The following is a 57,671-nucleotide window of genomic DNA, read 5'->3' on the forward strand; positions in this document are numbered from 1 at the left end:
ACGTCGGGCTGCACGAGCCCGAGGTTGATCCGCGTCGAGTCTACGTAGAGCACCTCGCCGAGCTCGCCGGCGGCGATCACGTCGCGGATCCGCTGGACCGCCGAGGTGTAGCAGAAGGTGTGGTCGATCATCAGCACCTTGCCGGCCGCGTCGGCGGCGCTGACCATGAGTGCCGCGGTCTCCGCGTTGTCGGCCAGCGGCTTCTCCACCAGCACGTGCTTGCCGGCCTCGAACGCGGCGAGCGCGAGCGGGGCGTGCGTACGGGCGGGCGTCGCGATGGCGACCGCGTCGATGTCGTCACGGGCGAGCAGCCGCTCGACCGAGGTCTCGACCTCGACCGTGGAGCGCGACCCGACGACCTTGCGGGCGCGCTGCTCGTCGAGGTCGCAGACGGCGACCAGGTCCCAGGCCGGGTTGGACCGGAAGTTGCGGATCAGGTTCGGACCCCAGTAGCCCGCGCCGATGACGGCGATCGAGAACATCTCTCCCCCAGAGGTGTCAGGTGGTGCTGTGCTGATGTGCGGCTCGGCCGACGTGCGGCCGTGCGCGGCGATGTGCTAAGTGTGCGGCAGATCGAGCGTGTCGGCAGGTCAAACGGAGACGAGCACGTCCACCCAGTAGTTCGTCGAGCTCGCGTTGGTCGGGAAGACGTCGCCGAAGCCGGTCCGCGCACCCGAGGCCGGAACGCTCAACGGCCCGGAGGTGTACGCGGACGAGTACCCGGAGGTGGTGGTGGACCAGTTCCCGGCGGGCGCGTAGTAGCTGGCGGTGTAGGCCGTGCCGGCCGTGATCGAGATCGGTGTGGCGAACGTCGCGGTGCGCCACCCCGTCCCGGTCTGCGTGGTGGTGGCACTGCCCAGCACGGCGCCGCTGCTGGAGTACAGCTTCACCGTCTTGCCGGTGTTCGTGGACGCCGCGTAGTAGCGGATCGCCGTCACCTTCCCGTCCCGGCTCGAGGAGAACTGGACGCCCAGCGTGGACGTCGTGGTGCTCGTCGAGGTGGCGCTCGGGGTCCGGGTGGTCGTGTACAGGCTGAAGGTCTGGGCGGCCGTGGTGAAGGACCAGGTGACGGGGCTGGCCATCGGCACGCCGGAGGTGTTGCTCGCGCTGACCGAGGCCGTGTAGCTCGTCGAGCTGGTGAGGTCCGACGTCGGGTTGAAGGTCGCCGTCCGGGTCGTCGCGCTGTAGCTGACGGCGCCGGGCACGGTCGTGCCGCTCGCCGACTTGAGCGTGACGGCGAGCGTGCCGCTGTTGATGGCGCGGGCGAAGGTCGCGGTCACGTTCGTGGACGCGGCGACGTTCGTCGCCCCGGCGGCCGGGCTCTTCGCGCTCACGCTGGGCTGGTCGGTGTCGGCGGTGGTGAAGGACCAGGTCGTGGGGCTCGTCATCGCCACGCCCGACGTGTTCTTCGCGGTGACCGACGCCGTGTGGCTCGTGAAGCTGGCGAGCGCCGACCCGGGCTTGAACGTGGCGGTCCGGCTCGTTGCGTCATAGGTCGTCGTGCCCGCGACCGAGGCGCCGGCGCTCGTCTTGAGGGTCAGCACCACGGAGGCAGGGTCGATGGCGCGGGCGAAGGTCGCCGTCACCGAGGTGCCCGCACCCACCCCCGTCGCGCCGGCGGCGGGCGAGGTGCTCGACACCGATGGCGCTGCGGCGTCGGCGGTGGTGAAGGTCCAGGTCGTCGGCGCGGTCATCGCCACGCCGGAGACGTTGGAAGCCGTGACCGACGCGGTGAAGCCGGTCAGGCTGGCCAGCGCAGCCGACGGGGTGAAGGTCGCGGTGCGCGTCGTGGCGTCGTAGGCCGTCGTCCCCGCCACAGCGGCGGACGTGGCCGTGTTCTTGACGCCCAGCACGACCGAGGTGGGGTCGACCGCCCGGACGAAGCTGGCCGTGACCTTGGTGGTCGGAGCGACCGCGGTGGCCCCCGGCGCGGGGCTCGTGCTCGCCACGCTCGGCGGGTCGGTGTCGGCCGTGCTGAAGGTCCACGTCTTCGGGGCGCTCATGCTGATGCCCGAGGTGTTGCGCGCCGAGACCGAGACCGTGTAGCCGGTGTTGCTCGCGAGCGCGCTGCCCGGGCTGAACGTCGCCGTGCGGGTCGTGGCGTCGTACGTGGTGGCGCCCGGCACGACCGTGGCGTCACTGGTCCGCGACACGGTGAACAGCGCCGACGCAGGGTCGATGGGCGAGGCGAAGGCGGCGGTGACCTTGGTCGACGTCGGCACGCCGCTGGCCGCGTCGGCAGGGCTGACGGTCGTGACCGTCGGCGGCTGCGTGTCGGCGGTGGTGAAGGACCAGGCCTTCGGGCTGGCCATGGCGACCCCGGAGGCGCTCGAGGCGTTCGCCGTCGCCGTGTAGACCGTGGCTCCGAGCAGCGGGCTCGCCGTGGTGAACGTGGCGGTCCGGCTGGTGGCGTCGTACGCGACCTGACCCGGGACGGCGGCACCGCCCTGGTCCGCCAGCGCGAGCTGGAGCGAGGCCGGGTCGATCGCGGCGCTGAACGTCGCCGTGACGGCCGTCGTGGTCGCCACGCCCGTCGCGTCCTTGGCCGGGCTCGTCGAGCTCACCGTGAGCGGCGCGTCGTTGTTGGTGTCGAAGACGACGTCGACGTAGTAGTTCGTGTTCGCGTACGTCTGGTTGGGGAAGCCGTCCCCGTAGTGGTAGACGCTGCTCGGGTCCACGCTCTTGAGCGGGGTGTTGGTCACCGGGCTCGCGAAGTAGTTCAGGTCGGCCGAGTAGTGCCCGTTGGGCGCGTAGTAGGCCGCGACGTAGGTGGTGCCCGCCGTCACCGGGACGGTGCTGGAGAAGCTGGCGGTCTGCCATCCGGTGCCGTTGTCGTCGAACGTGAGGTCGGCGAGACGGTCACCGGTCGCGGAGTACAGGGTGCCGGTGTGCGTGCCCGTGTTGCTGGCGTCGCGCCAGTAGCGCAGGCCCTTGACGTAGCCGTTCGTCGTCGGGGTGAACTTCAGCCCGAGCGTCACCGCGTCCTTGTCGCCGGAGTCGCCCTGCGCCGGCTGGGTGGTGGTCTTCAGCAGCGAGCACGGGCACGCGGCAGCGCCGGAGGTGGTGAAGGTGAAGGTGACGCTCCCGCTCATCTTGGCGCCGTCGGCGCTGATCGCGCCGCTGACGGTGGCCGAGTACTTCGCGCCCGGGTCGAGGCTGCTGGAGGGGACGAAGGTCGCCGTCGAACCCTGCGACTCCGTGCCGTTGTTGCCGGCCACGGTCGCTCCGTCGGAGATCCGCTTCACGACGATGGTCGCCGACCCCGGCTGGATCGGCACACCGAACATGACCTGCACCTTGTCGTCCACCGGCACCGAGGTCGCCCCGTTGCCCGGGGAGGTCGACAGGACCGTGGGGCGGACGCCGGCCGGGGTGAAGACCGGGTCGACGAAGTAGTTCGCCGACGACCCGCTCGTCGGGGCGGCGCTCGCGGTGTAGGTGTAGCGGCCGCCGTTCGCGGGCGTGCTGAGCGGTCCGTTCGTCAGCGAGCCGGAGAGCCCGTTCGCCGTGTAGCCGTAGCGCCCGTTCGACGTGTACGAGACGACGTAGGTGGCGCCCTTGGTGACCTGCTGGGGCGCGGAGAAGGTGGCCTGCTGCCAGCCCATGGAGGACTCGGTGGTGGTGACGGCCTCGGCCACCTTGGTCGTGCCCGACCACAGGTCCACGGTGTGCGGTCCGACGTCCTCGAACCGCTTGTAGAAGCGCACGGCGGACACCTGGCCGTTCTGGGAGGCGACGAAGGCCGTGCCCAGCTTGACACCCGGGGCGTCGTTCTCCGGCCCGGTCACCGGCTGGTCGGTGTCGTTGAAGAGGGTGCACGGGCAGTCGTTCGGGATGCCGTCGGGGTCGACGGTCGTGAAGCTCCACTGGGTCGGCGCCGCCAGCGTGCTCGCGTTCACGGTGACCGTGTAGGTGGTGCTCGTGCCCAGCCCCTGCGCCGGGTTGAACGTCACCTTGGTGTTCGTCGAGTCCCACGTGGTCGTGCCCGGGATCAGGTTCTGCGCGGCGTCGACCACCTGCAGGGTCACCGACGCGGGGTCGATCGGCTTGGAGAACGTGGCGGTGACGAGCGAGGTGGTGGCCACCGAGCTGGCGCCGGCCTTCGGTGCCTGCGCGACGACGGTCAGCGGGCTGGTGTCGGTGAGCGAGAACACGGGGTCGACGTAGTAGTTCGTCTGGCGGTACGAGGTCGACGGGAACGCCGCGCCGTTCGCGAAGACACCGTTGTCCACGCCCGCACCGCCGGCAGCGGTGAGGTTGCCCGCGTTGAACGAGCGGGTGAAGAAGTAGGAGTCGGCGGAGTAGTGGCCCTTGGGCGCCGAGTACCCGGCGACGTAGGTCGTCCCCGGCTGCACGGCGACCGGCTTGTCGAAGACCAGCGTCTGCCAGCCGCTGCTGGTCTCGTTGGCGAAGACGCCCGCCGCCAGGATCGCCCCGCCCGAGGAGTAGAGCGTCCCGGTGTGGGAGCCGGTGTTCGCCGACGACTTGTAGAAGCGCACGCCGCTGACGAAGCCCGCGGTCGACGTCGTGAACTTCGTCCCGAGCGTGACCGCGTCGGTGTCGCCCGAGTCGACCTGCTTGGGCGTGGCCACGCCGAAGAGGGTGCACGGGCAGGCCGAGTTCACGGCGACCGAGACCGGTGCGGAGGTGCGCGCCGAGTCGTCGGTCGCCCGCACCTGCACGGCGTTGGCGCCGTTGCCCGTGAGGATGCCGGTGTAGGACCAGGTCGTGGTCCCGTCGGCGGGGTGGAAGCTGGCTCCGCCGTCCACCGACACCTCCACGCCGGCCACCTGGCCGCCGACGTCGCTCGCCGTGCCGCTGACCGTGAGCAGCGAACCCTCGGAGAGGTCCTTGCCCGCGGTGGGGGACACGATGCTGACGGTCGGCGGGGTGATGTCGGTCGAGGGCGTCACGGCCGCGATGCCGGGAGCCGGCGTCGTCGCAGGCGCCGACATGTCGGTGAGGACGTTGATGGTCGCCTGGCGCATCCGCGGGTCGGCGGTCGTCGCCGCGCCGTCGTGGGCGGAGTCGAGCCCCCAGGACCACTGGATGGTGCCCGCGGAGAACACCAGCGCCCCGCTGGCCGCGCGGTAGAGGGTGATGTGGTGCGTCGTCGTGCTCGGCTGCACCTGGTTGCCGAAGTCCATCAGGTACTCGGGCGTGCTCCCCGTGGCCGTCGACATGCGGATCAGCCCTGCGGGTCGGGAGCCGTTGTCGACGTCCTCGTTAGACTCGTAGCCGACGGTGTGGTCGCTCAGCGAGGCGGTGGTGCCGCTCGGGAGCGAGGCCAGGGCGCTTCCCCGCCAGATCCGCAGCTTGCCCTCGGCCGAGCTGACCTGGATCGGGAAGTCGTCGAAGTTGGCCTGGTACTGCGTGCCGATCAGGGCGTTCTCGGGGCCGTAGCCGTAGCCGAGGTCGCCGAAGCGGGGGTCGCGCCAGGTGGCCTGGACGTCGGTCCCGGGTCGGTCGATCCGCTTGTTCGCCCAGGTGTCCTTGTAGTCGACCAGGGTGCGGTTGGGCGTGCTGGTCCCGTCCTGCGAGGGCTCGAGCAGGGTCTTCCAGTAGACGTCGTTGCCGCCGAAGAAGGCGAGGTTGACCTTGGCGTCGCGCGCGTCGGTGACGTTCTTGCGCTGGCTCGCCGTCCAGTACTCGTCGTGACCCACCGACAGGAAGACCTTGTGCTTCGGCAGCAGGGCCGGATCGGTCGCCACGTCGATGCCGGAGACGTAGGAGACGTCGACGCCGTTCTGCTCGAGCGTCCTCAGCATCGGGTACTCGTTGGAGAACAGGAAGTCGCGACCGGAGTTGTATCCCCGCGTCGAGTACGGGCGGTTGTAGCTCAGCTTGTACGCGCGTCCGTTGGCGCCGCCCTGGTAGAAGTTCGACCCCCCGTACATGTTGTAGGCCTGCCACGTCGAGTCCGAGGTCTGGAAGACGGCCGCCGACGTGTTGCCGTCGTTCCGGACGACGAAGGGGATGTGGGAGTCGCCCTTGGTGTCGCTACGGATCAGGCGCGCGATGTAGACGCCGGAGACCGAGGTCGAGGGCACGTTCCAGGAGGCGGAGACCGCCCAGGTGCCGCAGTCGACCAGCTGGGTCGAGTCGTCGGTCGCGCACGGCGCCTGGGTCTGGGGCAGGGGCACCGAGGGGGAGATGGTGGTCACGAGCCGGGCACCGTTGCCCTGGTACCAGCCCAGTCGGTAGATCTCCACGGTGTAGGCGCGTGCGTCGGTGTCGATCTTGAAGTCGATGCGCGACCCGGCGTTGACGCTGGTCGCGGTGGCGAACCCCTGGATGCTGGTGTCGCCGACGCCGTCCACGTCCCAGACGCTCTGCGGGGTGCCCGGGAGCTGGTTCTCGCACACGATCGCGTTGCCGCTGCACGCGGCCGCGGCCCTCTCGGCCGGCAGCACGAGCACCGACGCGACCATCGCCAGGATGATCGCCGCCACGACGGTCCAGCGCCGCTTGACCGTGCGCGCCGTCGACGACGACAGCGTTGCGTGCTCGTAGGTCCTCGTCATGCCGCCGCCCCCCGGTCGGAATCCACCGCCGCAGGACGGTGTCCCGCCGCCCCCCGCGGCAGGTCCCGGGCGGCGCCGTCCACCGGGGACGCTCGTGGAGACGAGCGAGGTCGGTGGCCGTGCAGGCCGGGCTCCGAGAAGACTAACGGCCCATTCTCAGGAACGCGGGTGAAGCAAGAATTGCCTGAGAGCGACCTGCGCGTGTAGGTCCTTCACCCGCCACCCACCACCCGGCGTACGAGCGAGGTCGCAGCGCGAGCAGCGGCTCCTCGCAGGTGGCCGGGGCGTCAGCCGGTGACGACCGAGCGCACCGAGTCCGTGACGGACTGCTTGACGTAGTCCTTGGCCTTGCCGTTCACCTGCGCCACGAGCTCCACCTTGAGGTCGACCCGCAGCGTCTGCGCGCCGCGGTCGACGGCCGGGATGGAGAACACCTGGATGTAGGCGTAGGACTGGCTGACCAGGTAGCCCGGGTTGATGTTGGTCGTGTCCACGATCGGGTCGGGACCCGGGAGGAAGGTGTTGCCGTCGTCGATCACCGACCGGACGGAGGCCCGGGTCAGGTAGATCTTCTGCTTGGCCGACCGGTCCTTGCTCACCTGGACACTGACCTGCAAGGGCGTCCCGCTGTCGCTCGCCCAGCGCGGTGGGGGCGGGGTGGAGTAGTCGATGACAAGGGTGAGGCCGCCGGACCGGACCGTGTGCCGCACGGAGCCCTTCGCCAGCTCGTCCACCGGTGCAGCCGTGGAGCTGCTCGGTGACGCCTCCGTCGGCTCCTCGCTGGGAGCGGCCGACAGCGACGGGGACGGCAGGGCCCCGCCCACCGGGGACGACTGGCCGCAGGCGGCGAGTCCCAGCGCGAGCACCGTCGCGAGGACGGCCGGCGCGACCGCCCGCCTTCGACCCATCGTTCCCCCCCCAGAGCAGTGCTGTCGCACAGACGTACGTGAGACAGCACGGTAGTGACCTGGAGGCGCCCCGGCAGGCCATTCGTCGAAGTCGCTCGCCCTCACGCTCCACGACCACGCCCCTGACACACTGAACCCCGTGCGCGACGTGGTGGTCCTGGGCAGCACCGGTTCGATCGGGACGCAGGCGCTCGAGGTTCTGAGCGCCAGGCCGGAGGAGTTCCGCGTCGTCGGGCTCGCGGCGGGCGGGGCGTCGGTGGAGCTGCTGGCCCGCCAGGCGCTCGAGACGGGGGCGCGGGTCGTGGCGGTCGCCCGGGCGACGGCGGTGCAGGACCTGCAGCTGGCGTTCTACGCGGAGGCGAGCCGGCGCGGGTGGTCGAGCGGCGAGGCGACGCTGCCCAAGATCCTGGCCGGCCCGGACGCGGCGACCGAGCTCGCGGCCATGCCCTGCGACGTGGTCCTCAACGGCATCACCGGCTCCACCGCGCTGCGCCCGACGCTGGCGGCGCTCGCGGCCGGGACCACGCTGGCCCTGGCCAACAAGGAGTCCCTCGTCGTCGGCGGGCCGCTGGTGCTCGCGGCGGCCGCGCCCGGCCAGATCGTGGCCGTCGACTCCGAGCACTCCGCCATCGCGCAGTGCCTGCGCGGCGGCCGGGCCGAGGAGGTCGACCGGCTGGTCCTGACGGCGAGCGGGGGACCGTTCCGCGGCCGTACGCGCGCCGAGATGGCCGACGTGACGCCGGCGCAGGCGCTGGCCCACCCGACCTGGGACATGGGCCGCGTCATCACCACGAACTCCGCGACCCTGGTCAACAAGGGCCTCGAGCTGCTCGAGGCGCACCTGCTCTACGGCGTCGACCTCGACCGGATCGACGTGGTCGTGCACCCGCAGTCGCAGGTGCACTCGATGGTGCAGTTCGTCGACGGCTCGACGCTGGCCCAGTGCTCGCCGCCGGACATGCGGCTGCCGATCGCGCTGGCGCTCGGCTGGCCCGACCGCGTCCCGGGCGCCGCGGCGCCGAACGACTGGTCCCGCCCGCAGAGCTGGACCTTCGAGCCCCTCGACGAGGAGGCGTTCCCCGCGGTCGCGCTGGCCCGCACGGCCGGCCGGCACGGCGGCAGCGCACCGGCGGTCTACAACGCCGCGAACGAGGTCTGCGTCGACGCCTTCCACGAGGGCCGGCTGGGGTTCCTCGGCATCGTCGACGTCGTGGCCCGGGTTCTCGGCGAGCACGTGGGCGAGCGCGTGAGCACGCCTGAGCACGGACGTGGCGCGACGGCTGAGGAGCGACCCGGCGCCGACGTACGCTCGACGCTGGTCACGAGCGACGACCTCACCCTGGAGTCGGTGCTCGCGGCCGACGCCTGGGCGCGGGCCCGCGCCGCGGAGCTCGTGGCGGAGGCGTCGCAGCAGTCGGACTCCTAGGAGGGGCACACGGTGGACCTGGTCGTCTACGTCCTCGGCGCCGTCGTCTTCTTCGCTCTGGTGATGGCCTCCATCGGCCTGCACGAGATCGGGCACCTCGTGCCGGGCAAGCTCTTCGGGGTCAAGACGACGCAGTACTTCGTCGGCTTCGGCAGGACCCTGTGGTCGACCCGTCGCGGCGAGACCGAGTACGGCGTCAAGGCGATCCCGCTGGGCGGCTACGTCCGCTTCGTCGGCATGTACCCGCCGAGCAAGGAGCACCCCCACCAGGTCCGCAGGACCCGCACGGGGCTGTTCCAGACGATGAGCGACCAGGCGCGGGCCGCGGAGTGGGAGGACATCCGCCCCGAGGACGACGGCCGGCTGTTCTACCAGAAGCGCGGCTGGCAGAAGGTGATCATCATGGCCGGCGGCCCGATGATGAACATCCTGCTGGCGTTCGGGCTGCTGCTCGGCGTGACCGCGACGTACGGGGTCAACCGGCCCCAGCTGACCGTCGCCGAGGTCCAGCCCTGCATCGTCCCCGGGAACGCGACCGACACCTCCTGCACGGGCAAGGCCCCGACGCCGGCGGCGGCGATGGGCCTGCAGCCCGGGGACCGCGTGGTGGCCTTCAACGGCAGGCCCGTGGACAGCTGGTCCGACGTCTCGACCCTGATCCGCGGCAACCTCGACCAGCCGGCCCAGCTCGCCGTCGTCCGGGGCGGCCAGCGGGTCGAGCTGCCGACCGTGAACACCGTCGTCCAGGGCGTGCCCGACGCGCTCGACCCGTCCAAGCGGGTCGCCGCCGGCTTCCTCGGCGTCGTGCCGACCGTGGAGCGGGTGCGCGGCGGACCCGTCGCCGTCGTCCAGGACATGTGGACCATGACCGAGCAGACGGCCGTCGCGCTGGTGCACTTCCCGGCCAAGGTCTTCTACACCGGCTACAACCTGGTCACGGGCAAGCCGCGCGACCTCTACGGACCGATGAGCATCCTCGGCGCGAGCCGCGCGGCCGGCGAGATCGCCTCGACGCACCAGATCGGCACCGCCGACAAGGCGGCCGCCCTGTTCTCCGTGCTCGGCTCGGTGAACCTCTTCGTCGCCCTGTTCAACTTCGTCCCGCTGCTGCCGCTGGACGGTGGGCACATCGCCGGCGCCCTGTACGAGGCGGTGCGCCGGCGCCTCGCCGCGCTGTTCCGCCGCCCCGACCCGGGCTTCGTCGACACCGCGAAGATGCTGCCGGTGGCGTACGTCGTCGGCCTGCTGATCGCCGTCTCCGGCTTCGTGCTCATCCTCGCCGACGTGATCGACCCGATCCGGCTCTTCTAGGGGCCCGGGGGCCCGGGTTCCGTCGCGGCGAACCCCTCCCACTACCCCGTCGACGGGGGCGACAACCAGGACCTCGGTCCCGCGTCAGGAGCCCGAGCACGGGTAGGCCCGCGGCATGCCGTCCCCGCCCGACCCCCTGCGCCCCGCGCCGCTGGCGATGGAGTACGTCCTCCCGCTGCGCTGGGGTCCGGAGGCCGATCCGCGCGACGCGGTGGCGCTGGCGGCGTACCTGGAGCGGCTGGCGACCTGGCTGGACGTCACCGTGGTGGACGGTAGCCCCGCGCCCGTCTTCGAACGGCACCAGGCCCTCTTCCCGCGGTCGGTGCGTCACCTCGCCCCGGGACCCTGGCCGGGCTGCAACGGCAAGGTCGCCGGCGTGATGACCGGCGTCCGTACGGCGCGCCACGCGAACGTCGTCATCGCCGATGACGACGTCCGCTGGGATCGGCCCGGCCTGGCCCGGCTGGACCGGCTGCTGGCGCAGGCGCCCCTGGTCCGCCCGCAGAACGTCTTCGTCCCGGCACCGTGGCACGCCCGGGAGGACACCGGTCGCTCCCTGCTCAACCGCGCGCTGGGCGCTGACTACCCGGGCACGTACGGGCTCCGCCGCGACGCGCTGCTCGACGCCGGTGGCTACGACGGCGACGTCCTCTTCGAGAACCTCGAGCTGGCCCGGACGCTGCGGGCCGCGGGCGGACGCGAGCTGTGCGTGCCCGACCTCTTCGTGGTGCGGGTGCCGCCGACCGCGCGCCAGTTCCTGGGCCAGCGGGTGCGGCAGGCGTACGACGACCTGGCCCAGCCGCCGCGGCTGGTCTGCGAGATGGCGCTGCTGCCGGCTGCGCTGACGCTCCTCGACCGGGCCGCCCGGTCCGACCGCACGACGACGCGGCGCGCGGCCCGGCGGGCCCTCACGGTCCTGGCCCTGAGCCCCGTCCTGCTCGCCGAGGTCGGCCGCCGGCGGCACGGGGGAGCGACGGTCTACCCGGCCACGGCACCGCTGTGGGCGCCGTTCTGGCTCGCCGAGCGCGCGGTCTGCGTCTGGCTCGCGCTGGGTCACCGGCTGCGCGGCGGGGTGCCCTACCGCGGGCAGCGGCTGCGGGTGGCGGCGCACGGCGTCCGCACCCTGCGGCGCCGCGTGCGGCCCGTGCTCGGGCGGCTCGCCGAACCTTCGCCGTCCGGGTCGGTGCCCGAGGGGCGCGCGGCTACGCTGAACTCGCCATGACCACCGTGAACCTGGGCCTGCCCGCCCTGCCCCCGCCCGTCCTCGCCCCCCGCCGCAAGACGCGCAAGATCAAGGTGGGCAAGGTCGACGTCGGCGGCGACGCTCCGATCAGCGTGCAGTCGATGACCACGACGCTCACCTCGAACATCAACGCGACCCTGCAGCAGATCGCCGAGCTCACCGCGACCGGCTGCGACATCGTGCGGGTGGCCGTGCCGAGCCAGGACGACGCCGACGCGCTGCCGGCCATCGCCGCCAAGTCGCAGATCCCGGTGATCGCCGACATCCACTTCCAGCCCAAGTACGTCTTCGCCGCGATCGACGCGGGCTGCGCCGCGGTCCGGGTCAACCCGGGCAACATCCGCGCCTTCGACGACCAGGTCAAGGAGATCGCGCGGGCCGCGAAGGACCGCGGCACCTCGATCCGGATCGGCGTGAACGCGGGTTCTCTCGACAAGCGCCTGCTGGCCAAGTACGGCAAGGCGACGCCCGAGGCGCTGGTCGAGTCCGCGCTGTGGGAGGCGAGCCTGTTCGAGGAGCACGACTTCCGCGAGTTCAAGATCAGCGTCAAGCACAACGACCCGGTCGTCATGGTGCGCGCGTACGAGCTGCTCAGCGAGTCGTGCGACTACCCGCTGCACCTGGGCGTGACCGAGGCGGGCCCGGCGTTCCAGGGCACGATCAAGTCCTCCGTCGCGTTCGGCGCGCTGCTGAGCAAGGGCATCGGTGACACGATCCGCGTCTCGCTCTCGGCCCCTCCGGTGGAGGAGGTCAAGGTCGGCCTGCAGATCCTGCAGTCGCTGAACCTGCGCCCCCGCAAGCTCGAGATCGTCTCCTGCCCCTCGTGCGGGCGGGCCCAGGTCGACGTCTACAAGCTCGCCGACGCCGTCACCGCCGGGCTGGAGGGCATGACCGTCCCGCTGCGCGTGGCCGTCATGGGCTGCGTCGTCAACGGCCCGGGCGAGGCCCGCGAGGCCGACCTCGGCGTGGCGTCGGGCAACGGCAAGGGCCAGATCTTCGTGCGCGGCGAGGTGATCAAGACGGTGCCGGAGGCCGACATCGTCGAGACCCTCATCGAGGAGGCCATGCGCCTCGCCGATGAGATGCCTCCCGGCGAGGAGAGCGGCAGCCCCGAGGTGCTCGTCGCGGGCAGCGCCCCGGCCCGGGTCTGAGCGCCGCGTGAGCCGGGTATGAGCTCGCGGTGACCGCGACGAGGGCCGGCGACCGCACCGGGGTGCACGGACGCGGACGCGTGCGGGTGCTCGGCCGCGACGACGTGCCCGCGGCCATCCGGGTGCTCTCCGAGCGACCCGTGGAGAACGTCTTCGTCGCCGCCCGGATCCGCGCGGCCGGGCTCGACCCGGCCACGCTCGGCTGCCAGGTGTGGGGCTACGAGCGCGAGGGCACGCTCGTCGCGCTCTGCCACGCCGGCTCCAACCTCGTGCCGGTCAACGCCGACGAGGAGGCGCTGCAGGCCTGGACGGAGTACGCCGGGCGGCAGCGCATGTGCGCCTCGATCATCGGTCCGTCCGACGTCGCCATGCGCTTCTGGCACCTGCTCGGCGAGCGCTGGGGCTCCTCGTGGTCCGAGGTGCGCGACGTCCGGCCGCACCAGCCCGTCATGACGATCGCGGGAGAGCCGCAGGTGGCGCCCGACCCGCGCGTGCGGCGGGTGACCCTCGAGCACTGGGACGCCTACACCGACGCGGCGGTCCGCATGTACACCGAGGAGATCGGCGTCTCGCCCGTCTCCGGGAGCTCGGCGGGCTACCGCTTCTACGTCCGCCAGCTGATCACCAGCGGGCGGGCGTTCGGGCTCTTCGACGGCGACCGGGTGCTGTTCAAGGCCGACCTCGGCTCGGTCTCCGGAACGGTCTGCCAGGTGCAGGGCGTCTGGCTCGACCCGGACGTGCGCGGGCGGGGCATGGCCCCCGCCGCCATGGCCGCTGTCGTCGGGCTGGCCCGCTCGGTCGTGCCGACCGTCTCGCTCTACGTCAACGACTACAACCGGCCGGCACGCGCCACGTACGAGCGGGTCGGCTTCACCCAGGTCGGGGAGTTCGCGACCATCCACTACTGAGTGGTCGCGTCGGCGCCCGGTGCTCCGGGCCCGTTAGCGTGGCCCCATGTCCAAGGTCCTCACCAGCCTGCCCGTCGGTCAACGGGTCGGGATCGCCTTCTCCGGCGGCCTCGACACCTCCTGCGCGGTCGCCTGGATGCGTGACGCGGGAGCGGTGCCCTTCACCTACACCGCCGACCTCGGCCAGTACGACGAGGACGACCTCGTCGGCGTCCCCGGCCGGGCCAAGGTGTACGGCGCCGAGGAGGCCCGCCTCGTCGACTGCCGTTCCGCCCTCGTCAACGAGGGGATCGCCGCGATGACCTGCGGCGCGTTCCACATCCGCTCGGGCGCCCAGACCTACTTCAACACCACGCCGCTCGGCCGCGCGGTGACCGGCACGCTGCTGGTCCGCGCGATGCACGAGGACGGCGTCTCCATCTGGGGCGACGGGTCGACGTTCAAGGGCAACGACATCGAGCGGTTCTACCGCTACGGCCTGCTCGCCAACCCGGGTCTGCGCATCTACAAGCCGTGGCTGGACGAGCGCTTCGTCACCGAGCTCGGCGGGCGCAAGGAGATGTCGGAGTGGCTCCTCGCCCACGACCTGCCCTACCGCGACCCCACCGAGAAGGCCTACTCGACCGACGCCAACATCTGGGGCGCCACCCACGAGGCCAAGTCGCTGGAGCAGCTGAGCACGACGATGGAGATCGTCGAGCCGATCATGGGCGTCCGGTTCTGGGACCCCGAGGTCGTCGTCGAGCCCGAGGACGTCACGCTCACCTTCGAGGGCGGGCAGCCCGTCGCCATCAACGGCGAGGAGTTCGCCAGCGACGTCGACCTCGTCATCGCCGCCAACACCATCGGTGGCCGCCACGGGCTCGGCATGTCCGACCAGATCGAGAACCGCATCATCGAGGCCAAGAGCCGCGGCGTTTACGAGGCGCCGGGCATGGCGCTGCTCGTGCTCGGCTACGAGCGGCTGCTGTCGGCGATCCACAACGAGGACACGCTCGAGGCGTACTTCACGCAGGGCCGCCGGCTCGGCCGCTTCCTCTACGAGGGCCGCTGGTTCGACCCGCAGGCGCTGATGCTCCGCGAGGGGCTGCAGCGCTGGATCGCCTCGCCGGTCACCGGCAGCGTCACGCTGCGGCTGCGCCGCGGCAACGACTACACGATCCTCGACACGACGGGCCCGGCGCTGTCGTACCAGCCCGACCGGCTGTCGATGGAGCGCAACGCGAACGCCGCCTTCGGCCCGACCGACCGCATCGGCCAGCTGACGATGCGCAACCTCGACATCGCCGACACCCGCACCCGGCTGCAGGGCTACGCCGAGCGCGGCCAGCTCGTCGCGAAGGACCACCTCCGCTCCGACATCACCCTGCACCTCGACCTCGGCGACGTCACCGAGAACCTGTCCGCGTACGCCAGCAATCGCGAGCTCGAGAGCGGCAGCACCGGCGAGCCCGAGACGCTCGACCGAGCCGCGTGGGAGTCCGGGACGGACTGAGCGGGGACGCTCCCTGAGCTGGTCGAAAGGCCCGGAACGGGTCGGCGTCCCCGCACCTCTGGGGACGCTGACCTCTTCGAGGCCCTTCGACGGGCTCAGGGAGCGTTCTGCGGCCCTTCGACAGGCTCAGGGAGCGCTCCGTGGTCCTTCCCGGGCCCGATCGGTGTTGACCGATCAACAGCTCCCCAGCCGTTTGGGAGCGTTCCCGCGCGGTAACGCCGACCTGTAGAACCTGGCAGCGCGGCCGGGGTCCGCAAGGTCCGTCCGACGCGCGGCGGGTCGCACCGTGCGACCCGGGCCAGCGAGGTCGGGAGCACCATGACCCATCCAACCCTCCGTCGGGGCGCTGCCGCCCTGGCCGGCGCCGCGCTGCTGGCTGCGGCGCCCTTCGCCACCGTCACCGCGTCCGCGGTGACCGCCCGTCCGCTGTCCGGCAAGACGCACTTCTACGTGCCGCCGGCCGCCGACGGGGCGAAGGAGCAGATCGACCGGCTGTGGGACCACGGCCGTGACCGGGCCGCTGCGCTGATCAAGGCGGAGGTGAGCACGCCGCAGGCGGTGTGGTTCACGGACGGCACGCCGAAGCAGGTCCGCAAGGCGGTCCGCAAGGTCAGCGACAAGGCCGCCAAGAAGAAGGCGGTGCCGACCCTCGTCGTCTACAACGTGCCGGGCCGCGACTGCTCGCAGTACTCCTCGGGCGGCGCCGGCTCCGACGCGGCCTACCGCGCCTGGATCGACGGCTTCGCCAAGGGTCTGCGGAACAAGCAGAAGGTCGTCGTGGTCGTCGAGCCCGACGGCCTCACGAACCTGCCCGCCGACTGCCCCGGGGCCTACCCCGGCCAGGACGCGGGAACCTTCCCGAACCCGGAGCCCGGCACCCTGACCGCCGGGCGCATCGCCGACATCGCGTACGCGGGCCAGGTGATCCGCAAGGCGAACCGCAAGGCGCTCGTCTACCTCGACTCCGGCCACAGCGCCTGGAAGAGCGTCGCCGACGCGACCGCCCGGCTCTCCGCCGCCGGCGTGCGCGACGTCCAGGGCTTCTCGCTCAACGTCTCGAACTACCAGTTCACGCCGAACCTGTCGGAGTACGGGACCTGGATCTCGAGCTGCCTGGCGCTGCACCCGGACGCCGCCACGACCACCCCGACCGACTGCGGTGACCAGTACTACAGCGGCGGCCCCGCCAACGGGAACGTCGGCGTGGCGCTCGACCCGCAGCAGGTGTGGAGCGCCACGGCGAGCGACCCGACCGCGAACACCTCTGGCATCGACTCGCGGTACGCGGCCGAGCTGCAGGCCGCCGGTGTGAAGCCGAAGGCGCACTTCGTCGTCGACACGAGCCGCAACGGGCGGGGTCCGTGGGTCCCGGCCGCCGGGACCACCTACCCCGACCCGCAGGTCTGGTGCAACCCGCCGGAGCGCGGCCTCGGTGAGCGGCCGAAGGGGCACCCGGCGAAGGCGTACCCGCAGCTCGACGCCTACCTGTGGATCAAGACGCCGGGCCAGTCCGACGGCCAGTGCAACCGCGGCGTCGCGGGCAGCACGACCGACCCGGAGTGGAACGGCCGCACCGACCCGGCCGCAGGCGCCTGGTTCGGCAAGCAGGCCCTCCAGCTGGCGCGCCTGGCTTCGCCGAAGCTGGAGATCAAGCGCTAGTGCCACCCGGGCGGGTGGAGGTCCGCGCGACGACGCGGTCGACGAAGTCGACGATCTCGCGCTCGACCTCCGCCCGCGTGGTGGGCTCGTTGTGCACCTCGTGGCGCACCCCGGTGAAGACACGGGTGCGGACGTCGGGGTGCCCGGACGCGACGAGGCGGTTCGCGACGTGGTACGCGCCCTCGCCGTAGTTCGTCACCGGGTCCTGGTCGCCGGCCAGGACCAGCACGGGCAGCGCGGCGGGCACGCCCGCGTACCAGTCGTCGCCGTTGACCCGGTCGTAGAGGTCGACGAAGCCCTGCAGGAAGCGCGCGCTGAGCGGCGCCCCGAAGTTGTTGAAGGGGTCGCGGGCGTGGTCGGCCACGACGTCGGCGTCGAGGGCGACCCAGGCCGTCGGGCCCGCCCCGGGCTCGTAGCGCTCCAGGAAGCCGTCGAACAGCTGGCCCACGAGCTCCATCGGGGCCGGGTCCGCGGCGTGGTCACCGGCGGACAGCTCGGCGAGCGCCGCCCGGTCGACGACCTGCTCGATGCCGTGCATCTGCGCGGCGATCCCGCCCAGCACGAGGCCGGCGACCGGCGCACCGGCGCCGGAGGCGGCACGGGGCAGCAGGCCCCGCGCGATCATCGAGCCCCAGCTGTGGCCGTAGACCACCCAAGGCAGCCCCGACGCGCGGTCGCCCAGCCGCGCACGGGCCTCGTCCTGCAGCGTCAGCGTGTCGGCGACCACGACCCGGGCCGCGTCCTCGCCGGCGTCGGCCCAGACGCCCGACTCCATCGCGGTCCGGCCGTGACCGGCGTGGTCGTCGGCCACGACGACGAAGCCCGCGTCCAGCAGGGTCGAGACCAGGTGCAGGTAGCGGCGCGAGTGCTCGCCCAGCCCGTGCACGACCTGGACGACCGCCCTGGCCGGGACTACGGGTTCGTAGACCCACGCCTGGATCGTGTCCCGGTTGTTGGCCGAGGTGAAGGTGATCTCCTGCAGGGCCACGCCGACCGCCTCTCCCCGGCGGCGCCGCCGGGCTCACGCGAACGGTAGCGGTCGTCCCTGGGCGGGCGGCTGGAAGAGTGCGCGGGGTGAGCCCGGAGCGCGCTGCCGTGCCGGCGCTGCCGCGCGCGTTCCGGTGCTTCTGGTGGGGCGAGGCGGTCTCGGGCTTCGGCAACGCGGTCACCGGCCTGGCCCTGCAGACCCTCGTGGTCGTCACCCTCGGCGGCACGGCCGTCCAGGTGGGGTGGCTGAACGCCGCCCGGTGGCTGCCGTACCTGGTGGTCGGCCTCGTCGTCGGCGCGCTCGTGGACCGGGTCCGGCGACGGCCGGTGATGGTGGCCACCGACCTGCTCCGGGCGCTGCTGCTGGCCCTGGTCCCGTTCGCCTGGGCGCTCGGCGTGCTAAGCCTGCCGCTGCTGCTGGGCGTCGTGCTCGCCTTCGGCGCGGCGTCGCTGGTCAACGACGCGGCCTCGCAGTCGTTCGTGCCACGGCTCGTGCCCCGCCCATCGCTGCAGCGGGCGCACGCCCGGCTGGACGGGGCGGCCGCGGTGGCGCAGACGGCGGGGCCGGCGGTCGCCGGTCTGCTCGTGCGGCTGGTCGGCGCGCCGCTCGCGGTGCTCGTGGACGCCGCGAGCTACGCCTTCTCCGCGGCCGTCGTCGCCTCCCTGCCCGACGTCGTCGAGCCGTCCCGCGTGCGCGACCGGCTGACCGCCCGGGACCTCGCGGGCCAGGTCGTCGAGGGGGTGCGCTGGGTCTACGGCCGGTCCGGGCTGGCCCGCCTCGCCGTCGCGACCCACGTCTGGTTCGTCGCCCAGGCCGTCCTCCTCGTGGTGGCGGCGCCGTACGCGTTCCTGCGGCTGCACCTGAGCGCGCTCCAGCTCGGCCTCGTGTACGCGGTCGCGGGCGTCGGCGCGCTCGTCGGGGCGGTGGTGAGCACCGCGGTCGGCCGCCGGGTCGGCACCGGCGGGGCGATCGTCACCGCGCACCTCACCAGCGCGGTCGGTGCCCTGGTGATGCTCGCGGCGCTCGCCGCATCCGTGGGCTGGCCGGGCGCCGCGGTGCTCGCGGCCGGCCAGCTGCTGCACGGCTGGGCGATGGGCCTGAGCAACTCCCACGAGATGAGCTATCGCCAGGCGCTGACCCCCGACGCGCTGCAGGCCCGCACGAACACGACGATGCGGTCGCTGAACCGCGCCGTCGTGGTCGTCGTCTCGCCCCTCGCCGGGCTGGGCGCCGACCGGTTCGGGTACGGCTGGGCCCTCGGGGCCGTCGCCGCCGTGTTCACGCTGTCGGGGATGCTGCTGCTCCTCTCGCCCTTCCGTCGGGCACGGGCGGGCTGAGCGGAACGCGCTCGGTCGCCAGGGGCCGCGTCGCCTAGGGTGAGCCGGTGATCTCGCGGATGTCGGAGCTGTTCGTGCGCACCCTGCGGGAGGACCCGGCCGACGCGGAGGTGCCCAGCCACACCTGGCTCGTCCGCGCGGGCTACATCCGCCGCGCGGCGCCCGGCATCTACTCCTGGCTGCCGCTGGGGCTGAAGGTCCTGCAGAACGTCGAGCGCATCGTCCGCGAGGAGATGGACGCGATCGGCGGCCAGGAGGTGCGCTTCCCCGCGCTGCTGCCGCGCGAGCCGTACGACGCGAGCGGGCGCTGGACCGACTACGGGCCCAACATCTTCCGTCTGCAGGACCGCAAGGGCGCCGACTACCTGCTCGGGCCGACGCACGAGGAGATGTTCACGCTCCTGGTGAAGGACCTGTACTCGTCCTACAAGGACCTGCCGCTCACGCTGTACCAGATCCAGACCAAGTACCGCGACGAGCCGCGGCCCCGCGCGGGCATCCTGCGCGGGCGCGAGTTCGTCATGAAGGACTCCTACACCTTCGACATCGACGTCGCGTCGTTCCGCGAGCAGTACGCGGCGCACCGGGCGGCGTACATCCGCATCTTCGACCGCCTTGGCTTCGAGTACGCGATCGTGTCGGCGATGTCCGGGGCCATGGGCGGGTCGGCGAGCGAGGAGTTCCTGGCGCTGTCGGAGACCGGCGAGGACACCTTCGTGCGCTCGCCCGGCGGCTACAGCGCCAACGTGGAGGCGGTGCGGACCCCGCTGCCCGACGCCGTGCCGTTCGACCACGTCCCGGCCGCGCACGTCGAGGACACCCCCGACACCCCGACCATCGCGTCGCTGGTCGCCCTCGCGAACGAGCGTTTCCCCCGCGACGACCGGCCCTGGAGCGCGGCCGACACCCTCAAGAACGTCGTGCTCATGGTGACGCAGCCCGACGGCAAGGCCGCCCCGCTCGTCATCGGCCTGCCCGGCGACCGCGAGGTCGACCTCAAGCGGGTGCAGGCCCAGCTCGAGCCGGCCGACGTCGAGGTCTTCGACGCCTTCGAGGACTACCCGATGCTCGTCAAGGGCTACATCGGCCCGCAGGTGCTGGGCGCGGAGTCGGGCAGCGGCATCCGCTACCTGGTCGACCCGCGGGTCGGCGAGGGCACCCGCTGGATCACCGGGGCCAACGTTAGCGGCCAGCACGTCTTCGACCTGGTCCGCGGCCGCGACTTCGACGCCGACGGGCTGATCGAGGCGGCCGAGGTCCGCCCGGGCGACCCGGCGCCGGACGGCTCGGGCCCGCTGGAGCTCGCCCGCGGCATCGAGATGGGGCACATCTTCCAGCTCGACACGAAGTTCTCCGAGGCCCTCGGCCTGCGCGTGCTCGACCAGAACGGCAAGCTCGTCACGGTGACGATGGGCTCGTACGGGCTGGGCGTGTCGCGTGCGGTGGCGGCGGTCGCCGACAACACCTGCGACGACAAGGGCCTGTCGTGGCCCCGCGAGCTCGCGCCCTACCTCGTCCACGTGGTCGTGGCGGGCAAGGACCCCGCGGCGCTGGCCTGGGCGACCGAGCTGGCCCAGCAGCTCGACGACGCGGGGGTCAGCGTCCTGCTCGACGACCGCAAGGCGAGCCCGGGGGTCAAGTTCGCCGACGCCGAGGTGCTCGGGATGCCGACCATCGTCGTCGTCGGCCGCGGCTTCGCCGACGGGATGGTCGAGCTCCGCGACCGGCGCAGCGGCGACCGCCGCGACGTCGGCCTCGACGACGCGCTGGCCGAGGTCACCGCGCACGCGCACGGCCGGCTGAGCATCGACGCGTCGGTGCGCAGCTAGCCGGTCGCGGACCCCGGCTCAGCCCACGTGCACGTGCGGGCGGCGTGAGCGGTCGCGCTCGGCGCGGCGCAGCACCTCGCGGGTGACGGGCGCGGCCTCGCCGACCCCGAAGAGCAGGAAGCGCAGCAGGTTGACCGCCGGGTTGCCCTCCGTCCACTCGAAGTAGACGTGCGGGCGGCAGCCGGTGCGGTCGCGCACGGCCAGCATCAGGGCGGCGATCGCGTTCGGCACCGTCGGCCCGCTGAGCCGCAGGACGCGGTAGCGCCCGCAGCGAACCTCGCCCACCACGTCGAGGCGGCTGCTGAAGTCCGACGGGTCGGTGATCGTGATCTCGACGAAGATCACGTCGCTGTCGGGCAGGTCGTTGTCGCGCGTCACCTGGCGCAGCTTCTCGCTGTACTCCGCCCGGTCGCCGCGGTCGGGCTCGTTGGCCACGAGACGGATCGTGCGGTGCGCGCAGTCGCGGATGAACCGGGCCGCCAGGTCGTCGAACGTCACGTCCGTGACGCGCAGCTCGAAGGCCCGCCCCAGCCGTGAGGCGAAGGAGACCGCGAGGATCGCGGCGATGAAGATCGCGGCGATCTTGACGCCGTCCGGGCGCTCGACCACGTTGGCCGCCGTCGTGTAGCCGAAGACCAGCGTCACGATCCCGAAGGCCACCGTGCGCCGCCGCTGGCCGGCGTGGTGCGCGGCGAGGGTGACGGCGAGGGCCGCCGAGGTGATGAGCACGAGCACGCCGGTCGCGTACGCCCCGCCCTGCGCGTCGACGTCGGCGTCGAAGACCACGGTGATGAGGAAGGCGCCGGCGGTGAGGATCAGCACGAGCGGGCGCACGGCCCGCGTCCAGCCCGGCGCCATGCCGTAGCGCGGCAGGTAGCGCGGGATGAGGTTCAGCAGGCCCGCCATCGCCGACGCGCCGGCGAACCACAGGATGGCCACGGTCGAGGCGTCGTACACGCTGCCGAAGGTGCCGCCGAGGTAGGAGTGCGCGAGGTAGGCCAGCGCCCGCCCGTTGGCCGGGCCGCCGGGCTGGAACGCCGCGGCGGGGATGAGCAGCGTGGTGACGAGGCTGCTGGCGATCAGGAAGACGCTCATGATCACCGCGGCCGTGGTGAGCAGCCGCCGGGCACCGCGGATGCGACCCGTCGGGCGCGCGGCCGTGTCGCCCTCGGCGTCGGCGACGTGCGGCATGATCGCGACGCCGGTCTCGAAGCCGGAGAGGCCGAGCGCGAGCTTGGGGAAGACGAGCAGGGCGATCGCGACGACCATCAGCGGGTCGCCGCCGTGCTGCTGCAGCAGCGCGACCTTCCAGTCGACGAACAGGTGCGGCGCGGTCAGCACGTGCTGCACCCCGACGGCGATGACGACGACGTTGAGGACGAGGTAGACCCCGACCAGCCCGACGGCGATGCCGATCGCCTCGCTGAACCCGCGCAGGAACACCGCGCCCAGCAGCCCGAGCAGGACGAGGGTGACGACGACCTGGTGGCCGCCGAGGTACGGCGCGAGGTGCGGGTTCTCGGTCAGGTGCGCCGTCGCGTCGGCCGCGGACAGCGTCATGGTGATCATGAAGTCGGTGGCGGCGAAGCCCAGCAGCACGAGGACGAGGAGCTTGCCCTTCCAGAACGACATGAGCCGCTCGAGCATGGCGATCGAGCCCTCGCCGTGCGGGCTCTCCTGCGCGACGCGGCGGTAGACGGGCAGCGCCCCGAGCAGGGTCAGCGCGACGAGCACGAGGGTGGCGAGCGGCGACACCGCCCCGGCGGCGAGGGCCGCGATGCCCGGCTGGTAGCCGAGCGTGGAGAAGTAGTCCACGCCGGTCAGGCACATGACCTTCCACCAGGAGTGCTTCTTCTCCGTGGCGGCCGGCGCGGCGTGCGGGCCGGGGTGGCCCGCGGGGTGCCGCTCCGGGTGCGCGTCGGTGCCGTCCATCAGCCAGGCGCGGACGGGGTGGGGTGCGGGCCCGGTACGGGTGGTGCTCCCGGGCACGACGGTGGTGGTCACGGCTCTCTCGCAGCTCTCGGTCGACGGGGACCGCGCGTGCGGCCCTCCACCCGAGTAGAGCGCGGGGGCACGCCCCAGCCGTCCGGCCTTCACGCGATTTCTACGCCGTGGTCCGGCCGGGTGCCTGGCGGCGGGGTCAGGGCTGGAAGCGGTAGCCCATCCCCGGCTCGGTGAGCAGGTGGTGCGGCCGCGCCGGGTCGGTCTCGAGCTTGCGGCGCAGGGCCTTGATGTACTGGCGCAGGTAGTGGGTCTGGTCGGTGTACGTCGGGCCCCACACCTCGAGCAGCAGCTGGCGCTGCCCGACCAGGCGGCCCGGCTGGCGCACGAGCGCCTCCAGCAGCTGCCACTCGGTGGGGGTGAGGTGCAGCTGGTCGGGCTCGCCCTCCGCCGCTGGCGTCTCCATCGCCGCCCGCCGCACGGTGTGCGCCTCGAGGTCGACGTCCCAGGCGCCGATGCGGACGGGCTCGGGGGTCGCGGGCTCCCCGACGCGGCGGCTCACGGCGCGGACGCGGGCGAGGAGCTCGTCGACGTTGAAGGGCTTGGTGACGTAGTCGTCGGCGCCGGCGTCGAGCGCCTCGACCTTGGCCCGGCTGTTCAGCCGGCCGGACAGGATGAGGATCGGCACCGACGTCCAGGTGCGCAGCGAGCGCACGACCTCGACCCCGTCGACGTCGGGCAGCCCGAGGTCGAGCACGACGAGGTCGGGACGGCTGTCGTGGGCGGCCTGCAGGGCCGCGCGCCCGGAGCCGGCGGTGACCACGTCGTACGAGCGCGCCTGCAGGTTGATGCGCAGCGCGCGCAGGATCTGGGGCTCGTCGTCGACGACCAGGACCTTGGTCACGGCACCAGGCTCCTCGCCGGCGCAACCGCCGGCAGCGAGATCGTCATGGTCAGCCCGCCGCCGGGCGTGTCCTCGGGCTCCAGGGTCCCCGACATCGCCTCGACGAGCCCGCGCGACAGGGCCAGCCCGAGCCCGACCCCGGTGCTGTTGTCGTGGTCGCCGAGGCGCTGGAAGGGCAGGAAGATCTGGTCGCGGTCGTCCTCCGGCACGCCGGGCCCGATGTCGATCACCCGGATCTCGACCCGCGAGCCGTGGCTGCTCGCCCCCACGCGGGGCGGGTGGCCCTCCGGGCTGAAGCGCAGCGCGTTCTGCACGAGGTTGGCGATGGCGCGCTCCAGCAGCGCCGGGTCGGCCCGCACCTCGGGCAGGTCGTCGGCGAGCTTGAGGACCACCGGCTCGCCGGCCGGCCCGAGGCTCGCCACGGCCGCGTACACGACGTCGGCGACGTCGACCTCCTCGACCACGAGGGCCAGCGCGCCGGCCTGCAGCCGGCTCATGTCGAGCAGGTTCTCGACCAGGCCGCTCAGCCGGTCCAGCGAGCCCTCCGTCGCGTCGAGCAGCTCCTCGCGGTCGGAGTCCGACAGGCGCAGGCCGGGGGAGCGCAGCGTCCCCACCGCCGCCTTGGCCGACGCCAGCGGGGTCCGCAGGTCGTGGCTCACCGCGCTCAGCAGCGCGGTCCGGACGCGGTCCACCTCGGCCAGCGATCCGGCCGTGGCCGCCGTCGCCTCGAGGCGCTGCTGCTGCACGGCGCCCGCCGCCTGGGCCGCGAACGCCTCGAGCACCCGGCGGTCGTCGGCCTCGAGCGGGTGGCCGACGAGCACGAGGGTGTAGCGGTCGTCGACGTGGACCTCCGCGTCGCCCTCCCCGGGGGCCGTGCTGACCGGGTGCCCGTCGGAGGCGACGACGTCCCAGGCGTCGTCGGCGTGCTCCACGCCGGGGCCGGCACCCGCGCCCGTACGCCGCTCGAGCAGCGTCGCCCCCTGCAGCGCGAACGTCTCGCGCACCTGCCCCAGCAGCGCGGGCAGCGGGCGGGAGCCGCGCAGCACGCTGCCCGCGAGGGTGAACAGCGTGGCCGCCTCCGCCTGCGCCCGCAGGGCCTCGCGGGTCCGACGCGCCGAGGCGTCGACCACCCGGCTGAGCGAGAGGGCGACCACGAGGAACGCGACCAGCGCCACGAGGTTCTCCCGCTCGGCGACGGTGAAGAGCCGCAGGGGAGGGGTGAAGAAGTAGTTCAGCAGCAGGAAGCCGCCGACGGCGGCGAGCAGGGCCGGGAGCATCCCGCCCACCAGGGCGACGGCGACGACGAGCAGGAGGAAGACGACCAGGTCGGTGGCGAGGGACACGTCGCCGTCGACGAGGAGCAGGGCGCCGGTGACCAGGGGCAGGCCGAGGACCACCAGCAGCAGCCCGGTCAGCCGGCGCCGCAGGCTGAGCGCGCTCGCCCGGCCGGAGCGCACCCACCGCTGCCACGGTCGGCTGCGCCGGGCCGTCCGCTCGTGGGTGACGAGGTGGACGTCGATCGCGCCCGACTCCGACGTCGTCGTCACCCCGACGCCGGGCCCGAAGAGCTGGGCCAGGCGCCCGCGGCGGCTGGCGCCGAGGACGAGCTGGGTGGCGTTGACGCCGCGGGCGAAGGCGAGCAGGGCGTCGGGCACGTCGCTGCCGACGACCTGGTGGTAGGTGCCGCCGAGGTCCTCGACCAGGGCGCGCTGCCGGGCCAGGTGCGCGGGGTCGCCGCTGCGCAGGCCGTCGCTGCGGGCGACGTGCACCGCGAGCAGGTCGGCGGCGCTGGTCCGGGCGGCGATCCGGGCCGCCCGGCGGATCAGGGTGTCGCCCTCGGGCCCGCCGGTCAGCGCCACGACCACCCGCTCCCGCGTCTCCCAGGGCGCGCCGATGCCGTGGTCGGAGCGGTAGCGCTCCAGCTGCTCGTCGACCTTGCCGGCCACCCACAGCAGGGCGAGCTCGCGCAGCGCCGACAGGTTGCCGACGCGGAAGTAGTTGCCGAGCGCCGCGTCGACCCGGTCGGAGGGGTAGACGTTGCCGTGCGCGAGCCGGCGCCGCAGGGCCTCCGGGGCCATGTCGATCAGCTCGATCTGGTCGGCCCGGCGCACGACCGCGTCCGGCACCGTCTCCTGCTGGCGGACCCCGGTGATGTCGGTGACCACGTCGTTCAGCGACTCCAGGTGCTGCACGTTCAGCGTCGTGACCACCGTGATCCCGTGCTCGAGGAGGACCTCGACGTCCTGCCAGCGCTTCTCGCGGCGCGAGCCGGGGGCGTTGGTGTGGGCGAGCTCGTCGACCAGCGCCACCTCGGGGCGTCGCGCGAGGACGGCGTCGACGTCGAGCTCACTGAGCTCGGTGCCGCGGTAGGTCACGCTCGCCCGGGGCAGCACCTCGAGGCCGTCGAGCAGGTCCGCGGTGTGGCGCCGGCCGTGCGTCTCGACCAGGGCGACGACGACGTCGGTGCCGCGCTCGAGGCGCCGCACGCCCTCCTCGAGCATCTTGTAGGTCTTGCCGACGCCGGGGGCGGCGCCGAGGTAGACCCGCAGCTCACCCCGCACCATGACCCGATCCTCCCCCTGCCGTCACGCCGCGCCCCCGTCAGCCGCGCCGCGGGAAGCGCGTGTCGAGGTCGGCGTTGAGCGTGACCACGTCCACGACCGGCTCCCCGAGGAAGCCGAGCGCCCGCCCGGAGGTGTGCGCGGCGACCAGCTGCTCGACCTGGTCGGGGTCCACGCCCCGCTCGCGGGCGACGCGGGGGACCTGGAGCTGCGCGTACGCCGGGCTGACGTCGGGGTCGAGCCCGGACCCGCTCGCCGTGACCGCGTCCGACGGCACGACGGGCGCCGCGGCGCTCGTCCGGCCCGCGTCGCGGACCGGCGTCACGACGCCGTGCGAGTAGTCGTCGCCCGGGATCGCGCACGAGACGCGGACGCCCTCGTACGTGGCGAGGAAGGGCTGCTCGGGACAGGCCTGGTTGACGCTCACGACCGTGGTCGCCGGACCGGTGAGGCCCTCGGTGCGGACGACGACCAGGACCGCCCCGACGCCGTCGCGGGTGCAGAAGGGCCGAGCGCCGTCCACGCCCTCCGTCGCGCCGACCTCGGCGCTGCGCGCGCAGACCTGCGTCAGCAGGCTCTGCCTGCCCTCGGCCTCGTCGGAGCCCGGCGCGGCCTTCGGGTCGGGGAGGGTGTCGACGACGTCCTCGGGGCCGAGGTTCGACGCGCTGGTCGCCGTCGGGTCGTAGCCGTCGCCGGCCGCCGAGGGCCGGGTCTGGAAGTACCGCAGCAGGGGCTTGCCGTCGGCGTCGGTGAAGGACTGGCCGACGAGGCTGCTGCCGGCGACGCTCCCGTCGGGCCGGTGCAGCAGCGAGCCGTCCGCGCGCTCGCGCAGACCGGGCAGCCGGCCGACCGCGAGGACGGCCAGCGGGTAGACGAGGCCGAGCAGGACCGTCAGCACGAGCAGGGCCCGTACGGCGGCGAGATGGGTGGACAACCAGGACGAGCGCATGTCAGGACAACCCCGGGACGAGAGCGAGCAGAAGGTCGATGATCTTGATGCCGACGAAGGGCGCGACGACGCCGCCCAGGCCGTAGACGAGCAGGTTGCGGCGCAGCATCGCGCTGGCGCCGCCGGGCACGTAGCGCACGCCGCGCAGGGCGAGCGGGACGAGGGCGACGATCACGACCGCGTTGAAGATCACGGCCGCGAGGATCGCGGTCTCCGGGCTGTGCAGGCGCATGACGTTCAGCGCGCCCAGGCCGGGGTAGACCACGGCGAAGATCGCCGGGATGATCGCGAAGTACTTGGCGATGTCGTTGGCGATCGAGAAGGTCGTCAGCGCGCCCCGGGTGATCAGCAGCTGCTTGCCGATCTCCACGATCTCGATCAGCTTGGTCGGGTCGGAGTCGAGGTCGACCATGTTCCCGGCCTCCTTGGCGGCCGAGGTCCCCGAGTTCATGGCCACGCCGACGTCGGCCTGGGCCAGGGCGGGTGCGTCGTTGGTGCCGTCGCCGGTCATGGCGACGAGGCGGCCGCCGGCCTGCTCCGCCTTGATCAGCGCCATCTTGTCCTCGGGCGTCGCCTCGGCCAGGAAGTCGTCGACGCCGGCCTCCTCGGCGATGGCCTTCGCTGTCACCGGGTTGTCGCCGGTGATCATCACCGTGCGGATGCCCATCCGGCGCATCTCGTCGAAGCGGGCCCGCATCCCGGGCTTGACCACGTCCTTGAGGTGGATGACGCCCAGCGCCTCCGCGGGCGCGTCGCCGCGGCGCTCGGCCACGACGAGCGGGGTCCCGCCCGCCGCGCTGATCGCGTCGACGGCCTCGCCGATCCGGGGCCCGGGCCGGCCGCCGTTCTGCCGCACCCAGGCGAGTACCGAGGCGGTGGCGCCCTTGCGGACCTGCAGCAGGCCGCCGCCGGTCGGGTCGGTGCCCTCCGGGTCGGACCCGCCGCCTCCGGGCAGGTCGACCCCGGACATGCGGGTCTGGGCGGTGAACGGCACCCAGGTGGCGTCGGCCAGCTCCCCGGCCGCCCGGGCGCGCAGCCCGTAGCCGTTCCTGGCCAGCACCACCACCGAGCGGCCCTCCGGCGTCTCGTCGGCCAGGCTGGAGAGCTGGGCCGCCTCGGCGAGGCGCTGCGGCTCGACGTCCTCCGCGGTCACCAGGTCGACCGCCTGCCGGTTGCCGAGGGTGATGGTGCCGGTCTTGTCGAGCAGCAGCGTGCTCACGTCGCCCGCCGCCTCGACCGCGCGCCCGGACATGGCCAGCACGTTGCGCTGCACCAGCCGGTCCATGCCTGCGATGCCGATGGCCGAGAGCAGCGCGCCGATGGTCGTCGGGATGAGGCAGACGAGCAGCGAGACGAGCACGATCCCGGTGACCCCGTCCGCGTCGAGGACGGCCGAGCTTCCGGCCGCCGCCTGGACCGCGCGCGAGTAGATCGCGAGCGGCTGGAGGGTGGCGACGGCGAGCAGGAAGACGATGGTCAGCGCGGCGAGCAGGATGTTCAGCGCGATCTCGTTCGGCGTCTTCTGCCGGCTCGCGCCCTCGACGAGGGAGATCATCCGGTCGAGGAAGCTGGCCCCCGGCTCCTGGGTGATGCGCACGACGATGCGGTCCGACAGCACCCGGGTGCCACCGGTGACCGCCGAGCGGTCGCCGCCGGACTCGCGGATGACGGGGGCCGACTCCCCGGTGATCGCCGACTCGTCGACCGAGGCGATGCCTTCGACCACGTCGCCGTCGCCCGGGACGAGCTGGCCCGCCTCGACGACCACGACGTCGCCGCGGCGCAGCTCCGCGGCGGGGACGGCCTGCTCCTCCAGCCCGGTCGCCCCCGGCGTCCAGCCGACGACGCGGCGGGCCACCGTGTCCTCGCGGGCCTGGCGCAGCGCCTGGGCCTGCGCCTTGCCGCGGCCCTCGGCGACGGCCTCGGCCAGGTTGGCGAAGACGACGGTCAGCCAGAGCCAGACCACGATCGACCAGGCGAAGAGGCTGGGGTGCACGAGCGCGAGGACGGTGGTGAGCACCGAGCCGACCTCGACGACGAACATCACCGGGTTGTGCCAGAGCGTGCGGGGGTCGAGCTTGCGCAGCGCGTCCGGCAGGGAGGTCAGCAGCAGCCGCGGGTCGAGCAGGCCGCCGCCGACCCGGCGGGGCGGGTGCGGCTGGTGGTCGGGCAGCACCGGGTCGGTGCGGGTGTCCAGGACGGTCATGAGAGTGCCTCCGCGAGGGGCCCGAGCGCGAGCGCGGGCAGGTAGGTGAGGGCGACGAGCACGACCGTGACCGCGAGGAGCATCCCCACGAACAGGGGCCCGCGCGTCGGCAGCGTGCCGGCCGTGGTCGCGGCCCGGCCCTGGGCGGCGAGGGAGCCCGCGAGGCCGAGGACGAGCACGACGGGGACGAAGCGGCCGAAGGCCATGGCCAGGCCGAGCGTGGTGTTGTACCAGGTCGTGTTGGCGCTGAGCCCGGCGAAGGCCGAGCCGTTGTTGTTGGCCGCGGAGGTGTACGCGTACAGGACCTCCGAGAGGCCGTGCGGCCCGCTGTTGAGCATCGACGCGCGGGCCGACGGCAGGGCCATGGCGGCCGCGGTGCCGACCAGGACGAGCGCCGGCGTGACGAGGAAGTAGAGCGACGCGAACTTGATCTCCCGGCCGCCGATCTTCTTCCCCACGTACTCGGGCGTGCGGCCGACCATGAGGCCCGCGACGAAGACGGTGATGACCGCGAGCACCAGCAGCCCGTAGAGGCCCGAGCCGACACCTCCGGGGGCGACCTCGCCGAGCATCATGTTCAGCAGGACCACCCCGCCGCCTGCGGCCGGGAACGAGTCGTGGAACGAGTTCACCGCGCCCGTGGAGGTGAGCGTCGTCGCGGCGGCGAACGTCGCCGACTGCGAGATGCCGAACCGGGTCTCCACCCCCTCCGTCGCCGCGCCCACGGCGCCGGGCACCGTGCCGCCCGCCTGGGCGAGAGCGAGGTTGGCGAGGGCGACGCCGGCCAGCGCCAGCACGGCCATGGTCAGCGCGATCGCCCGGCCCTGCCCCGTGTCGCCGGTCATGAGGCCGAAGACGCGCGGGAGGCTGAAGGGGATCACCAGGATCAGGAAGATCTCGAACGCGTTGCTGACCCCGCTCGGGTTCTCGAAGGGGTGGGCGCTGTTGGCGTTGTAGAAGCCGCCGCCGTTGGTGCCGAGCTCCTTGATCGCCTCCTGGCTCGCGACCGGGCCGCCGGTCAGGTGCTGGGTGCCGCCGGCGAGCGTGGTGGCGTCCACGCCGGAGGACAGGTTCTGGACCACGCCGGTGGCCAGGAGCACCAGGGCGGCGACGAAGGCCAGCGGCAGCAGCACGCGCAGGCTGACGCGGACGAGGTCGACCCAGAAGTTGCCGAGGGTGGCGCTGCTCGCGCGGGCGAGCCCGCGGATCAGGGCGAAGGCCACCGCGATGCCGACGGCCGCGGAGACGAAGTTCTGGACCGCGAGGCCGGCCATCTGGGCGAGGTGGCCCATCGTCGACTCGCCCGAGTAGGACTGCCAGTTGGTGTTGGTCACGAAGCTGATCGCGGTGTTCCACGCCTGCGACGGCTCGACCCCGCCGAAGCCGAGGCTCAGCGGCAGGACGGCCTGGGCGCGCAGCAGCGCGTAGAGGAGCAGCACCGAGACCGCCGAGAAGGCCAGCACGCTGCGCGCGTACGCGGCCCACGACTGCTCGGCGCGGGCGTCGACGCCGACGAGGCGGTAGACGAACCGCTCGACGCCGAGGTCGCGCTCGCTCGTCGCGACGCGGTGCAGGTGGGCGCCCAGCGGGCGGTGGACGAGCACGAGCAGCAGCACCAGGGCGGCGACGAGCGTCGTGCCCGCCAGTGGGGTGCTCATCAGTCCGGTGCTCATCAGAACCTCTCCGGGAGGAGCAGGGCGCACACGACGAAGACGAGGAGCACGACGGCGACCCCGAGGCCGACCGCGTTCTCCGCGCCGATCAGGGGCATCAGGTGGGAAGTCACAGTCGAGCACCCCCGCGCACGAGCAGGGCGAGGGCCGCGAAGACCGCGACCGTGAGCAGGACGAAGGCGGCGTCAGCCATGGGATCTCTTTCGCACGTCCGCCATGCCAGCAGCGCCCGCCGTCCCACCGGAGCGGTCTTCACGCCCCTTTCACGCCGAGCCCGTAATCTTCACGGCGCCTTCACGCCGAGGGCGCACCGAGGGGCGGGAGCGGGGACCTGAGCGGCTGGGCCGGTCTGCTGGGGGTGGAGCTGTCCCTCGGCACGCTCGCTCTGCTCGTCCTGGCGGCGTTCGTCGCCGGCTGGGTGGACGCGGTCGTCGGCGGCGGCGGGCTCGTCCAGCTGCCGGCGCTGCTGATCGGGCTGCCGGCCGGCACGCCGCCGGCCGCGATCCTCGGGACCAACAAGGTGTCGTCGATGTGGGGCACCGCGACGAGCTCGGTCACGTACGCGCGCCGGGTCCGCCCGGACTGGCGCACCGTGGCGCCGCTCGTGGTGAGCGCGGCGATCGGCTCGGCGCTCGGCGCGCAGCTGGCCAAGCTCCTCCCGAAGGACGCCTTCACCCCCATCGTGCTCGTGGCCCTGGTCGGCGTCGGCCTCTACACCTGGCGCCGTCCGCAGCTCGGGCTGACGAACGCGGTGCGCCACAGCGGGGGCGCCCACTACGGACGGACGGCCGTCATCGGGCTCGTCGTCGGCGCGTACGACGGGTTCCTGGGGCCGGGGACGGGGTCGTTCTTCGTCATCGCGCTGGTCGGGGTGCTCGGCTACGGCTTCCTCGAGGCGAGCGCCAAGGCCAAGATCGCGAACCTCGTGACCAACCTCGCCGCGCTGGTCGTGTTCGCGGCGCACGGCACCGTGCTGTGGGGCCTCGGGCTGCTCATGGGTGCGGCGAACCTGCTCGGCGGCTACCTCGGCGCCCGGACCGCCATCGCCCGCGGGAGCGCGTTCGTGCGCCGGGTGTTCCTGGTCGTCGTCGCTGCGCTGGCCCTCAAGCTCGCCTACGACACGGTGCGCCTCTGGTGGTGAGGCCCGCCTCTGGCCGGTCGGCTCAGTCGGGCCAGCCCGGCCACGCCTGCAGGCCCGCGCCCCAGGCCCCGGCCGTGCGCACCGTGCTGCGCAGCTGCGTCAGCGCCGCCGTGCGCTCTTTAGGCGTGGCCGCGGCGGCGAGCGTGAGCCCCACGAACGGGCCGAGGCGGTACTGCATGCCGCGCACGAGGCGGATGGCGTCACCCGCGCTCCGCACGCCGGCGGTCGGGGCGTACGCGGGCTCCGCCGCCGGGACGTCGGCCTTGCGGCTCAGCAGGAAGGCGATCTCGGTGTCGAGGAGAGTACGAGCGGCCGCGAGCTCGGACACCGCCCGCCTGCGGGCCCCGCTGGCGTACTTGAGCTTGCCGATCGCCAGCTGGTAGCCGTAGACGACGGCGTGCAGCTGGGCGACGAGCTGGGAGGTCGCCGCCACGTCGGTGAGCAGCGGGGCCGGCCGGTGGGCGCGCAGACGGCCGACCGGCGGGGCCTTCGAGGCGCTGAGCGCCGCGGCGTACGTCTCCGCGGCGACGGCCAGCGACCCGGCCAGCAGGGCGTCGAGGCCCGACGCCGTCGTCGCGGCGCGGCGCTGCGCCGACGCCTGCCGCGACTCGGCCTGAGCGAGGCGCTTCAGCGAGGCCGACAGGCTCTGCCCACGAAGGTCCGGCGCGTGGGCCGACGGCGAGGGGGCCGAGGTCGTCGGGCGCGAGGACGGGTCGTCGCCGGCGAGGGCGACGGCGTGGTCGGCGTGGGCGTCGCGCAGGAAGGTCAGCAGCGTCCGTTGGGCTCCGGCGAGGTCCTTGCGGTGGGGTCCGGCGAGCACCGCCGCCGCGAGGGCCGACAGGGACTGCTCCGCCGTCGCGGCCGCGGGCACCGTGGGCGCGGGCGCCGGGGAGGCCGACGGGGGAGCGGTGCGGGCGGAGGTCGCGCCGCCGGGCGGCGGCTGCACCGTCGGCGAGGTCGAGCACCCCGCCAGCAGGGGAGCGGCACCGACGCCGGCGCCGAGCCCCAGGCCGAGCCTCAGCAGGTCCCGACGGGCCCAGCGGCCGCCGGGGTGGTGGGGCGCTACGGGCACCGCACGAACCTACCTGAGGCCCTCCGGGGCGCCGGTATGCTCGACCCTCGGGCCTGCGGGTCCCTCACAACTGCTGGACACAACCGGATCGAGGGCGAGCACGACATGAAGGACCAAGCGATCGAGGCCGTCGTGGCCCCTGTCCTCGAGGAGTTCGGCCTCGAGCTCGACGCCCTCGAGGTGGTGCCGGCCGGCAAGCGGCGCGTCGTCCGGATCGTCGTGGACGGGGACGGCCCGAAGGGTCGCGGCCCGCTCCTCGACGACATCGCCGCGGCCAGCCAGGCGGTCTCGGCCGCCCTCGACACGTCCGACGCGGTGGGCCAGGCCGCGTACACCCTCGAGGTGTCGTCGCGCGGCGTGAGCCGGCCGCTGACCGAGGAGAAGCACTGGCGGCGCAACCGCAGCCGTCTGGTCAAGGTCACGCTGGCCGACGGCAGCGAGCTCACGGGGCGGATCGTCGCGGCCGGGCCCGAGGTCGTGCGCCTCGACGTCGACGGCGGCCCGCGGGAGGTCGCGTACGCCGAGGTGGCCAAGGCCCTCGTGCAGGTCGAGCTGAACCGCCGCCTCGACGACGAGCTCGACGACGCCGAGGACGCCGGAGACGACGCCGATGACGGCGACGAGGCGGACGAGGACGACGAGCAGGACGACGAGCAGGACGAGGACGAGGAGGAGGTGCGCTGATGGACATCGACATCTCCGTGCTGCGGCTGATGGAGCGCGAGAAGGACGTGCCCTTCGAGACGCTGGTCAACGCGATCGAGGAGGCGCTGATCGCGGCCTACGAGAAGACCGACGACGCGGTGCCCGGTGCGCGCGTCGACGTGAACCGGCGCAACGGCCACGTCGCCGTGATGGTCCCCGAGCGCGACGAGGAGGGCACCGTCGTGGGCGAGTACGACGGCACGCCCGAGGGCTTCGGCCGGGTCGCCGCCGCCACCGCGCGGCAGGTGATCTTCCAGCGGCTGCGCGACGCCGAGGACGACCAGAAGTACGGCCACTTCTCGGCCAGCGAGGGCGACATCCTCACCGGTGTCGTCCAGCAGGGCCGCGACTCGCGCACGGTGCTGGTCGACCTGGGCAAGGTCGAGGCGATCATGCCGCTGGCCGAGCAGGTGCCCGGCGAGCGCTACACGCACGGCACCCGCCTGCGCGTCTACGTCGTCGCCGTGCGCCGCGAGCTGCGCGGGCTCCAGGTCGTCGTCAGCCGTACGCACCCGGCGCTGGTCGAGCGGCTCTTCGCCCTCGAGGTGCCCGAGATCGCCGACGGCACGGTCGAGATCAAGGCGACCGCCCGCGAGGCCGGCCACCGCACCAAGATCGCCGTCACCAGCCACAACCCGGACGTCAGCGCCAAGGGCGCCTGCATCGGCCCCATGGGCTCGCGGGTGCGGGCGGTCATGCACGAGCTCGGCGACGAGAAGATCGACATCATCGACTGGGCGGAGGACCCGGCGGCGTTCGTCGGGCACGCGCTGTCGCCGGCCAAGGTCACCTCGGTGACCGTCGTCGACGCGGCGGCGCGGTCAGCCCGCGTCGTGGTCCCCGACTACCAGCTGTCGCTGGCGATCGGCCGGGAGGGGCAGAACGCCCGCCTCGCCGCCCGCCTCACCGGCTGGCGCATCGACATCCGGCCCGACACCGAGCCGCAGCCGGCGGGTGACTGAGGGTCCGGCCGGCGGGGCTCCGGCCGGCGGGGCTCCGACCGGCGCAGGCCCGGTCCGGACCTGCGTCGGCTGCCGCCGACGCGACGACCAGGCCGCGCTGCTGCGGGTCGTCGCCGGCGGCACCTCGGTGCTCGTCGACGCCCGGCACCGGTCGCCCGGACGTGGCGCGTACCTGCACCCGGAGCCCGCGTGCGTCGCCGCGGCGGTCAAGCGCCGGGCCTTCGCCCGGGCGCTGCGGTGCCCGGTGGACGCCGCCGCGGCGGGTTCGGTGGTCGCCGCGCACCTGGACGCCGGCATCGCGTTGGGAAGACGCGGCGGCACCGGCTAGAGTTGGGGATTGCTGAACCGGGTGCGTCCCGGTCCGTGCACCGGGTCCCGGTCGGGGCCCGCAGACACCAGGAAGTGAGCGCTCGCTCATGAACTCTCGATGAGTACTGCTCAATGAGCATGCCCAGCATCTAGCTGGTCCGCGCCACTCAGGGTCGCGGGCCGACAACGTAGGAGATCAGTGCCCAAGACCCGTGTCTACGAGCTCGCGAAGGAGCTCGGAGTCGACAGCAAGGCCGTCCTGACGATGGCCAAGGACATGGGGGAGTTCGTCAAGTCCCCCTCGTCCACCCTGGAAGCGCCCGTGATCCGGCGCCTCCGCGAGAAGCTCGGCCCGTCCGCCGAGGGCGCGCAGACCGCGGCGCCCGCGGCCCGCACCGCCCCCGCACCCAGCAGCACGACGCTCGCGCCGGGCGCGCCGCGTCCGGGCGTCCCGGGCCGTCCCGACCCCAGCCGGTCGAGCTCTGCCCCGTCCACGCGCAACGCCCCGGCGCCGTCCGCGCCGTCGACGCGCACCCCGGGTCCGTCGGCCCCGTCCACGCGCAACGCGCCGGCGCCCTCCGCGCCGTCGACGCGCACCCCGGGCCCGTCGGCGCCGTCCACGCGCACCCCCGGTCCGTCCGCTCCGGCGACCCGTACGCCGGCCGAGCCGGCCGTGCAGGCCCCCGCCGCGGCTGCTCCGGCGGCCCCGGCGGCCGAGGCCCCGGCGGCTCCGGCCGCCAGCACGGCGCCGTCGACCCGCAACGCCCCGACGCCGCAGTCGCCGGCGCCGGGCGCCCCGACCAACCGTGGGGCCACCCCGGGCTCGGCACGTCCCGGCGCCCCGCGCCCGGCCACGCCCGCCCCGGGTGGACGGCAGGACGAGCGTCCCTCGACCTCCGCCCCGCGTCCGGGTGGCACGTCCGCGCGTCCGGGCACGCCCGGCGCCCCGGCTCGTCCGGGCACCCCTGGCGCCCCGGCCCGTCCCGGTTCCACCGGCACCCCGGGTGCTCCGGCCCCGCGCGACCGCCGTACCGGCACGCCGCGTCCGGGCAACAACCCGTTCGCGCCCTCGCAGGGCATGGGCACGGCGCGCCCGACCCGCCCCGGCACGACCCCGACCGACCCGGCCCGCCCCGGCGGCCCGCGTCCGCCGGCCGGCCGCACCGGTGCTCCCGGCGCCCCGGGTGCCCGTCCGGGCGTCCCCGGCATGCCCCGCCCCAACCCGGCGATGATGCCGCGCCAGGCCTCCGGCCAGCTCGGCGCTCCTGCCGGTCCCGGCGCCCGTGGCCGCGGTGCACCCGCGGGTCGCGGCCGTCCCGGCGGCGGCGGCGCGCCCGGTCGTCCCGGCGGCGGTCCTGGTGGTCCTCCCGCGGGTCGCGGCGGCCGTGGTGGCCGTGGTGGCACGCAGGGTGCCTTCGGTCGCGCGGGCGGTCCCGTCCGTCGCGGTCGCAAGTCGAAGCGTCAGCGTCGTCAAGAGTTCGACCAGATGCAGGCGCCGGAGATCGGTGGCGTCCGCGTCAGGCAGGGTGACGGGTCGACGATCCGGCTCGCCCGCGGCGCCTCGCTGACGGACCTGTCGGAGAAGATCAACGTCGACGTGTCGAACCTGGTCCAGGTGCTGTTCAACCTGGGCGAGATGGTGACGGCGACGCAGACCGTCGCCGAGGACACGCTGCAGGTCCTGGCCGGCGAGCTCAACTACAAGATCGAGATCGTCTCGCCCGAGGACGAGGACCGCGAGCTCCTCGAGAGCTTCGACATCGAGTTCGGCGAGAACGAGGGTGGCGAGGACGACCTCGCGGCCCGTCCGCCGGTCGTCACGGTCATGGGTCACGTCGACCACGGCAAGACGAAGCTCCTGGACGCGATCCGCAAGACCAACGTGGTGGCCGGCGAGGCCGGTGGCATCACGCAGGCCATCGGTGCGTACCAGGTCTCGACCGAGGTCGACGAGACCGAGCGCAAGATCACCTTCATCGACACCCCGGGTCACGAGGCGTTCACCGCCATGCGTGCCCGTGGTGCGAAGTCGACCGACATCGCCGTGCTCGTCGTGGCGGCGGACGACGGTGTGATGCCGCAGACGATCGAGGCGCTCAACCACGCGCTCGCGGCCGACGTCCCGATCGTCGTCGCGGTCAACAAGATCGACCGCGAGGGCGCCGACCCGACGAAGGTCCGCGGCCAGCTGGCCGAGTACGGCCTCGTGCCCGAGGAGTACGGCGGCGACACGCTGTTCGTCGACGTCTCCGCGGTCACCGGCCAGGGCCTCGACGAGCTCCTCGAGGCGGTCGTCCTGACCGCCGACGCGGCGCTCGACCTGCGCGCCAACCCGGAGATGGACGGTCAGGGTGTCGCCATCGAGGCGCACCTCGACAAGGGCCGCGGCCCCGTCGCGACCGTCCTCGTCCAGCGCGGCACGCTGCACGTCGGCGACTCGATCGTGGCCGGCACCGGCTACGGCCGCGTCCGGGCGCTGCTCGACGACCACGGTCAGAACGTGACCGAGGCACCGCCGTCCTTCCCCGTGCAGGTGCTCGGCCTCACGGCCGTGCCCGGCGCCGGCGACAGCTTCATCGTCGTCGACGACGACCGCATGGCCCGCCAGATCGCCGAGCGGCGCGCGTCGCGGCTCCGCATGGCGGCGCAGGCGGCCGGCACGAAGCGCAAGACGCTCGACCAGCTGTTCGACCAGCTCGAGAAGGGCGAGGAGCAGGAGCTGCGCCTCATCCTCAAGGGCGACGGCGCCGGTTCGGTCGAGGCCCTCGAGGACGCCCTGTCCAAGATCGACGTCGGCGACGAGGTCAGCCTGCGGGTCATCGACCGCGGCGTCGGTGCCATCACCGAGACCAACGTCAGCCTGGCGGCGGCCTCGGACGCGGTCATCGTCGGCTTCAACGTCCGCCCCCAGGGCAAGGCGACGGAGATGGCGGACCGCGAGGGCGTCGACATCCGCTACTACTCGGTGATCTACGCCGCGATCGACGAGATCGAGGCCGCGCTCAAGGGCCTGCTCAAGCCGATCTACGAGGAGGCCACCCTCGGGCACGCGGAGATCCGCGAGATCTTCCGCAGCTCGCGGGCGGGCATCGTCGCCGGGTGCATGGTGCAGGACGGGTCCATCCGCCGCAACGCCAAGGCGCGGCTGCTGCGCGAGGGTGTCGTCATCACCGACACGACGATCGCCTCGCTCCGTCGGGAGAAGGACGACGTCACGGAGGTGCGGGAGGGGTTCGAGTGCGGTATCACTCTGAACAACTACTCCGACATCCGTCAGGGCGACGTCATCGAGACCTACGAGATGCGCGAGAAGGCGCGCTCGTAGGGCGCTGACCCCGGGGGAGGTCGGGCATCCCGACCTCCTCACCCGCGAACCGCTGACTCCCGACGTCCGATCCTCGCGATCGGCTGTCGGGAGTCAGCGGTTCGTGCGTTCCCCGGGGAGGGATCAGTACGCCGTGGCGACGAGCTCGGCGAACAGCGCGTCGGCGTCGACGGGTAGGCCGCGGCGGACGAACCAGGTCGCCGCGTTGACGCAGTCTCGGTGCAGGAGATCGAAGCCCAGCGGGTTGGCGACCAGGTCGACCATCTGCGGAACGTCGATGACCACCAGGCGGTCGCCGGCGAGGAGGAGGTTGTACGGCGACAGGTCGCCGTGCACGAGGCCGGCGGCGGCCATCCGGCCCATGGCCTCGATCAGCTGCTCCCACACCGAGCGCAGCAGGTCGGGCTCCGGGCGGGTGCTCGCGAGCCGGGGGGCGACGTCGCCGTCGACGTGGACGTACTCCATGAGGATCTCCAGCCCGTCGACCTGGACGGGGTAGGGGACCGGCACGCCGAGCTGCCACAGCCGGTACAGCGCCTCCCACTCCGCGCCCGCCCACTGCCCGGCCGCCACGGCCTGGCCGTGCCGGGTGCCCTTGGCCGCGGCCCGGGCGTCACGGCTGTTGCGGGTGCGCCGGCCCTCGACGTAGGTCGCCTTGCGGTGGAACAGCCGGTGCTCGGCGTCGCGGTAGGTCTTGGCGACCAGGAGGCTGTGGCTCCCGGTGTCGCCGGGCAGCGAACCGGGGACGGCGCGTTCGAGGAGGCGGCAGTCGGCCTCCTTGCCGCTCTTGAGCGGCCCGAGGTCGGTGTCCCAGGCGGCGTGGGTCGTCACGACCCAGCCGGGCCGGGGCTCCGGACCGCGGGAGAGCGCGACGACGTCGTGCCAGGTCGACCAGCGCTGGCCGGGGCCGGGCTCGTCGACCGCGGTGAAGGAGAGGCCGCGCGGGTCGAAGGGGTCAGGGGCGGAGAGGTCAGACGAGCGAGGGTCGAGCGGGTTGGGGTCCGATGACACGGATGGGCTCCACGAGGTGCGAAGGGATCAGGGCGCAGGCCAGGGCCTCGACGGTCATGACGCCTCCCTCCTCGCGGAGCGCGCGCACGGTCGCGCGCACGTGGAGCAGGCATCGTGTCCCGGGCGTCCCGCCGGAGCCAACAGGTTTTCCGCGCTGGGGCAGACTTGGGTGTTCTGCGCGACACCGGCGCAGCGCCACCCACCGCCTCACCCCGTTCGCAGGAGGACGCAATGCCGTCGCCGAGAGTGCTCAAGCTGGCCGACCAGATCAAGGGGATCGTGGCCACGATGCTCGAGCGGCGCGTCAAGGACCCGCGGCTCGGCTTCGTCACCGTCACCGACGTCCGCCTGACGGGGGACAGCCGGGAGGCCACCGTCTTCTACACGGTCCTCGGCGGCGACGCCGACCACGCGGGGACGGCCGCCGCGCTGCAGTCGGCGACGGGCCTGATCCGCTCCCAGGTCGGCAAGCAGCTCGGGCTCCGCTTCACCCCGATGCTCGCCTTCGTGCCCGACGTCGTGCCCGAGAGCGCGCGCCAGCTGGACGACGCCCTCGCTGCGGCGCGCGAGGTCGACGCGCGCGTGGCGCAGGTCGCGGTGGGCGCCTCGTACGCCGGCGACGCCGACCCCTACAAGCACCCCGATGACGAGGACGAGGACGCCGAGGACGACGCGGAGCCCGTCGACGAGGACGAGCAGGAGCGCGACCCTGCCCGCTGAGCGGGTCGAGCCGCCGTCCGGCGTCCTCGTCGTCGACAAGCCCGCCGGGCTGACGTCGCACGGCGTGGTCGCCCGGGTGCGGCGGCTGCTCGGCACCCGCAAGGTCGGTCACGCCGGCACGCTCGACCCGATGGCGACCGGCGTGCTCGTCGTCGGGATCGGCCGCGCCACCCGACTGCTCGGGCATCTCACGTTGACGGACAAGGCGTACGACGCGACCATCCGCCTGGGCGTCGGGACCGTGACCGACGACGCCGAGGGCGACGTGGTGGCCACCCCGGGTCTGCGCGACCTCGAGACGGCGGCCCTCGAGGCGGCCCTCGCCCCGCTGCGCGGCCCGATCCTCCAGGTGCCGACCGCCGTCTCGGCCATCAAGGTCGACGGCGTCCGCTCCTACGCCCGGGTGCGGGCCGGCGACGAGGTCGCCCTCGAGCCCCGGCCCGTCACCGTGCACCGCCTGGACGTCCTCGAGCGGCGCGACGGCGTGGTGGACGGCGTCCCCGTGGTCGACCTGGACGTGGTCGTCGAGTGCACCTCCGGCACCTACGTCCGGGCGCTCGCCCGCGACCTCGGGGCCGCGCTCGGCAGCGCCGGGCACCTGACCGCGCTCCGCCGCACGCGCGTCGGACCGTTCGGCCTCGACGAGGCCGTGGTCCTGCCCGAACCCGGGCCCGACGTCCCCGCACCGATGGTCGAGCCGATCGCCGAGGCCGCCGCGCGCTGCTTCCCGGTGGTGCGGCTCGACGACGGGCAGGCCGGCGACGTGCGGGTCGGGCGCCGGCTCCCGGAGCTGCGGGTCGAGGGGCTGACCGCGCTGCTCGACCCCGAGGGAACCTTCCTCGCGCTCTACCGCCCGGGGCCCGACGGCGCCCGTCCGGAGGCGGTCTTCGTCGGCTGAGCAGGTCGTAACGGGCGCGTGCGCGGCGGCGATGGGGGTAGGGAACGACGGGCCCGCGGGACGCGCCGGCCACCATCCCGCGGAAGGACCTGCCGTGCCCGACGAGCTCCCGACCCCGACCACGCTCGTCGGTCAGGTTGCCCTGGCGCTCGGCGGCGCGGGCGCCCGGGAGGACGCCGTGACCGACCTGGCCACCCGCCGGCGGGCGCTCATGTACGCGGAGGCGATCGACGACGCCGACGAGGCCGACGCGGTGCTGCGCTACGGGCCCCGGCTGCGCGCGTGCCTCGACACGCTGGGCGTCGCGCTGGACGTCGCGGCCTGAGCTCGGCGTAGACCGGTCCGGGTACGCTCCCGGGGTGGTCGACGAGCCGGGCGCGGTGACGCAGGCGCGCCCCGTCGTCGTCATCGGCAACTTCGACGGCGTGCACCGCGGCCACGCGGAGCTGCTGCGCGACGCCCAGGCCGCCGAGCCGGGTGCCCCGCTCGTGGTCGTCACCTTCTGGCCGCACCCGATGTCGGTCGTGCGGCCCGACCAGGCGCCGCCGCTGCTGTGCACCCTCGAGCGCCGCACGGAGCTCCTGCGCGAGCACGGGGCGAGCGACGTGGTCGTGGTCGAGTTCACCCCGGAGGTCGCGTCCTGGAGCCCCGCGCGCTTCGTCGACGAGGTGCTCCGCCCGCTGCACCCCGCCCGGGTCGTGGTGGGGGAGAACTTCCGCTTCGGTTTCCGCGCGGCCGGGACGGTCGAGACGCTGGCCGCGCTGGCCGGCGACGACTTCGCGGTCACCAGCGTCCCGCTGCTCACCGACGGCAGCCAGCCCAGCTCGTCCACGCTCATCCGGCAGGCCGTCGCCGAGGGTGACCTCGGACGCGTGCGCGAGCTCAGCGACCACGCCTTCCGCTTCAGCGGGGTGGTGGTCAAGGGCGACCAGCGCGGCCGCGAGCTCGGCTTCCCGACCGCCAACGTGGCCGTCCCGCCGGGGATGGCCGTGCCCGCCGACGGCGTCTACGCCGGCTGGGTCACCCGGCTCGACGAGCCGGACGCGCCGCGCTGGCCCGCGGCCATCTCCGTGGGGACGAACCCGACCTTCGACGGTCTCGAGCGCCGCGTCGAGGCGTACGTGCTCGACCGGACCGACCTCGAGCTCTACGGCGTCCCCATCGCGGTCGACTTCTACGCGCGGCTGCGCGGCCAGGTGAAGTACGCCGGGGTGGAGGCCCTGATCGTGCAGATGCACAGCGACGTCGAGCACGCCCGCCAGGTGCTGCACGCGTCCTCGCTCGCGCTCTAGGCCCGGCCCGCCGGCGCGCCCTCCGCGCCTGGTCACGGCCGATTTCGGATGACCGGTCGGCCCCGGTATGCTCGGACGTGCCGTTCGATCGGCCGCGGATGCCCAAGAGCTCCCTCGCACACCGGGTGCAGACCCCATCTCGTCAGAGGCGGATCCGGGGAGCGCCGCGCAACGAGACCCCCGGAGGGGAAGCATGGCGCTCGACGCTGCCGAGAAGAAGCAGATCATGGAGAAGTACGCGACCCACCCGGGCGACACAGGTTCTCCCGAGGTGCAGGTGGCGCTGCTCAGCCGCCGCATCGCGCTCCTCACCGAGCACCTCAAGGAGCACAAGCACGACCACCACACGCGTCGTGGTCTGATGCTCCTGGTCGGCCAGCGGCGCCGGCTCCTGAACTACGCCGCCAAGACCGACATCAACCGGTACCGCTCGATCATCGAGCGCCTCGGCCTGCGTCGGTGACGTGACGAGCGGTCTCGCGCGGGGAAGACCCGGCGGGACCGCTCTTCTGCTCGGCCCACAACTCCATAACCGGCCCACCAGCCGAACCCACCCAGACCGCATCCCGCACCGCCAGCCCGCCGTGGCTCGGAACCCGAGACGCCCGGTCTCCGGTAGTGGCCTTCGGGAGCCCGCGCGACACCCGCGCTGCGCCCCCGCGGACCTCGATCGAAGACCGGCTCCCGATGCGAGCCGGAGGGCACGGCGCACGAGGCCCGCCGCTGCTGCACAGCAGCGACGAGCCGGCGCCGTACCGAACCCCGGTGCGTGGATGTGGTCCCCATCCGGCACGACCCCGACCAGGGGCGTGCCTGCGAGAAAGGACCCCCATGGAGGGACCCGACCTCAAGTTCACCGAGGCCGTCATCGACAACGGCGCCCACGGGCGTCACGTCGTGCGCTTCGAGACGGGCCTGCTGGCCCGTCAGGCCGCCGGCTCGGCGACCGTGTACCTCGACGAGGACACGATGCTGCTTTCGGCCACCACGGCCCAGAGCAAGCCGCGCGACGCCATCGACTTCTTCCCCCTGACGGTGGACGTCGAGGAGCGCATGTACGCCGCGGGCAAGATCCCCGGCTCGTTCTTCCGCCGCGAGGGCCGCCCGAGCGAGGGCGCGATCCTCACCTGCCGCCTCATCGACCGCCCGCTGCGTCCCTGCTTCGTCAAGGGGCTGCGCAACGAGGTCCAGGTCGTCGTGACGGTCATGGCGCTCAACCCGAACAAGTCCTACGACGTCGTCGCGATCAACGCCGCGTCGCTGTCCACCCAGCTCGCCGGCCTGCCGTTCACCGGTCCGGTCGGCGGCGTGCGCGTCGCCCTCGTCGGCGACGACTGGGTCGGCTTCCCCGACGTCAGCCAGCTCGCCGAGTCGACCTTCGACATGGTCGTCGCCGGCCGCGTCACCGCCACCGGTGACGTCGCCATCGCGATGGTCGAGGCCGAGTCCACCGAGCAGACCTGGGACCTCGTTCGGGCCGGCAAGACCGCGCCGACCGAAGAGGTCGTGGCTGCCGGCCTCGAGGCCTCCAAGCCGTTCATCAAGGCCCTGTGCGACGCGCAGGCCGAGCTCGCCGCGCAGTTCCCCAAGGACACCGCGGACTTCCCGATCTTCCTCGACTACAACGACGACGTGTACGCCGCCGTCGAGGACCGGGCCTCCGCCCGCCTGTCCGAGGTCATGTCGATCGCGGACAAGCAGCAGCGCGAGCAGGCGACCGACGACCTGAAGGACGAGGTCCGGGGCCACCTGGTGGCCGAGGGCTTCGAGGGTCGCGAGAAGGAGATCAGCGGCGCCTACCGCGCGCTGACCAAGAAGCTCGTCCGTCAGAAGATCCTCACCGACGGCTTCCGCATCGACGGCCGCGGCGTCCGCGACATCCGCACGCTGTCGGCCGAGGTCGCCGTCGTGCCGCGCGTCCACGGCTCGGCGCTGTTCCAGCGCGGCGAGACCCAGATCCTGGGCATCTCCACGCTGAACATGCTGGGCATGGAGCAGAAGCTCGACACGCTCGCGCCGCAGACGACCAAGCGCTACATGCACAACTACAACTTCCCGCCGTACAGCACCGGTGAGACGGGCCGCGTGGGTTCGCCCAAGCGCCGCGAGATCGGCCACGGAGCGCTCGCCGAGCGCGCCCTGGTGCCGGTGCTGCCGACGCGCGAGGAGTTCCCCTACGCGATCCGTCAGGTCTCCGAGGCGCTGGGCTCCAACGGCTCGACCTCGATGGGCTCGGTCTGCGCCTCGACGCTGGCCCTGCTCAACGCCGGTGTGCCGCTGCGCGCGCCGGTCGCCGGCATCGCCATGGGCCTGGTCAGCGACACCGTCGACGGGGAGACCCGCTACGTCGCGCTGACCGACATCCTGGGCGCGGAGGACGCGTTCGGCGACATGGACTTCAAGGTCGCCGGCACGAGTCAGTTCATCACCGCGCTGCAGCTGGACACCAAGCTCGACGGCGTCCCGTCCGACGTCCTGGCCGGCGCGCTGACGCAGGCCAAGGAGGCCCGCGCCACGATCCTGGAGATCATGGCCGAGGCCATCGACACCCCGGACGAGATGAGCCTCTACGCGCCGCGGATCATCACGATCACGATCCCGGTCGACAAGATCGGCGAGGTCATCGGCCCGAAGGGCAAGGTGATCAACCAGATCCAGGACGACACCGGTGCGCAGATCAGCATCGAGGACGACGGCACGATCTACGTCGGTGCGGACTCGGGCGACAAGGCCGAGGCCGCGCGGGCGATGATCAACGCGATCGCCAACCCGACGATGCCCGAGAAGGGCGAGCGCTACCTGGGCACGGTCGTCAAGATCACCGCCTTCGGCGCGTTCGTGTCGCTGCTGCCCGGCAAGGACGGCCTGCTGCACATCTCGAAGCTGCGCCCGCTCGCGGGCGGCTCGCGCGTCGAGAGCGTCGAGGACGTGCTGAGCGTCGGCCAGAAGCTCCAGGTCGAGATCAGCGAGGTCGACGACCGCGGCAAGCTCTCGCTCGTCCCCGTGGTCGAGGAGCCGGTGGCCGTCTGAGCACCGTCGCCACCCGTACGCCCGCACGGCGCCGTCCCGACGTGGACGGCGCCGTGCGTCGTACGGTCCTCCCGAACGGCCTGACCGTCGTCTCCGAGACGATGGCCTCGAGCCGCACGTTCAGCGTCGGCGTCTTCGCCGGCGTCGGGTCGCGCCACGAGAGCGCGGCGCGCCACGGGGCGTCGCACTTCCTGGAGCACGTGCTGTTCAAGGGCACGAAGCGCCGCACGGCCGAGCAGATCTCGGCGGCCGTGGAGTCGCGGGGCGGGGAGCTCAACGCGTACACCACGAAGGAGTACACGTGCTTCTACGCCCGCGTCCTGGCCGACGACGGTGACCTGGCCGTCGACGTCCTGACCGACATGGTCACGGCGTCGCGGGTCCGCAGCGCCGACGTCGACGCCGAGCGGGCGGTGATCCTCGACGAGATCGCCATGCACGCCGACGACCCGTCCGAGGTCGTCTCCGAGCAGGTCGCGGACGCCGTGTTCGCGGGCTCGGGGCTCGGGCAGATGGTGATCGGCTCGCCCGCCTCCATCGAGGCGATGTCGCGCGACCTCGTGGTCAAGCACTGGCGCCAGCACTACCGGCCCGCGTCGATGGTCGTCGCCGCCGCCGGCGACGTCGACCACGACCGGCTCGTCGAGCAGGTGGCCGCGCTCGACGCGATGCCGGTGAGCGGCCCCGGCCCGCGTGCCGTCGTGCCCGCCCCGGCCGTGAGCCAGCCCGGCCTCGTCGTCACCCGCCGCCGCATCGAGCAGGTGCAGGCCGTGCTCGCCTACCCCGGACCCGGCCTCTTCGACGACCGCCGCTACCCCTCGGGGCTGCTGGCGGCCGTGCTGGGCGGCGGCATGGCCTCGCGGCTGTTCGTGGAGGTCCGCGAGCGGCGCGGCCTCACCTACGGCATCGACGCGGGGGAGACCACCTACTCCGACGCCGGCATGTGGAGCGTCGAGTTCGCCTGCGCGCCGGACCGGCTCGGCACCATCCTCGACGTGGTCGCCGGCCAGCTCGACCAGGTCGTCGAGCACGGCGTCACCGCCACCGAGCTCGCCGACGCGAAGAGCCAGATGCGCGGCCAGACGGTGCTGTCGTACGAGAGCCCGTCGAGCCGCATGGGCCGGCTCGGCACGAGCGCCCTGCTGGGCGACTCCCGCCCGCTGGACGAGGTCCTCGAGCGCTACGACGCCGTCACCCCCGACGAGATCCGGCTGGAGGCCGCGCGTCTGTTCGGGCAGCGGCCGACGTTGGGCCTGGTGGGGCCCCGGGTGCCCGCCGCCGTGACCCGTCGCTGGGGCTGAGCCCGCTAGGTTGGGCCTCCCGACATCCCCGACCCGCAGGAGTGACGTGACGCTCAAGGTCGCCGTCTTCGGTGCCCGTGGCCGGATGGGCGCCGAGGTCTGCCGCGCCGTCGAAGGCGCGAGCGACCTGGAGCTCGTCGCCGCGCTCGACGCGGGCGACGACCGCACCGCGGCGGAGACCGCCGACGTCGCGGTCGACTTCACCCACCCCGACGCCGTGATGGACAACCTCGCCTGGTGCCTGGGGCGCGACATCGGCGTGGTCGTCGGCACCACCGGCTTCACGCCGGAGCGCCTGGACCGGGTGAACGAGCTGCTCGGCCACCACCCCGGGACCGGGGTGCTCGTCGCCGCGAACTTCTCCGTCGGCGCGGTGCTGATGATGCACTTCGCCGAGCAGGCGGCCGCGTTCTACGAGAGCGTCGAGATCATCGAGCTCCACCACCCGGGCAAGGCCGACGCCCCGTCCGGGACCGCTGCGGCGACGGCGGCCCGCGTCGCCGCCGCCCGGACCGCCGCCGGGCTCGAAGCGCCGCCCGACGCGACGTCCTCCGGCCTCGAGGGCGCCCGCGGCGCGCGGGCCGACGGGATCGCGGTGCACAGCGTGCGCCTGCGCGGGCTCGTCGCGCACCAGGAGGTGCTGCTCGGGTCGGAGGGCGAGACGCTGACGATCCGGCACGACTCCCTCGACCGCGTCTCCTTCATGCCCGGCGTCCTGGCCGCTGTGCGAGCGCTGCCGGGCCGGCCGGGCCTCACGGTCGGCATCGAGTCCGTCCTCGGGCTCACGTGACCCGGCCGACGCGCCGAGGGGAGCGCGGCGCGGCGGGCGCCCGCTTCGCGATCGTCTTCGTGGTCGTGGCGGCCGTGCTGGCCGCGCTCTTCTACGGCGGGGACGCGTACGCCCACGCCCGCGTCGAGCGCGACGTCGCCGCGCAGCTGCAGACCGGGCTCGGCACCCCGCAGCCCCCGTCGGTCGACGTCGTGGGCCGACCGTTCCTCACGCAGGTCGTCGCGCGGCGGCTGCGGGAGGTCCACGTGGTCGCCGACGACCTCGGCCAGACCAACGGGAGCGCCCTGCCGATCGCGCACGTCGACCTCACGCTGCACGACCTCAGGACCACCGACTGGTGGCGGACGATCGACGCCGCGAGCGCGGACGGCACCGCCCTGGTGGACTACGCGGCGCTGACCAAGGCCGCGGGGGTGCCGCTCGAGTACGTCGGGGACGGTCGCTTCCGGCTCGAGGCCAACCAGAGCCTCTACGGCCTGACCGTCAAGGCGACCGTCACCGGACGGCTGGCCCTCGACGCGTCGGCCCAGACGGTCTCGCTGGCCGACCCGACGGTGCAGGTCGCGGGCTACACGCTGCCCGACGTCGTGGCCGAGCAGCTGATCAAGGCGGTGGTGCGGCCCATCCCGCTGGAGGGCGTGCCGTTCGACCTGAGCATCAGCTCGATCGACGCCCGCGACGACGGCCTCCACGTGGGGCTGACGGGGACGGACATCCCGGTCCGCCGCTGAGCCGTCGCGGCGGTCGGGTCGTCAGGCGTCGGTCCCGACCGGCAGCGTCGTGTGCAGGCGCACCTGCTCGAGGACGAGCGAGCCGTCGTCGGCGCCGATGCTCCGGGTGGCGCCGTCCGGCTCCCAGCCTGCAACCGCCAGGAAGCGGCGGAGCTCGACGTCCGGCCCGAGAACCCACCAGCGGGCGTGGGTGAAACCGTCGGCCCGCAGCGTGTCCGCACAGGCGTTGAGCAGGCGCGAGCCGTGGCCCTGGCGGCGTGCCGGAGGGTCGATCCAGAACTGGTCGACCTCGCCGTCGGCGCCCGCCTCCGCGTCCGGGTCGGCGGACGGGCCCGTGGTCGCGAAGCCGACCACCCGACCGCCGCCCCCGAGCGCGGTCAGGACGCGTTGGCGGGCGTCCCGCGGCCGGGCGAGCACCTGCTCCCAGGCCTGGACCATCTCCGCCTCGTCCACGCCGGCCAGGAGCGTCCCGCCCAGCTCTCCGGGAAGGTCGAGCCAGGCGCGGCGCTGCACGGCGGCGATCGCCGCGGCCTCGGTCGGCCAGGCCAGCCGTACCGAGTCGGCGACCGGGAGGGGTTCGGGCACGCGGCGATGCTATCGGGGCCGGCGTGTGCCTCACGTCACAGCCGTGCCGGTGCAACGAACCGAGTGGCTGCGGCGATGGTCCGGGTGAAGTCGGCGCCCTACCTGAACCCCCGAGCAGGCATGGCGCCGACTTCGTCATGTCCTGAGCGGGCGCGGTGGGGGCACCACCCGGATCCGCCGGCGGCCGCTCCCTTACGTTGGCGAGGTATGCCCGCCGCCTGGTGGGCAGCCCGAGGAGCATCCATGGCGGCCGGCACGGACAAGACGACCGACGAGAAGACGGAGCGCACGAGGTCCGGCCCCCAGCAGGACGGCGGCGCCGAGGGCGTCTCCCAGGCGCTGACCGGGCGGATGCTGCTCGCCGCTGTCGTGTCGGCCATCTCGGCGCTGCTCTACGGCTACGACACCGGCATCATCTCCGGCGCGCTGCTCCAGATCCGTCGCGACTTCCAGACCGGCAACGGCATGGAGCAGGTGATCGCGGCCAGCATCCTCTTCGGCGCGGTCCTCGGCGCCGCGACGTGCAGCCGGCTCTCCGAGCGTCGGGGCCGCCGGACGACCATCCTGATCATCTCGGGGGTCTTCGTCGCCGGGACGCTGCTCTGCTCGGTCGCCCCGAACGCGACCACCCTCGCGCTCGCCCGCATCGTGCTCGGGTTCGCCGTCGGCGGCGCCACGCAGACGGTGCCGATGTACGTCGCCGAGCTCGCGCCGGCCCGCAAGCGCGGCCGTCTCGTCCTCACCTTCCAGCTCGGCATCGGGGTGGGCATCGTGCTCGCGACGCTCGTCGGCGCGTCGGAGGCGTCGCCCTGGCGCGTCTCGGTCGGTGCTGCTGCGGTGCCGGCGGCGATCATGCTCGTCCTCATGCTCCGGCTGCCCGAGAGCCCGCGCTGGCTGGTCAAGGCCGACCGGCGCGACGACGCCCGCGAGGTGCTGCGCGGTGTGCGCGAGGAGGGCAGCGACCTCGATGCGGAGCTGCAGGAGATCGTCGACCTCGAGGAGGAGGAGCGTTCCGCCGGCGACGGCAACCGCGGCTGGCGGGGGCTCCGCCAGGCCTGGGTGCGTCCCGCGCTCGTGGTCGGCCTCGGCATCGCGATCTTCACGCAGCTGAGCGGCATCGAGATGATCATCTACTACGCACCGACGATCCTCACCGACAACGGCTTCTCGGAGACCGCCGCCCTGCGCGTCAGCCTGGCGCTCGGTGTGACCTACCTCGTGATGATGATCGTGGGCCTGACCATCGTCGACAAGGTCGGCCGGCGCCGCCTGACGCTGATCATGGTGCCGGGGGCCGCCCTCGCCCTGGCCGTGCTGGGCGCGCTCTTCGTCACGGGCCACAGCGGGCCCGACGACATCCCGTTCATCATCGCCTGCCTCATCGTCTTCATGTTCTTCAACGCCGGCGGCCTGCAGCTGATGGGCTGGCTGACCGGGTCGGAGATCTACCCGCTGGCCGTGCGCAGCGCCGGGACGAGCGCGCAGTCGGTCGCGCTGTGGAGCACGAACATGCTCATCACCCTGACCGTGCTCACGATGATCGAGGGCATCGGCGTCGGCGCCACCATGTGGGTCTACGCCGCCTTCAACGTCGCGGCCTGGATCTTCGTCTTCCTCCGCATGCCCGAGCTCACCGGCCACAGCCTCGAGGGCATCGAGAGCCGCCTGCGGCAGGGTCACTTCCGTCCGAAGGACTTCTGAGGTCTCCCGCGCCGGGCCCGTCGTGGCCGGCGCCGCCGCCCGGTCACGGAGGGTCGGGCGCCCGGCTCTCATAGGTGTGCCCGGTCGGCGTGGTGGTGACGACGGTGTGGGGCCGGTCGCCGAGGCCGTCGTGGACGACCGTCGCGCTCCAGCCGGGTTGTTCGCGGGCGAGGTTGTGCCGCGCGCACAGGCCGCGGGCGTTCGGCAGGGTCGTCGGGCCGCCGTCGGCGTGGCGCTGGACATGGTCGAGGTGGCGGACCGGGGCGTCGCAGTACGGCTCGCGGCACGTCTGGTCGCGCGCCAGGACCAGGTCGGCCAGCGCCCCGGTAAACCGGCGCCGCCCACCGATGTCGACCAGGTGCCCGGCGGGCGATCGGTGCAGCAGGCGCAGGTGCTTGGTCCCGCCGCTGTCGTCGACCAGCTGACGGGCCACAGACAGGGGCAGGGCCCCGACACCGGTGACCGTGGCTGTGCCGGGCTCGGTCGAGCGCGGGCTCGGACTCGGACTCTGTGAGGCTGAGCCGTCGAGCACGGGCCCGTCCGCGACGTCGAGCGCGGCGTCGCTGGCCGCCAGCGCGTCGACCGGCACGATGATCTGGATCTCGACGGCGACGTCGCCGGCGCGGGTCTGGCCGGTGAGGCGTTCGACGAGGGTGTCGGCCATGATCTGGCCGCGGGTGCGTTCGTCGCCGGTGGCGACGGCGCTGTCGGTGTGCGTGCGCAGGGCGGCGAGGCAGGCCACGCCCTGCTCGACGGGCAGGTAGCCGGTCAGCACGCTCATCGTGTCCGGCGCCGGGCGCAGCGCGACGTAGCGGTCGTCGCGTGCGTGGCGGCCCCGTTCGAGGTAGGCGCGGGGGTCGGCGGCGTAGGCCGTCGTCGTGATGGCGGCGAGTGCTCGTCGGACGCCGAGGCCGGGCAGGTCGGTGCGGGGGTCGTGGAGCTGCTGGTCGACCTCGCGCCGCGTCACCGCAGGCAGGTGGCGGGTCTGCTCGACGACGGCGTTCGCGACGCGTTCGTGCAGCCGGCCGGCGGCGAGGGCGGCGTAGGTGTGGGGCAGGTCGAACCACCACGCCTTCGCCGCGCCGAGGCGTCGGGCGGCGACGGTCGGTGAGAGGCGGCAGGCCAGGGCGATCTCCTCGGCCAGGCCACGCCCGATCCGTTCAGGGCGCTGCTGCTCGGCGGTCTCGCGTTCGACGCGGACTCTGGTCAGGCGCACCATCGCCGCCGCCTGGGTCGCGGCGACCGCGCTGCGCAGGCGTTCGAGCAGGCCGACCTGGTCGACGAGGTCGGACTCGGTGAACTCGTCCTCGACCCCGCCCAGCGCGTCGGCGGTCAGCTCGCTCAGCTGCGCCAGCAACCCGGTGAGGGCGGCGGTGGTGGGGTGGAGGCCCTCCTCCACCGGGTCGACCGCCGCCAGTGCTATACGAGAACGCTATCGAGCGGCGCGACTCATTCGAACACCTGAATCGAACAGGACAACACCCCGGCCGACCCGGACAACACCAGCGCGCGAGGACCCACGAGAGGCCGCTCAGCGGTAGTACGGCTGAGGCTCCTCCGGGTCCGTGCGGACGACGTCGAGGTCGGTCCGGTCCAGCAGGGCCTCGATCGCCGGCGGCTCGCCGCCGATGCCGGCCCAGTGCGGGTCGACGTCCTTCGCGAGGCACCAGCGGCGGTCGTCCGGCCACACGAACGCGGGGGCCGCGAGGAACCCGGGCGCGACCTCGTCCCAGTGCTCGAGGTCGGAGACGCTCCCGCGCAGGAGCCCGTAGCGCCGGACCGCGCCGAGGCCCTCGCCGACGACATCGAACCGCGGCAGGTCCGCCGGGACGTCGAGGCTGCCGGGGTAGCCGTCCCACACCGCGAACCAGCACGTGTCGGGCGTCGTCGTCCAGCCCGCGAGCACCTCCAGGCACAGGCGGACCTGCTCCAGCTCGCTCGGGTGGTCGTCCGGCAGGTCCTGGTCGGCCTCGGTCTGCCCGTCGCGCACCGGGTCGGGGACGATGCGCAGCCGCGCGTACGCCGCGAAGCCGTCGGGCCCCAGCTCGACCAGCCGCGTCCACGGAACCGTCGCCCCGAGCAGCCACCGGGCCGCGTCGGTGTCCCTGGACCAGGTGAGGCTCACCGGGCGACCGTACGATCCGGCGTCGCGCAGCGCGGAGAGGTCGGCCGAGGGGTGCGACGAGGCCGACGAGGACCCGATGAGGGCCCTCCGGAGGCCCCGGGAGGAAAAAAAGATCCGCAGGCTGCCTGAACCCCCGAGCAGCCAGCCTGCGGACCCTGCACATCTTCTCCCAACGCCAGGACCGTCACTGTGGTTCCGGAGAAAATTAAGGATCGCGGGGAACGGTAGGGTCGAGCGACGTGGCTCCCTCTCGTCTGCACAACCCTCCGCCCCTCCCTCGCGACGCCATGCGCGTCACGCCGTTGGGAGGTCTCGGCGACATCGGGCGCAACATGACCGTGATCGAGCACCACGGTCAGCTGCTGATCGTGGACTGCGGCGTGCTGTTCCCCGAGGACGACCACCCGGGCGTCGACCTGATCCTGCCCGGCTTCGGCGCGATCGCCGACCGGCTCGGTGACGTCGTCGGCCTGGTGCTGACGCACGGGCACGAGGACCACATCGGCGCGGTGCCCTACCTGCTCAAGCAGCGCCCCGACATCCCGCTCATCGGCTCCCGGCTGACGCTCGCGCTGCTGCGCGAGAAGTTCAAGGAGCACCGCCTGCGCCACACGGTCGAGCTCATCGTCAAGGACGGCGAGCAGACGCAGGTCGGGGCGTTCGACCTCGAGTTCGTCGCCGTGAACCATTCGATCCCGGACGCCCTGGCGGTGGCCATCAGCACGTCGGCGGGCCGCATCCTGCACACCGGCGACTTCAAGATGGACCAGCTGCCGCTCGACGGACGCCTCACCGACCTGCGGGCGTTCGCGCGGCTGGGGGAGGCGGGCGTCGACCTGTTCCTGGTCGACTCCACCAACGCCGAGGTGGCGGGCTTCACGACGCCGGAGCGCGACATCGCCAAGGCGCTCGGGTCGGTCCTCGACCGCAGCCGGCAGCGCGTCATCGTCGCGTGCTTCGCGTCGCACGTGCACCGCGTGCAGCAGGTCATGGACGCCGCCGTCGCGCACGGGCGCAAGGTCGTCTACGTCGGGCGCTCGATGGTGCGGAACATGGGGGTGGCGCGCGACCTCGGCTACCTCCACGTGCCCGAGAACACGCTGATCGAGATGCGCGACATCGAGAACCACAAGCCCGAGGACGTGGTGATCATCTGCACGGGCTCGCAGGGCGAGCCGCTCTCCGCCCTGTCGCGGATGGCAGCCAACGAGCACCCGGTGATCCAGCTGCGCCGCGGCGACACCGTCGTGCTCGCGAGCTCGCTCATCCCCGGCAACGAGAACTCGGTCTACCGCGTGATCAACGGCCTGACGCGCCTCGGCGCGCACGTCGTGCACAAGGGCAACGCGCTGGTGCACGTGTCGGGCCACGCGAGCGCGGGCGAGCTCCTCTACTGCTACAACATCGTCAAGCCGCGCAACGTGATGCCGGTGCACGGCGAGGCCCGCCACCTCGTGGCCAACGCCGACCTGGCGGTGGCGACGGGCGTGCCTCGCAAGCGGACGATCATCGCCGAGGACGGCGTCGTCGTCGACCTCCAGAACGGCAAGGCGTCCGTCGTCGGCAAGGTCGACGCCGCGTACATCTTCGTCGACGGCGCGACCGTCGGCGACATCTCCGAGGCGGCACTCACCGACCGCAAGATCCTCGGCGAGGAGGGCTTCGTCTCGATCGTGGCCGTCGTCGACACCCGGACGGGCAAGGTGGTGAGCGGTCCGGACATCCACGCCCGCGGCTTCGTCGAGGGCGACTCGGTCTTCGACTCCGTACGCCCGCAGATCACCGCCGTACTGGAGACCGCGCTGGCCGAGGGCGTCGACGACACCTACCAGCTGCAGCAGGTGATCCGGCGCCGGATGGGTCGCTGGGTCAACGACACGCACCGCCGCCGGCCGATGATCGTGCCGGTCGTCGTCCAGACCTGATCCCGGAGGCGCGGGCCGGACCACCGGCCCGCGCCCGGGTGACGCGCCAAGACCCGCGCCTCCCGGGGAACGCGAAGACCCGCCCGTCCCGAGGGACGAGCGGGTCTTCGGGCGTCAGGAGACGGGCGTCAGCCCGCGGTCACCTTGCCGGCCTTGATGCACGAGGTGCAGGCGTTGATGCGCTTGGCGCGCCCGGAGACCGCGGCGCTCACGGTCTGGATGTTCGGGTCCCAGCGCCGGTTGGTCTTCTTCTTCGACCACGGCTTGTTGTGGCCGAAGCCGGGGGTCTTGCCGCACACGTCGCACACCGCAGCCACTTGAAGTCACTCCCGCAAAAGAACGATCTGGTATCAGGTCCAGCCCAGGAACGACCACACGGGTGCTCCGGGCAACTTCCTCAGCGTACCCGACGCGACGGAAGGCGGTCGAATCAGCGAGACTCCCCGCGTGGGCGGCGACGTGGGCGGCGACGTGGGCGGAGGCGCGGACGGGGCCGACCAGGCCGCGCAGGCCGCGCGTCTGGCGCTGGTCCGCGACGAGACCCGCTTCGAGCTCGGGCTGCTCCACGACCGGGTGAACGCGCTGCTCGCCGCCGAGGCGTTCCTGACGATCGCGTACACGGCCGCGATGAGCAACGGGGCGTCGTGGGGCGCCGCCTTCGCCGCGGTAGCCGCGCCCGTGCTCGCGCTCCTCGGCCTGCTGCTGGCGCTCCTGGCCCTGCCGGGGGTGGGTACGACGGTGCGCATCGTGCTGGCCCTGACGGCGCAGCAGGACGAGCTCTTCGCACGGCTGCGGGGGAGCGCGGTGGCCTACCACGGTGCACCCGGTCGTCCGGCGGCGCTCGACGACCAGCGGCGCAGCCTGCTCTTCTTCCGCGCCGTGCCCGTCCTCTTCGCGGTCGTCTGGGTGGTGCTCGGCGTGCTCGCCCTCGTGCTCGTGTCGTAGGCGACCTCTACGGTGGTGCCCGTGGCTGGTCGCAGCGGGGCGGGGACGCTCGTGCCCGAGGTGCGACCGGCGGACGCCGCGTGGCGCACGCCGACGTTCCGGCAGCTCGACGCCCGCCTCGACACCCTGGTCGGCGGACGCACCGCGACCCAGCTCGAGGGCCTGCGCGTACGGACGGTGGGCGACCTGCTGCACCTCGTCCCGCGCCGCTACCTGGCGGGCACCGAGCTCTCCGACCTCTCGGTCCTGCAGCCCGACGAGGACGTCGCGGTGCTGGCCGAGGTGCGCACCGTACGGGCGCACAACCTGCCGACGGGCGGCCAGCGGACCGGACGCAAGGCGCGCCTGGAGGTCGTGGTCACCGACCGCCGCGGCTTCCTGACCCTCACCTTCTTCGGGGCGCCGCACCTCATCCGCTACTGGCAGAACGACCTGCAGCCGGGCGCCCGCGGCCTCTTCGCGGGCAAGGTGCGGGTGTTCAACAACGCCCTGCAGCTGTCGCACCCCGACTTCGTCATCCTCGGCGAGGACGGTTCCGTGATCGGCGGCGCGGCCCGCAACGAGGACATGGCCTCCATCGCGGGCAGCTCGTTCGTCCCGATCTACCCCCAGACGGGCAAGCTGCGGACCTGGACCATCGGCTCCTGCGTGACGCTCGCCCTGGGCGCGGTCGACCGGCTGCCCGACCCGCTGCCGCCGTCGGTGCGGGAGGCGGCGGAGGTGACCGACCTCGTGGCGGCCTTCCAGGGGGTCCACCAGCCCCAGGGCCGCGAGGAGCAGCAGCGCGGTCTGGAGCGGCTCCGCTTCGACGAGGCGTTCGCGCTGCAGCTGACGATGGCCCGCCGGCGCGCCGACGCGGCCGCCCACGGAGCGACCCCGCGCGCGCGGCGGCCCGGCGGCCTGCTGGACGCCTTCGACGCGCGGCTGCCCTTCGAGCTGACGGCGGGGCAGCGCGAGGTGGGCGACCTGCTGTTCGACGAGATCGCCCGGACCGCGCCGATGCAGCGCCTGCTGCAGGGCGAGGTGGGCTCCGGCAAGACCCTCGTGGCCCTGCGCGCGATGCTCGCGGTGGTCGACGCGGGCGGTCAGGCCGCCCTGCTGGCGCCGACCGAGGTGCTGGCGACGCAGCACCGCCACACCATCGCCCGGATGCTCGGCGACCTCGCCGACGCGGGCACGCTCGGGGCGGCCGACCACTCCACCGAGGTCGTGCTGCTCACCGGCTCGCTCGGGGCGACCCGGCGGCGCGAGGCGCTGGCCCGCGTCGCCTCGGGCGCGGCGGGGCTGGTCGTGGGCACGCACGCGCTGCTCAGCGAGGACGTCGCCTTCGCCGACCTCGGCCTGGTCGTCGTCGACGAGCAGCACCGCTTCGGCGTGGAGCAGCGGGCCGCCCTGGGGGCGAAGGCCGCGGCCGGGGGCCGGGCGAGGCCCCACGTCCTCGTCATGACCGCCACCCCCATCCCGCGGTCGGTGGCCATGACCGTGTTCGGCGACCTGGAGACCTCGACGCTGCGGGAGCTGCCGGCCGGACGCGCCGACGTCAGCACCGTGGTGGTCGACGTGCGCCGCCAGCCCGCCTGGGTCGACCGCGCATGGCACCGGGTGCGCGAGGAGGTCGCCGCCGGGCACCAGGCCTACGTCGTGTGCGCGCGCATCTCGTCGACGGCGAAGGACAGGCCGGGCGCCCCGAGCGACTCCGACGGCACCGGCTTCGAGCCGGAGGACGCCCCGCCGGCGGTCGCGGTCGAGGACCTGTACGCCGAGCTGTCGGCGGGACCGCTCGCCGGGATCGCGGTGGAGATGCTGCACGGCCAGCTGCCGGTGGAGGAGAAGGACGCGGTGATGGCGCGCTTCGCCGCCGGGGAGACCGCCGTGCTCGTCGCGACCACCGTGATCGAGGTCGGTGTCGACGTGCCGAACGCCACGGTGATGGTCATCTGTGACGGCGACCGCTTCGGCATCTCCCAGCTGCACCAGCTGCGCGGCCGGATCGGTCGCGGCGGGCACGCGGGGGTGTGCCTGCTGCTGACGACCGCCACCCCCGGCACCCCGGCCCGCGAGCGGCTGGACGCGGTGGCGTCCACGCGCGA

At 73.3% G+C, this 57,671-nt stretch carries 43 protein-coding genes and 2 pseudogenes (2 of these 45 cut by a window edge); 27 read left to right on the forward strand and 18 right to left on the reverse strand.

Annotated elements, in window-relative coordinates:
- From BMY04_RS07040 to BMY04_RS07050, 3 genes are all read right to left on the reverse strand, one after another.
- Nucleotides 1-482, reverse strand: the beginning of a protein-coding gene (locus BMY04_RS07040) for a Gfo/Idh/MocA family protein (RefSeq protein ID WP_091178386.1). It extends 574 nt beyond the left edge of the window; 482 of the gene's 1,056 nt are visible here — the first part of the coding sequence; its start codon is at nt 480-482; the stop codon falls past the left edge of the window.
- 108 nt (nt 483-590) lie between these two features.
- A complete protein-coding gene (locus tag BMY04_RS07045) occupies nt 591-6,524 on the reverse strand; it encodes a DUF4082 domain-containing protein (protein WP_091178387.1) in 5,934 nt (1,977 codons plus the stop codon).
- 287 nt (nt 6,525-6,811) lie between these two features.
- Complete coding sequence (locus BMY04_RS07050) at nt 6,812-7,432, reverse strand: hypothetical protein (protein WP_091178388.1); 621 nt, start codon at nt 7,430-7,432, stop codon at nt 6,812-6,814.
- Between the two features lie 139 nt (nt 7,433-7,571).
- Here BMY04_RS07050 and dxr point away from each other — a divergent pair, with 139 nt between their 5' ends.
- From dxr to BMY04_RS07085, 7 genes are all read left to right on the forward strand, one after another.
- Nucleotides 7,572-8,858 (forward strand): 1-deoxy-D-xylulose-5-phosphate reductoisomerase, encoded by a 1,287-nt coding sequence (gene dxr, locus BMY04_RS07055; protein ID WP_198409971.1) that lies wholly within the window; start codon nt 7,572-7,574, stop codon nt 8,856-8,858.
- A 12-nt stretch (nt 8,859-8,870) separates the two neighbouring features.
- Nucleotides 8,871-10,169 (forward strand): M50 family metallopeptidase, encoded by a 1,299-nt coding sequence (locus BMY04_RS07060; RefSeq protein ID WP_091178390.1) that lies wholly within the window; start codon nt 8,871-8,873, stop codon nt 10,167-10,169.
- A 115-nt stretch (nt 10,170-10,284) separates the two neighbouring features.
- Entirely contained in the window at nt 10,285-11,391 is a 1,107-nt protein-coding gene (locus tag BMY04_RS07065) for a glycosyltransferase family 2 protein (protein WP_198409972.1), read from the forward strand.
- Nucleotides 11,388-12,563, forward strand: coding sequence for a flavodoxin-dependent (E)-4-hydroxy-3-methylbut-2-enyl-diphosphate synthase (ispG, locus tag BMY04_RS07070; RefSeq protein ID WP_091178391.1), 1,176 nt, complete (start codon nt 11,388-11,390; stop codon nt 12,561-12,563). Before BMY04_RS07065 ends, ispG begins: the two co-directional genes overlap by 4 nt.
- A 29-nt stretch (nt 12,564-12,592) precedes the next feature.
- Nucleotides 12,593-13,471, forward strand: a complete 879-nt coding sequence (locus BMY04_RS07075) for a GNAT family N-acetyltransferase (protein WP_198409973.1) — start codon at nt 12,593-12,595, stop codon at nt 13,469-13,471.
- 46 nt (nt 13,472-13,517) lie between these two features.
- Nucleotides 13,518-14,966 carry an argininosuccinate synthase gene (gene argG / locus BMY04_RS07080; protein WP_091178392.1) on the forward strand — a complete coding sequence of 483 codons (1,449 nt, stop codon included), beginning with the start codon at nt 13,518-13,520 and terminating at the stop codon, nt 14,964-14,966.
- A 318-nt stretch (nt 14,967-15,284) separates the two neighbouring features.
- The gene (locus BMY04_RS07085; protein ID WP_091178393.1) at nt 15,285-16,625 is read left to right on the forward strand and encodes a glycoside hydrolase family 6 protein; all 1,341 of its coding nucleotides are present in this window, start codon (nt 15,285-15,287) and stop codon (nt 16,623-16,625) included.
- Here the strand turns inward: BMY04_RS07085 and BMY04_RS07090 are convergent.
- Nucleotides 16,615-17,613: an alpha/beta fold hydrolase gene (locus tag BMY04_RS07090; protein WP_091178394.1), complete on the reverse strand. Its 999-nt coding sequence runs from the start codon at nt 17,611-17,613 to the stop codon at nt 16,615-16,617. The genes BMY04_RS07085 and BMY04_RS07090 overlap by 11 nt on opposite strands.
- Nucleotides 17,614-17,699: 86 nt before the next feature.
- On the opposite strand from BMY04_RS07090, the gene BMY04_RS07095 reads away from it, so the two are divergent.
- Together BMY04_RS07095 and BMY04_RS07100 are read left to right on the forward strand one after the other, a co-directional pair.
- Nucleotides 17,700-18,950 (forward strand): MFS transporter, encoded by a 1,251-nt coding sequence (locus BMY04_RS07095; RefSeq protein ID WP_232506156.1) that lies wholly within the window; start codon nt 17,700-17,702, stop codon nt 18,948-18,950.
- 59 nt (nt 18,951-19,009) lie between these two features.
- Nucleotides 19,010-20,779 (forward strand): proline--tRNA ligase, encoded by a 1,770-nt coding sequence (locus BMY04_RS07100; RefSeq protein WP_198410006.1) that lies wholly within the window; start codon nt 19,010-19,012, stop codon nt 20,777-20,779.
- A gap of 18 nt (nt 20,780-20,797) precedes the next feature.
- Here the strand turns inward: BMY04_RS07100 and BMY04_RS07105 are convergent, their stop codons facing one another.
- From BMY04_RS07105 to BMY04_RS22685, 8 genes and pseudogenes are all read right to left on the reverse strand, one after another.
- Nucleotides 20,798-22,783, reverse strand: coding sequence for an amino acid transporter (locus BMY04_RS07105; RefSeq protein WP_332452311.1), 1,986 nt, complete (start codon nt 22,781-22,783; stop codon nt 20,798-20,800).
- Between the two features lie 136 nt (nt 22,784-22,919).
- Nucleotides 22,920-23,624: a response regulator gene (locus BMY04_RS07110; RefSeq protein WP_091178397.1), complete on the reverse strand. Its 705-nt coding sequence runs from the start codon at nt 23,622-23,624 to the stop codon at nt 22,920-22,922.
- A complete protein-coding gene (locus BMY04_RS07115; protein ID WP_091178398.1) occupies nt 23,621-26,188 on the reverse strand; it encodes a sensor histidine kinase in 2,568 nt (855 codons plus the stop codon). Before BMY04_RS07115 ends, BMY04_RS07110 begins: the two co-directional genes overlap by 4 nt.
- Nucleotides 26,189-26,225: 37 nt before the next feature.
- Nucleotides 26,226-26,462: pseudogene (locus tag BMY04_RS23670) on the reverse strand (potassium-transporting ATPase subunit C); the annotation flags it as partial.
- Nucleotides 26,463-26,837: 375 nt separating this feature from the next.
- Nucleotides 26,838-27,134 (reverse strand): annotated as a pseudogene (locus BMY04_RS23675) (potassium-transporting ATPase subunit C); the annotation flags it as partial.
- A gap of 1 nt (nt 27,135) precedes the next feature.
- Entirely contained in the window at nt 27,136-29,340 is a 2,205-nt protein-coding gene (gene kdpB, locus BMY04_RS07125) for a potassium-transporting ATPase subunit KdpB (protein ID WP_091178400.1), read from the reverse strand.
- Nucleotides 29,337-30,998, reverse strand: coding sequence for a potassium-transporting ATPase subunit KdpA (gene kdpA, locus BMY04_RS07130; protein ID WP_091178584.1), 1,662 nt, complete (start codon nt 30,996-30,998; stop codon nt 29,337-29,339). The genes kdpB and kdpA overlap by 4 nt, the downstream gene beginning before the upstream one ends.
- A 124-nt stretch (nt 30,999-31,122) precedes the next feature.
- Nucleotides 31,123-31,269 (reverse strand): hypothetical protein, encoded by a 147-nt coding sequence (locus tag BMY04_RS22685; RefSeq protein WP_170854033.1) that lies wholly within the window; start codon nt 31,267-31,269, stop codon nt 31,123-31,125.
- Between the two features lie 102 nt (nt 31,270-31,371).
- Between BMY04_RS22685 and BMY04_RS07135 the strand changes: the two genes are divergently transcribed.
- Nucleotides 31,372-32,154 (forward strand): sulfite exporter TauE/SafE family protein, encoded by a 783-nt coding sequence (locus BMY04_RS07135; RefSeq protein ID WP_198409975.1) that lies wholly within the window; start codon nt 31,372-31,374, stop codon nt 32,152-32,154.
- Between the two features lie 22 nt (nt 32,155-32,176).
- Here BMY04_RS07135 and BMY04_RS07140 read toward each other — a convergent pair whose 3' ends face one another.
- Entirely contained in the window at nt 32,177-33,226 is a 1,050-nt protein-coding gene (locus tag BMY04_RS07140) for a DUF4439 domain-containing protein (RefSeq protein WP_091178402.1), read from the reverse strand.
- Nucleotides 33,227-33,331: 105 nt separating this feature from the next.
- On the opposite strand from BMY04_RS07140, the gene rimP reads away from it, so the two are divergent.
- The 4 genes from rimP to infB all read left to right on the forward strand — a co-directional run bounded on the left by rimP (nt 33,332) and on the right by infB (nt 38,527).
- On the forward strand, nt 33,332-33,910 hold the full coding sequence (gene rimP / locus BMY04_RS07145) for a ribosome maturation factor RimP (protein WP_091178403.1): 579 nt from the start codon (nt 33,332-33,334) through the stop codon (nt 33,908-33,910).
- Nucleotides 33,910-34,893, forward strand: a complete 984-nt coding sequence (gene nusA / locus BMY04_RS07150; protein WP_091178404.1) for a transcription termination factor NusA — start codon at nt 33,910-33,912, stop codon at nt 34,891-34,893. Before rimP ends, nusA begins: the two co-directional genes overlap by 1 nt.
- Entirely contained in the window at nt 34,886-35,221 is a 336-nt protein-coding gene (locus BMY04_RS07155; RefSeq protein ID WP_091178405.1) for a YlxR family protein, read from the forward strand. The genes nusA and BMY04_RS07155 overlap by 8 nt, the downstream gene beginning before the upstream one ends.
- 180 nt (nt 35,222-35,401) lie before the next feature.
- Nucleotides 35,402-38,527, forward strand: coding sequence for a translation initiation factor IF-2 (gene infB / locus BMY04_RS07160; RefSeq protein ID WP_091178406.1), 3,126 nt, complete (start codon nt 35,402-35,404; stop codon nt 38,525-38,527).
- A 123-nt stretch (nt 38,528-38,650) separates the two neighbouring features.
- On the opposite strand, the gene BMY04_RS07165 is transcribed toward infB, so the two are convergent.
- Complete coding sequence (locus tag BMY04_RS07165) at nt 38,651-39,538, reverse strand: serine protein kinase RIO (RefSeq protein ID WP_091178407.1); 888 nt, start codon at nt 39,536-39,538, stop codon at nt 38,651-38,653.
- A 231-nt stretch (nt 39,539-39,769) separates the two neighbouring features.
- Between BMY04_RS07165 and rbfA the strand changes: the two genes are divergently transcribed.
- The 9 genes from rbfA (at nt 39,770) to BMY04_RS07210 (ending at nt 48,300) form a co-directional block, all read left to right on the forward strand.
- Nucleotides 39,770-40,258, forward strand: a complete 489-nt coding sequence (rbfA, locus tag BMY04_RS07170; protein WP_091178408.1) for a 30S ribosome-binding factor RbfA — start codon at nt 39,770-39,772, stop codon at nt 40,256-40,258.
- Complete coding sequence (truB, locus tag BMY04_RS07175) at nt 40,182-41,156, forward strand: tRNA pseudouridine(55) synthase TruB (protein WP_091178409.1); 975 nt, start codon at nt 40,182-40,184, stop codon at nt 41,154-41,156. The genes rbfA and truB overlap by 77 nt, the downstream gene beginning before the upstream one ends.
- A gap of 94 nt (nt 41,157-41,250) precedes the next feature.
- Nucleotides 41,251-41,481, forward strand: a complete 231-nt coding sequence (locus tag BMY04_RS07180) for a hypothetical protein (protein WP_091178410.1) — start codon at nt 41,251-41,253, stop codon at nt 41,479-41,481.
- Nucleotides 41,482-41,515: 34 nt separating this feature from the next.
- A complete protein-coding gene (locus BMY04_RS07185) occupies nt 41,516-42,448 on the forward strand; it encodes a bifunctional riboflavin kinase/FAD synthetase (protein ID WP_091178411.1) in 933 nt (310 codons plus the stop codon).
- A 193-nt stretch (nt 42,449-42,641) separates the two neighbouring features.
- Nucleotides 42,642-42,911 (forward strand): 30S ribosomal protein S15, encoded by a 270-nt coding sequence (gene rpsO, locus BMY04_RS07190; protein ID WP_091178412.1) that lies wholly within the window; start codon nt 42,642-42,644, stop codon nt 42,909-42,911.
- Between the two features lie 368 nt (nt 42,912-43,279).
- Complete coding sequence (locus BMY04_RS07195) at nt 43,280-45,478, forward strand: polyribonucleotide nucleotidyltransferase (RefSeq protein ID WP_091178413.1); 2,199 nt, start codon at nt 43,280-43,282, stop codon at nt 45,476-45,478.
- A 53-nt stretch (nt 45,479-45,531) separates the two neighbouring features.
- Nucleotides 45,532-46,779 (forward strand): M16 family metallopeptidase, encoded by a 1,248-nt coding sequence (locus BMY04_RS07200; protein WP_139209782.1) that lies wholly within the window; start codon nt 45,532-45,534, stop codon nt 46,777-46,779.
- A gap of 46 nt (nt 46,780-46,825) precedes the next feature.
- Nucleotides 46,826-47,569 carry a 4-hydroxy-tetrahydrodipicolinate reductase gene (gene dapB / locus BMY04_RS07205; protein WP_269766201.1) on the forward strand — a complete coding sequence of 248 codons (744 nt, stop codon included), beginning with the start codon at nt 46,826-46,828 and terminating at the stop codon, nt 47,567-47,569.
- Nucleotides 47,566-48,300, forward strand: coding sequence for an LmeA family phospholipid-binding protein (locus tag BMY04_RS07210; protein WP_091178415.1), 735 nt, complete (start codon nt 47,566-47,568; stop codon nt 48,298-48,300). The genes dapB and BMY04_RS07210 overlap by 4 nt, the downstream gene beginning before the upstream one ends.
- Before the next feature lie 21 nt (nt 48,301-48,321).
- Here BMY04_RS07210 and BMY04_RS07215 read toward each other — a convergent pair whose 3' ends face one another.
- Nucleotides 48,322-48,885 carry a GNAT family N-acetyltransferase gene (locus BMY04_RS07215; protein ID WP_091178416.1) on the reverse strand — a complete coding sequence of 188 codons (564 nt, stop codon included), beginning with the start codon at nt 48,883-48,885 and terminating at the stop codon, nt 48,322-48,324.
- A 243-nt stretch (nt 48,886-49,128) separates the two neighbouring features.
- Here BMY04_RS07215 and BMY04_RS07220 point away from each other — a divergent pair, with 243 nt between their 5' ends.
- The gene (locus BMY04_RS07220; protein ID WP_198409976.1) at nt 49,129-50,586 is read left to right on the forward strand and encodes a sugar porter family MFS transporter; all 1,458 of its coding nucleotides are present in this window, start codon (nt 49,129-49,131) and stop codon (nt 50,584-50,586) included.
- Between the two features lie 43 nt (nt 50,587-50,629).
- Here the strand turns inward: BMY04_RS07220 and BMY04_RS07225 are convergent, their stop codons facing one another.
- The gene (locus BMY04_RS07225; RefSeq protein WP_091178417.1) at nt 50,630-51,985 is read right to left on the reverse strand and encodes an HNH endonuclease signature motif containing protein; all 1,356 of its coding nucleotides are present in this window, start codon (nt 51,983-51,985) and stop codon (nt 50,630-50,632) included.
- A 132-nt stretch (nt 51,986-52,117) separates the two neighbouring features.
- Nucleotides 52,118-52,711 (reverse strand): hypothetical protein, encoded by a 594-nt coding sequence (locus tag BMY04_RS23040; protein ID WP_198409977.1) that lies wholly within the window; start codon nt 52,709-52,711, stop codon nt 52,118-52,120.
- A gap of 287 nt (nt 52,712-52,998) precedes the next feature.
- On the opposite strand from BMY04_RS23040, the gene BMY04_RS07235 reads away from it, so the two are divergent.
- Nucleotides 52,999-54,636, forward strand: coding sequence for a ribonuclease J (locus BMY04_RS07235; protein WP_091178418.1), 1,638 nt, complete (start codon nt 52,999-53,001; stop codon nt 54,634-54,636).
- 128 nt (nt 54,637-54,764) lie between these two features.
- On the opposite strand, the gene rpmB is transcribed toward BMY04_RS07235, so the two are convergent.
- A complete protein-coding gene (gene rpmB / locus BMY04_RS07240) occupies nt 54,765-54,953 on the reverse strand; it encodes a 50S ribosomal protein L28 (RefSeq protein ID WP_091178419.1) in 189 nt (62 codons plus the stop codon).
- A gap of 130 nt (nt 54,954-55,083) precedes the next feature.
- Between rpmB and BMY04_RS07245 the strand changes: the two genes are divergently transcribed.
- A complete protein-coding gene (locus BMY04_RS07245; protein ID WP_091178420.1) occupies nt 55,084-55,581 on the forward strand; it encodes a hypothetical protein in 498 nt (165 codons plus the stop codon).
- A gap of 51 nt (nt 55,582-55,632) precedes the next feature.
- On the forward strand, nt 55,633-57,671 hold the 5' portion of the coding sequence (locus BMY04_RS07250; protein ID WP_408630448.1) for an ATP-dependent DNA helicase RecG. It continues 250 nt past the right edge of the window; 2,039 of the gene's 2,289 nt are visible here — the first part of the coding sequence; it begins with the start codon at nt 55,633-55,635; the stop codon falls past the right edge of the window.

The sequence above is a fragment of the Microlunatus flavus genome (assembly GCF_900110855.1).
In the GTDB taxonomy this organism is placed as follows: domain Bacteria; phylum Actinomycetota; class Actinomycetes; order Propionibacteriales; family Propionibacteriaceae; genus Microlunatus; species Microlunatus flavus.

Excerpts from the sequence above, each read along its gene's own strand:
- BMY04_RS07045 (WP_091178387.1), bottom strand. The coding sequence starts at position 6,524 with ATGACGAGGACCTACGAGCACGCAACGCTGTCGTCGTCGACGGCGCGC.
- BMY04_RS07050 (WP_091178388.1), bottom strand. The coding sequence starts at position 7,432 with ATGGGTCGAAGGCGGGCGGTCGCGCCGGCCGTCCTCGCGACGGTGCTC.
- BMY04_RS07065 (WP_198409972.1), top strand. The coding sequence starts at position 10,285 with ATGCCGTCCCCGCCCGACCCCCTGCGCCCCGCGCCGCTGGCGATGGAG.
- ispG (WP_091178391.1), top strand. The coding sequence starts at position 11,388 with ATGACCACCGTGAACCTGGGCCTGCCCGCCCTGCCCCCGCCCGTCCTC.
- argG (WP_091178392.1), top strand. The coding sequence starts at position 13,518 with ATGTCCAAGGTCCTCACCAGCCTGCCCGTCGGTCAACGGGTCGGGATC.
- BMY04_RS07085 (WP_091178393.1), top strand. The coding sequence starts at position 15,285 with ATGACCCATCCAACCCTCCGTCGGGGCGCTGCCGCCCTGGCCGGCGCC.
- BMY04_RS07100 (WP_198410006.1), top strand. The coding sequence starts at position 19,010 with ATGTCGGAGCTGTTCGTGCGCACCCTGCGGGAGGACCCGGCCGACGCG.
- BMY04_RS07115 (WP_091178398.1), bottom strand. The coding sequence starts at position 26,188 with ATGGTGCGGGGTGAGCTGCGGGTCTACCTCGGCGCCGCCCCCGGCGTC.
- kdpB (WP_091178400.1), bottom strand. The coding sequence starts at position 29,340 with ATGACCGTCCTGGACACCCGCACCGACCCGGTGCTGCCCGACCACCAG.
- kdpA (WP_091178584.1), bottom strand. The coding sequence starts at position 30,998 with ATGAGCACCCCACTGGCGGGCACGACGCTCGTCGCCGCCCTGGTGCTG.
- rimP (WP_091178403.1), top strand. The coding sequence starts at position 33,332 with ATGAAGGACCAAGCGATCGAGGCCGTCGTGGCCCCTGTCCTCGAGGAG.
- nusA (WP_091178404.1), top strand. The coding sequence starts at position 33,910 with ATGGACATCGACATCTCCGTGCTGCGGCTGATGGAGCGCGAGAAGGAC.
- rbfA (WP_091178408.1), top strand. The coding sequence starts at position 39,770 with ATGCCGTCGCCGAGAGTGCTCAAGCTGGCCGACCAGATCAAGGGGATC.
- truB (WP_091178409.1), top strand. The coding sequence starts at position 40,182 with ATGACGAGGACGAGGACGCCGAGGACGACGCGGAGCCCGTCGACGAGG.
- rpsO (WP_091178412.1), top strand. The coding sequence starts at position 42,642 with ATGGCGCTCGACGCTGCCGAGAAGAAGCAGATCATGGAGAAGTACGCG.
- BMY04_RS07195 (WP_091178413.1), top strand. The coding sequence starts at position 43,280 with ATGGAGGGACCCGACCTCAAGTTCACCGAGGCCGTCATCGACAACGGC.
- BMY04_RS07220 (WP_198409976.1), top strand. The coding sequence starts at position 49,129 with ATGGCGGCCGGCACGGACAAGACGACCGACGAGAAGACGGAGCGCACG.
- BMY04_RS07235 (WP_091178418.1), top strand. The coding sequence starts at position 52,999 with ATGCGCGTCACGCCGTTGGGAGGTCTCGGCGACATCGGGCGCAACATG.